Below are 57,671 nucleotides of genomic sequence, written 5' to 3'. Positions count from 1 at the left end.
GTACACCATCACCGGACCCAGGTCCGAACCGCCGATACCGATGTTGACGACGGTCTTGATCCGCTCGCCGGTGGCGCCGGCCCACTCGCCGCTGCGCAGCCGGTCGGTGAACCCGCCCATGCGATCGAGCACCTCGTGGACGTCGGCCACCACGTTCTGGCCGTCGACGGTCAGCGTCGCGTCGGCAGGCAACCGCAGCGCCGTGTGCAGCACCGCGCGGTCCTCGGAGGTGTTGATGTGCTCACCGGCGAACATCGCGTCGCGGCGCGCCTCCAACCCGGCGGCGCGGGCCAGATCCGCCAGCAGCTCCAGGGTGCGGCGGGTGACCCGGTGCTTGCTGTAGTCGATGTAGAGGTCACCGACGGTCAGTACCAGCTCGGTGCCGCGATTCGGGTCCTCCGCGAAGAGCTCCGTCAGATGGACGTCGCCGATCTCGTCGTAGTGCTTCGACAATGCCTGCCATGCGGGGGATGCGGTGATGTCAGCACTCATTCTGTCGACCTTAATGCGGGGTTGGGAGCGAAGGTGTACATGATGGATGTATGGCCATTGAAGACTTGATTTCATCCGTGCCCACGGGTCTTTGGATCGGTGGTGAGGAACGCCAGGCCGCATCGACGTTCAACGTGCTCGACCCCAGCGACGATCAGGTGTTGGCCACGGTGGCCGACGCGACCGCCGCCGATGCCGTCGCCGCACTGGACGCCGCGTGTGCGGTCCAGGCCGAATGGGCTGCGACGGCACCGCGCAAGAGAGGCGAGATCCTCCGGTCGGTGTTCGAGAAGATCACCGAGCGTGCCGACGACATCGCGGCTCTGATGACCCTGGAGATGGGCAAGGTGCTCGCCGAGAGCAAGGGCGAGGTCGCCTACGGCGCCGAGTTCTTCCGCTGGTTCTCCGAGGAGGCGGTGCGCATCGCCGGCCGCTACACCCCGGCTCCGGCCGGCACCGGCCGCATCCTCGTCACCAAGCAGGCCGTCGGCCCGTGCTACGCCATCACGCCGTGGAACTTCCCGCTGGCGATGGGGACCCGCAAGATGGGGCCGGCGTTCGCCGCTGGCTGCACCATGATCGTCAAGCCCGCGCAGGAAACCCCGCTGACCATGCTGCTGCTGGCCAAGCTGATGGATGAGGCCGGCCTGCCCAAGGGTGTGCTCTCGGTGCTGCCGACCAGCAACCCGGGTGCGGTCAGCACCGCGCTCATCGACGACGGCCGGCTTCGGAAACTCACCTTCACCGGCTCGACCGGCGTGGGCAAGGCGCTGGTCAAGCAGTCCGCCGACAAGCTGCTGCGCACGTCGATGGAGCTCGGCGGCAACGCCCCGTTCATCGTGTTCGACGACGCCGATGTCGACGCCGCGGTCGACGGCGCGATCCTGGCCAAGATGCGCAACGGCGGTGAAGCCTGCACCGCGGCCAACCGTTTCCACGTGGCCAACTCGGTGCGCGAGGAGTTCACCGAGAAGCTCGTCAAGAGGATGAGCGAGTTCACCCTCGGCAAGGGCATCGACCCGTCGTCCACGTTGGGCCCACTGATCAACTCCAAGCAGGTCTCCACCGTCACCGAACTCGTCTCCGATGCGGTCTCCCGCGGTGCGACCGTCGCGGTCGGCGGCGTCGCGCCGGGCGGGCCGGGCAACTTCTACCCGGCCACGGTGCTGGCCGACGTGCCCGCCGATGCCCGCATCCTCAAGGAGGAGATCTTCGGTCCGGTCGCCCCGATCACCGGGTTCGACACCGAGGAAGAGGGTGTGGCCGCCGCCAACAGCACCGAATACGGCTTGGCTGCTTACGTTTACACACAGTCGCTGGACCGCGCGTTGCGAGTGGCCGAGGGCATCGAATCCGGCATGGTCGGCGTCAATCGCGGAGTCATCTCGGATGCGGCCGCGCCGTTCGGCGGCATCAAGGAATCCGGCTTCGGCCGTGAGGGCGGCACCGAGGGCATCGAGGAGTACCTCGACACGAAATATATTGCGCTAACCCGTTAGCGCTCCGTCGCGCCTTCCCGGCTCGGCGCCCGATCGCCCCTAAGCTCTGGGGTTCGGACGCCAAGACGGGAGGGCATGACGTGACTGCGGCGCCAGTCCGTGCTGCCAGCCGGCGTCGGCGTGCCTCCATCCGGCGTGACATCCCCGCACTCGACGGCATCCGCGCCATCGCCGTGGCCCTGGTACTGGCCGGCCACGGCGGAGTGCCCGGTGTGGCCGGGGGTTTCATCGGCGTCGACGTCTTCTTCGTGCTCAGCGGATTCCTGATCACCTCACTGCTGCTCGACGAGTACCGCCGCACCGAGCGCATCGATCTCAAGGGCTTCTGGATCCGCCGCGCCAAACGCCTGTTGCCCGCCATGGTGCTGATGACTCTGGCCGTGGTGATCGCCCGGCCCTTGTTCTCCTCGGATGCGGTCACCACGCTTCGCGAAGATGCGGTCGCGGCGTTCTTCTGGATGGCGAACTGGATGTTCGTCGCCACCGACACCGACTACTTCAGTCAGGGCAGTGCTCCGTCACCGTTGCAGCACACCTGGTCGCTGGCGGTCGAGGAGCAGTACTACGTCATCTGGCCGCTGCTGGTGCTGGCCGCCGCGCTGCTGGTGCGCCGCCGCTCGACCGGCGCTGTGCGCGCGGTGGTATTCGGGCTCGCGGTGCTCGGAGTGGTCGGTTCGGCCGTGGCGTCGATCTGGCTGTCCGGCGATGCCGCCGACCTCAACCGCGTGTACTTCGGCACCGACACCCGGGCCCAGGCCCTGTTGGTGGGTGCGGCGGCCGCGGCGCTGTTGGTGCGCGACTGGTCGTCGCTGACGATGTCGGGCACGTTGATCCGGGCCCGGTGGCGACGCTGGATCGCCTGGATCCTGCCGGTGATCGGAGTCGCGGTGCTGGCGGCGGCCGCACACCTGGCGACCGGCAGCGCCGACGAGTTCCACCACGGCCTGCTGATCGTGGTGGCACTTGGCGCGGTTCTGGTCGTCGCCCCGGTCGCGCTGGATCAGGACGGCTACGTCGCCCGGGTGCTGGCCTGGTACCCGCTCGTCACCCTCGGCGTCATCTCCTACGGCGTCTACCTCTGGCACTGGCCGATCTTCCAGATCCTCAACGGCGAGCGCACCGGCTTGGAGGGCTGGTCACTGCTGGCATTGCGGTGCGCGGTGACGATCGCGGTGTCGTGGGTGTCGTGGTGGGCGATCGAGCAGCCGGTCCGGCATTGGCGTCCGCAGCACGTCCCGATGTTGCGACTGTCCGCGGCCACCGTGGCCACCGCCGCGGTGGTGACGATGACGGTGGTCCCGGTCGGCGTCCCGACCCGTCCCGCGGGCCCCGACGTGATGGCCGCCGCGGTATCCGAACAGGACGTCGGCGCGGAGCGGGCCGTCGCGGTGGGGCCGCCGCCGGCGCTGCCTCCCGGTACCCGCACGGTCGCGGTGTTCGGTGATTCGGTGGCCTGGACATTGATGCGTTATCTGCCTCCCACCCCGGGATTCCACTTCAGCGACTACACGACGATCGGTTGCGGCGTCGCCCGCGGTGGCCCGTACCGATCGGCGGGGGACACCCTGAATCAGAAGCCCGAGTGCGACTCCTGGCCGGAGCGCTGGGCGCAGCGCATCGCGCATGACCGGCCGGACACCGTGCTGCTGATGATCGGACGCTGGGAAGTCGTCGACCGCACCTGGCAGGGCCGGTGGACCCACATCGGCAACGACGCCTACGACACCTATCTCAAGAGCGAGTTGCAGCGTGCGCTGGACATTCTCAGCTCGACCGGGGCGCGCGTGGTGGTGACCACGGCGCCGTACAACCGGCGCGGTGAGCGGTCGGACGGGACGTTGTATCCGGAGGATCAGCCGGGACGGGTGCAGGCCTGGAACACCATGCTGCGAACGGTGACCGGGCAGCGGCCGAATGTGTCGGTGCTGGATTTCAACGCCAAGCTCAATCCGGACGGCAAGTACACCGCGAAGATCAACGGGGTGAAGATGCGCAGCGACGGCGTACACCCGACGTCCGAGGCGGTGCAGTGGCTGGCGCCGTGGCTGCTGGATTCGCTCTCTTCTCCGCCTTCTCCGCGGAACGGCATTCCCGGTCGCTGAGTCGGCCGCTTGGCAACCCTGACTGCAGTCTCAATGGAGTCTGCAGTCACTTGTCGGCGCGGTCGCGCAGGATCTCGCCATGGGCACGATCTTCTTGGGTAGTGAAGCGCTGGCACGCGGCGAACTCACTCGCGGGCGGCTGCGGTCGGCCTACCGGCCGATATTCCCCGACGTCTATCAATCGCGGTTGGCAACCCCATCGCTGTACGGCAACACGATGGGCGCCTGGCTGTGGTCGAAGCGGCGTGCTGTCGTCACCGGACGCGCGGCGGCGGCGTTGCACGGCGCGAAATGGGTCGACGAGAACGCCCCGATTGAACTGATCTGGCAGAACCATCGACCGCCGTCGGGCATCCTCACCCACAACGACCGCTTCACAACCGACGACGTCGTCGAGATCAACGGCATGGCGGTTGCGACGATCCAGCGGACTGCATTGGACCTCGGCCGGTTCCTGCCCCGTCGAGCTGCCGTCGCGCATCTCGACGCACTCGCGAGAGCGACCGGTCTGGTAGCCGACGAGGTCGCACCGCTCGTCGATGAGTTCCGCGGTGCGCACGGCGTGCGGCGGTGTCGCGAGGCACTGGACCTGATGGATGCCGGCGGGCAGTCCCCGAAGGAAACGTGGCTCCGGCTGCTGCTGATCGATGCGGGCTTTCGCCGACCCGAGACTCAGATACCGGTGCTCGACGACACCGGTCGTCCTTTTGCCTACCTTGACATGGGTTGGGAGAACATGATGATCGCGGTTGAGTACGACGGGGACTATCACCGAACCGACCGCGTCAAGTATGCGTGGGACGTGGTCAGACTCAGAAGAATCCAACGCCGAGGCTGGCTGCACATCCGCGTCATCAAGGAAGATCGTCCGCGCGGCATCCTCGATCGGGTGCGGGCAGCCTGGGCGCGCCGCGAAGCGGAAGCCAGGGTCGCTTAGCGGCCGGTTTGACGACCGGGAATGCAGTTCCGTGGAGAAACGGAGAAACTCAGTGGCCCAGGCGGCCGCGACCCAGCTGCAGCAGCAGGATGGCCAGGTCCTTGCCTTCGGGGCCGAGCACGCTGTATCGCTCGATGACCTGCATTTCGCGACTGTGCACCAGGCGGGTACCGCCGGAGGCCATCCTGGCCTTGCCGATCAGCTTGGATACCTCGGCGCGGCGCTGGACTGCGGCGAGGATGGTGGCGTCGAGTTCGTCGATCTCCCGACGCAGGTCATCGATCTCAGGCACAGCCTGATAGTCCCAGTCGGCCCGTGCCAGCGCAAAACTGTCCCCGCTCAGCGGTAAGTTTGAACGCAAGATGACCACTTCCCCCGTCGCCTCCCCAGCTGCCGCAGATGTTGATGAACTCCTGGACGGTCTGAACCCCCAGCAGCGCCAAGCGGTGCTGCACGAGGGGTCGCCGCTGTTGATCGTCGCGGGCGCCGGGTCGGGTAAGACGGCCGTGCTGACCAGGCGGATCGCCTACCTGCTGGCCGCTCGTGACGTCGGGGTCGGGCAGATCCTGGCCATCACGTTCACCAACAAGGCCGCCGCCGAGATGCGCGAGCGCGTGGTTCAGCTGGTGGGCCCCAGAGCGCGCAACATGTGGGTGTCCACGTTCCACTCCACGTGCGTGCGGATCCTGCGCAACCAGGCCTCGCTGCTGCCTGGGCTGAACTCCAACTTCTCGATCTACGACTCCGACGATTCCCGGCGTCTGCTGATGATGATCGGCAAGGACATGGGGCTGGACACCAAGCGGTACTCGCCGCGACTGCTGGCCAACGGCATCTCCAACCTCAAGAACGAGCTGATCGGTCCGGAGCAGGCGGCGGCCGAGGCGTCGGAGGCCGCCGAGGAGATGGCCGGCATCATCGCCCAGGTCTACGGCGAGTACCAGCGCAGGCTGCGCGCGGCCAATGCGCTGGACTTCGACGATCTGATCGGTGAGACGGTCGGGATCCTGCAGGCCTTCCCGCAGATCGCCCAGTACTACCGCCGCCGGCTCCGCCACATCCTGGTCGACGAGTACCAGGACACCAACCACGCCCAGTACGTACTGGTGCGCGAATTGGTGGGCCATCACCTCGACGAGAACGACGGTGTGGCGGCATCGGAACTGTGCGTGGTGGGTGACGCCGATCAGTCCATCTACGCCTTCCGCGGTGCGACGATCCGCAACATCGAGGATTTCGAGCGCGACTACCCGGACGCGACGACGATCCTGCTGGAGCAGAACTACCGCTCCACCCAGACCATCCTGAACGCGGCCAACTCGGTGATCGCCCGCAACACCGGCCGCCGCGAGAAGCGGCTGTGGACCGAGGAAGGCGAGGGCGAGCTGATCGTCGGCTACGTGGCCGACAACGAGCACGACGAGGCCCGCTTCGTGGCCGAGGAGATCGACGCGCTCGCCGACAGCGAGGGCATCAAATACTCGGACGTCGCGGTGTTCTACCGCACCAACAACTCCTCACGCGCGCTGGAGGAGGTGTTCATCCGCGCCGGCATCCCGTACAAGGTCGTCGGTGGCGTGCGGTTCTACGAGCGCCGCGAGATCCGCGACATCGTCGCCTACCTGCGGGTGCTGGACAATCCGGGTGACTCGGTGAGCATGCGCCGCATCCTCAACACCCCGCGCCGCGGCATCGGCGACCGGGCCGAGGCCTGTGTGGCGGTGTACGCGGAGAACACCGGAGCCAGCTTCAACGATGCGCTGCAGGCCGCCGCCGAGGGGCGGGTGCCGATGCTCAACACCCGTTCGGAGAAGGCCATCGCGAGCTTCGTTCAGCTGCTCGACTCGCTGCGCGGCAAGCTCGATGACGAGCTGGGGGATCTGGTCGAGGCTGTCTTGGAGCGCACGGGCTACCGCCGTGAACTGGAGGCCTCCAGCGACCCGCAGGATCTGGCCCGGTTGGACAACCTCAACGAATTGGTGAGCGTCGCACACGAATTCAGCACCGACCTGGCCAACGCCCGGGCCCTGGCCGAACAGGGCGAGGGTGAGCCGGTCGACGAGGACATCCCCGACACCGGGGTGCTGGCCCAGTTCCTCGAGCGGGTGTCGCTGGTGGCCGACGCCGACGAGATCCCCGAAGGCGGTGCGGGCGTGGTGACGATGATGACGCTGCACACCGCCAAGGGGCTGGAGTTCCCGGCGGTGTTCGTCACCGGCTGGGAGGACGGCATGTTCCCGCACATGCGGGCGCTGGGCGATCCGAACGAGCTGTCCGAGGAACGCCGATTGGCCTACGTCGGCATCACCCGCGCGCGTAAGCGGCTCTATCTCTCGCGGGCCAAGGTGCGTTCGTCGTGGGGGCAGCCCATGCTCAACCCGGAATCGCGGTTCCTGCGCGAGATTCCGGAGGACCTGATCAACTGGCGGCGCATCGAGCAGCCGTCGTCGTCGCTGAGCGCCCCGGTCGGTAACGCCGGCCGCTATGGCACCCCACGCCCGTCGCCCTCCCGGCCCGCGCCCGCCCGCAATCGCCCGGTGATCACGCTGGAACCCGGCGACCGGGTCTCTCACGACAAGTACGGTCTGGGTCGCGTCGAGGAGGTCTCGGGTGTGGGCGAATCGGCGATGTCACTGATCGACTTCGGCAGTGCCGGCCGGGTCAAGCTGATGCACAACCACGCCCCGGTGCAGAAGCTCTGACGCTCGCACCAGCGTTTCGTGTGGCTCTCAGGCCCTGACGGCGCGGCCCAGCCGAAACGCGTGGCTGCTCTCGGGCGCCAGGCCGAGCAGCAGGGCGGCTGCGGCGGCGGTGAAAACAGATGCGCTGAAAGGTGTCTCGAAGCCTGCGAAGAAGAACATCGAGACGCCGAAGACCGTCAGCGTCGCCGCGCTGGCAAAGGACACCCAGCGCAGGGCGACTCCCAACAAGAGCGCCACGCCGAGGAGGATCTCGACGGCCGTCGCTCCCCACGCGGCGACCTGGAGCAACGCGCCGGAGAGATAGGGCGCCAGAACGTGGACGTAGGCGGTGAAGGCTTCGAAGTTCCCCCAACCGACGTTCGGTGTGCCTGGAGGTCCCCACAGACCGAACCGGTCGGCGACGGCGGACAGAAACCCGGCGGCCAGCGCCACCCGGGCGAAAATCGTTGCTCCGTAGAGCAATCGCCGGTTCTCGGTCGAGGTCGTGTCGGCAGCAGCAGCGTCAGGCATGGTTTTGATGGTTCCATGGCCCGTCCGCCAGTACCGCGGGGGATCCCAGGCGTGGCTCGGCCAGTGGCGGGATCGAGGTCAGCACCGGGTTCTGGTCCAGGCGCGAGCCAGGGGAGCGGCCCCGTCCCCAACCGACCATCTCCCGGTAACCGCCGAGCAGCCCCGCATCGGTGACCGCGGATTCGGAAGCATGCGGGCTTTCGGCGCCCACGGGCGTGGAGACCGGCGAGACATAGAGGGCGTCGGTGGGGCAGTAGGCCTCGCACATGAAGCAGGTCTGGCAGTCGGACTGGCGCGCGATGACGGGCACCCCGTCAGCGCCCCGGTCGAAGACGTCGGTGGGGCACACCTTGATGCAGAGGTCGCACGCGATGCAGGCGGTCGCGCTGACGATCTCGATCACGCCACTGCCTCCGAGGTGATGAGCTGCGGGGCAACGGGATCAGGCGCCGTCCACACCCGGTCGAGGCCACCGGCCAGGATACGGTGCTCGTAGCGGTGATCCGATTCGGGCAGATCCTCACGACGGTGCAGGCCGCGGGTTTCGGGCCGGGCCAGGGACGCGGCGGTGATCCAGCGGGCCGCGGCCACCATGGCCACTGCCTGACGCTGCTTGTAGACGTCGCGGGCCGGCACCGGGGCCAGTCCGTCGGCGATATCGCGCCACACCGTCTCCAGAGCTGCTGCGGACTCTCGTAGCCGCTCTTCGGATTTCAGGTAGCTGCGCTGCGGCGGCAGGACATGCGACTGCGCGGCAGCCACCACCTCCTCGACGGTGGGTGCGCCTGCGCGGGACCGTGCGGAAATCGCGACCGGCTCACCCGCGGGTACCCGCCGGGCGCGGCTGAACTCGGCGGCGCCGCGGCCGGCGAAGGTGCCCGACGCGATCGCCCACGACCCGTTGCGGCTGCCTCCACCGGACAGCGAGCCGGTGATGAGCTCGCGGGTCGCGGCATCACCTGCCGCATACAGGCCGGGAACCGTTGTCGCGCAATCGGGTCGGACGAGCCGGAGGCCGCCGGTGCCGCGCACCGATCCCTCGTACACCATCCGGATCGGGTAGGCGGTGGTGAACGGGTCGATGCCGGCCTTGTCCAGCGGCAGGAAGTAGTTCGGCTGGGCGTCGCGCATGGTCTGGCGGATGTTTTCGGGTGCCCGGTCCAGCCGGGCGAACACCCGCTCGCCGCGGGTCAGGGCCCGCTGCGCATCCTGGCGTCCGCTCAGCCCGCGCTGGGTGGTGAACGGGCGGCCGTGCTCATCATAGAAGCTGCCCCACTGCAGCATTCGGCCTTTGGTGTGCACGCCCCATTCGGGGGCCAGCGCGTAGGCGGTGCAGAACTCCATTCCGGACAGGTGCGCTCCGTGTTCGGCGGCCATCAAGAGACCTTCGCCGGTGTCGACGTTGGTGCCGAAGGTCCCGGACAGGAAGGCGGTTCCGCCGGTGGCCAACACGACGGCACCCGCGGTGATCCGCCATGGCCGGCCGCCGTCCTGGCGCGCGATGCCGGTGGCGCCGGTGACGACGCCGTCGGGGTCGGCGGTCAGCTCCAGTGCCGGATGGTGATCGAGGATGCGAACGCCGCTGCGATGGGCCTTGCGGCGCATGCGGCGCATGTACTCGGGGCCCTGCAGGCTGCTGCGCATCTCGCGGCCGTCAGCGCCCACCGGGAACGGGTAGCCCCACTGGGAGAGGTGTTCGAGCCGGTCCCACGAGGTGGCCAGTACCCGGAACATCCACTCGGAGTCGGTGATCCGGCCGGCGGCCAGTTCGCGCTCACGCACCGAATCCTCGCGCCGCGGCCCGGGCCCGATCGCCCACAGGTTGTTGCCGCCGGCGGCGGTCGCCCCACTGGTGCCGCAGTATCCCTTGTCCACCAGGATGACCCGGGCCCCGGATTCGGTGGCCGAGATGGCGGCCCAGGTCGCCGCGGGGCCGCCGCCGATCACCAGGACATCGGTGCTCAGGGCATCGGGGTCAGCGGGAACGGTCATGGCCTACTTCCTCTCGGACGCCGAGTTCGGCCAGCAGCGCACGGCGCAGGTCGTCGAACCCGTCGTCGCTGCGGGTGCGGGGGAAGGGCAACTCGACGCGACGGTCCAGCGAGACCCGTCCGCCCGACAGCACCACCACCCGGTCGGCCAGCAGGATCGCCTCGTCGACGTCGTGGGTGACGTGCAGAACGGCCATGTGCCTGCGTGACCACAATTCGTGCAGCAGCCCGTACATCTTCAGCCGGGTCAGCGCGTCGAGCGCGCCGAAAGGCTCGTCGAGCAGCAACAGGTCGGGTTCGCGGACCAGGGCGCGGGCAAGTGAAACGCGTTGCGCCTCACCGCCGGACAACGACAACGGCCACGCTTTGGTCTTCTCCGCCAGTCCCACCTCGTCGAGTGCGGATCGCCCGCGTGCGGTTCGGCTGGGGGCGTCGGGTCCGGCGTCGGGCAGTGCGAAGGTCACGTTGGCCAGGGCGCGCCGCCACGGCAGCAGTCGCGGGTTCTGGAACACCACCGCCCGGGACCGGGGAACCCGCACCGATCCGGTGACCTGACCGTCGAGACCGGCCAGCACGCGCAGCAGGGTGCTCTTGCCCGAACCGGACCGCCCTAGCATCGCGACGAATTCGCCGTCCTCGATCTGCAGTTCGAGATCTGTGAGCACCTGCTGGTCACCGAAGGCGCGGGTCAGGCCGTGCACGTCGACCACAGTGCTCATGCCGGCGCTCCGAGTCCCTCGAACCCGTTGCGCCAGGACAGCAGAAGCCGTTCCAGGACCCGCACCAGCGTGTAGGACAGCAGGCCTGCCACTGCATAGATGACGATCACCAGCAGCGAGACGTCGAACTGCAGGTTGGTCTGGGCCCGCGACATCAGGTAGCCGATGCCCTGGGTGGTGTTGATCATCTCCGCGAAGATCAGGCTCAGCCACGCGCTGGACAGCCCGAGGCGCAGGCCGACAAGGAAATTCGGCATCGCCCCGGGCAGGATCACCTGGGTGATCAGGGTGTGGCGGGGCGCCTCAAGCGTTTGCGCCATCTCGACGAGTTGCCGGTCCACGCCGCGAATACCCGAATAGGTGTTGATGTAGATCGCTATCGCCACACCGGTGGTGATCAGCACGATCTTGGGGCCCTCGCCGATACCCATCCAGATGATCAGCAGCGGCGTCAGCGCGAAATTCGGTACCGCCTTGAGGATCTGCATGGTCCAGTCGAGCAGGTCCTCGCCGGTCCGGGTGAGTCCGGCCAGGACCGCGAGCAGGACGCCGATGAGGATGCCCAGCACCGTGCCGGTCAGGACCCGGACAGCCGACGCGCCGACGTGGGTGGCGAGCTGGCCGTCACCGAGCAGCCGCCACGCGGTGGCCGCCACCTCGGTCGGGGGCGGGAACAGATCGGTGTTGAGCAGCCCCGTCGTCGATCCGATGGTCCACGCCGCCAGGATCAGTGCCGGGCTCACCAGCCGGCGTACCGGCCGGGGGATGCGCGCCCACAGGCCTTTTCGCCGGCTGTGGCCACCGACGACCTCGACGAGTTCCGGGAGCGTGGCCGCTGTCCGGACCGCCGTGGTGCTGGTGACGGCTGCGGTCACGACTTGGCTCCGGCCCACTCGCGGACCGAGTATTCGTTGTCGAACGATCCGTCGGCGTTGAGGAACTTGTATGCGGCCTCGAGTTGGTCGACCCCTGCCTGCGGGAACGGTTCGGTATTGAACTCATCAGCTTGAGTCGACGCTTTGACGAACTTCAGGTCGGTGTCATCGGTTTTCGCGACCCAGGCCAGGTAGTCGTCGAAGTTCTCGGTGATGTCGCGGTTGACGGCGGTGACCGCCTGCTGCCAGGCGCCGACGAACTCCGGATGGGCGTCGGTGAACGAAGTGAGGGCGATGTTGGTGCCGGTGCTGCCGAATCCGTGACGCGACAGGCTGTCGATGATCGGGAAGCCCTTGGATTCCAGCTCGGCCGCGCTGGCGCCGGTCAGGATGGCCGCGTCGATCTTGCCGGAACTCAGCCCGGCGATGGATTCGGGCGTCGGCACGTCCCGTACCTGGATCTGGCCGTCGAGGCCCGCGGCATCGATGAGCTGGCGGGCGGCGCGGTCGCGGATGGTGCCCTGCGGTGCCGTGATGTCCTTGCCGGCCAAACCCTTGATGTCGGTGGGCCCGCCCTTGGCGCCCACCAGCCAGGCGTCGCCGTTGATCGAATCAAGGGACAGCAGAACTACTTTCGGGTCGCGGCTGCGGGCGCGCAGGGCAGGGTTGTCGCCGATGGCCGCGACGTCGATGGCGCCGGCGAACAGGGCCGAGGCGACGTCGCTGCCGGACTGGAAGAACGAGTACTCGATCTTGCCGACCCCGGCGGATTTCAGCTGTTCGGTGAGGATGCCCTGCTTGTCGCCCCAGCCCAGTGAACCCGCGGGAGTGCCGGTCACCGAGGTCGCGCCGACACGCAGCGTGTAGCCCTCGGAGTTGTCGTCGTTGCTGCTGCAGGAGATGGCCGTGGTGATGAGGGTGAGCGCAAAGGCGGTGCGCAACAGGCGGTTGAACATGGGAGCGGGCCTCCGAAGGGTCAATGCGTGAGCACACACGCGAATCCGCCCCAGTAGACGCCCGGCCCCGATTTCGGGTCGACGGTTTGGCTCAGGCTGACTGTTAAAACGCTGTGAGCCGGCGCGGTGAGCCGGTGATTGACCGGCGGCCGCACCCCACAGTACGGTGGAACAACTATTTGGTACGGCGGATGGGGAAGTGGTTCGGTGACGACGCAGCAGGCGGTGGAGCTCTACTACGACCCGTTCGACAACGACATCGACGACGACCCGTACCCGATCTGGAAGCGGATGCGCAGCGAGGCGCCGCTGTATTACAACGAGAAGTACAACTTCTACGCGCTCAGCCGGTGGGACGATGTGGCGCGGGAGCTGCCCAATTGGCAGGCCTACCGATCGGGACGCGGCACCACGGCCGACATCTTGTTCAGCGGCATCGAGGTCCCGCCGGGCATCCTGCTGTTCGAGGACCCGCCGCTGCATGATCTGCACCGTCGACTGCTGTCGAAAGTCTTCACGCCACGCCGCATGCTGGCGGTCGAGGACCTGGTACGCGACTTCTGTGCGAAGGCACTGGATCCCCTGCGCGGGCAGGACGGTCTGGACTTCGTCGCGGACCTCGGGGCGTTCATGCCGATGCGCACCATCGGCTATCTGCTGGGCATTCCGGAGGAGGAGCAGCAGAGCATCCGGGACCGTAACGACAAGGCCATCACGGTTGCCTCGGTCGACGCCAGTGCCGACGGGGTCAGCCCGACGATCTTCGCCGACGCCATCGCGATGTTCGCCGAGTACATCGAATGGCGGGCATCGCATCCGTCGGACGACCTGATGACCGATCTGCTCACCGCGCACATCGAGGAGGCGGACGGGACATCGCGGCTGCTGACCCGCACCGAGGTGCTCGCGTACACCGCGATGATCGCCGGTGCGGGCAACGAAACCACCGCTCGGCTCATCGGTTTCATGGGGCAGCTGCTCGGCGAACATCCCGACCAACGGCGTGAGCTCGTGGCCGATCCGAGCCTGATCCCGGGTGCGGTGGAGGAGACGTTGCGCTTCGAACCGCCGTCACCGGTGCAGGCCCGCTACGTCGCCCAGGATGTCGAGCACTACGGACAGGCGATTCCCGAGGGCTCCTACATGCTGCTGCTCAACGGATCGGCCAATCGTGACGAGGCGAAGTTCACCGATCCCGACCGGTTCGACATCCACCGCACGGGCGGCCATCTGAGCTTCGGCCAGGGCCTGCATTTCTGCCTGGGCTCGGCGCTGGCCCGGCTGGAAGCCCGGGTCGCGTTCGAGGAAGTGCTCAAGCGCTGGACGGACTGGGAGGTCGACTACACCAACGCTTTTCGTGCCCATACGTCCAGCGTCCGCGGCTGGGCGAGGTTGCCGGTCAAGTTCTAGGGGCGCCTGCCGGTGCCGCCGCCGCCAGCACGGCGGTGACCACGGGCACGGTGAGCGTGAGCACGACCACCGATGCCGACCGCGGCGCGAAGATCGTCGCAAGCTCGCTCGCGCCGATCTCGTAAAAGAGTCGATTCAGGTCGGCCCAGCCGAAGATGCCCTGCGCCAACGTGATTGCGCATCCGGTGATCACCACGAAGCGTCCGGCGGCGATTCCTACTGACATCAGCGCCGCGCCGACAAAGAGCACTGCCGCCGCAACGACGGAAACGGACAGCGGCTCGAGCATCGCCAGCGTCCACGCCGCCTGCGGCGTAGTCGGCAGCAGGTCCGTCAAGTCGGTGATGTAGCGCAAGCTGTAGTCGAACTGCTTGTCGGCCACCCACAGCTGGTAGGCGGCCATGGCCACCGCCAGTGCCGCGACGAGCAGGTTGGGCGCCCGGCTGCTACGGAGCTCCACAACCTCAGGATCGTTTACAGCGGTGCGCTTTTCGCTTCCCGTCAGGAGGCCGGCGATCAGCGTGGCGATCGACAGCGCGAGCCACGCCCAGCGGGTCACACCGAGTACACCTTGATTGCCCCACGCGATGAAACCGGGACCGGCCCACACCACGAACTCGACAAGTGACAGGACGATCACCGCCGCACTGGCCGCCACCACCAGCGTGCGGCCACGACGTTCGCCGCGGCTCAACAGAACGGCCCCGGCGAACAAGGCGACGGTTACGGCAGCCAGCACGACGAGGTTGAGGATCGAGTGGCAGAACCGCAAAGGAGCGGTACCGAAGCCGTAGCCGATGGTGTACCAGGCCACGAGGAGCGCCCGCAGCGTCGCGGCGATCCCGAAAACGCCACTGATACAAGTAAGGACCATCGCCGCCATCGCTGTTGGACGCACAGGGGAACGCTAACAGCGCCCAATGGCGGCGTCGGACGCTACTTGTCTCCGCGCACGCTCCAGCGCCCGGTCGAGGGCAACGCGGTGAACAGGATCGCGGCCAGCGGGAGCGCCGGCATCGCGTAGACCACCGGGTGCAGTCGGGCCCCGGCGATGAACAGACTGGCGAAGATCAGCAGCCCGATGACGGCGCCGACAATAACCAGCAGCCGGCCCATGCGCCGCCGCAGCAACAAAGCGATGAGCCCGCCGATGGTTGCTGCAGCCGAGATCGCTGCCAGGAAACCGATGGCCACGCAGAACAATCGGTCGGTGCGCCACCAGCCTGCGATCAGATCGGTGGCGATGACGCCGGTGGCCCAGCCGCTGAGGATCGCGAAGGTGGCCGCCACGATCGCCGTGCGGGGGTTGATGGTCACGGAGGTGCGGGGGATGGCCACGGGCCGGGCGCGGGGCACGTAGCGCGTGCTGACGTCGTCCTCCGCGCTGCCGATGAGGCCCGTCTGCGCGTCACCGCCCGTGACACCGGGGATCAGGCTGGTCTGGGGCTCCGCGCTGCCCGCGGTGGGAATGGCGCCTGTGGGATGGCGTCGGATGATGCTGGTGTGGGGTTCGTCGGCGACCGGTACGGGACTCGACACCGGTTCCTGCGGCTGGCGCCGGATGATGCGGGTGCGGTCGTCGTCTTCGTCCGGGTGATCGGCTGCTGACTGACGGTCGTCGCTCACTCAGCCAACATAGCTGCCGACGCTGAGACCTCTCTTGTTCAGCCACGGCACCGGATCGATGCGACTGGTGCCGTTCTGGAGAACCTCGAAATGCAGGTGGGGACCGGTGGAGTAACCCCGGTTTCCGACCGTGGCGATCTGGTCGCCGGCCATCACCCGGTCGCCCTCGCTGACGAGCCAGGTGTTGATGTGACCGTAGAGCGTGACGGTGCCGTCAGCGTGGCGCAGCTTGACCCAGGCGCCGTAGCCGGCGGTCGGGCCCGAGGCGATCACGACGCCGTCGGAGACAGCCACGATCGGCGTGCCGATCGGACTCGCCAGGTCGATGCCGGCGTGCAGCACGCCCCAGCGGTAGCCGAAGTTCGAGGTCCAGACGTAGCCCTTGGTGGGCATCACGAACAGCGGGCGCGACAGGCGGGCCTCGCGTTCGGCGCGTTCCTGGGCGAAGGCGGCGGCCTTGGTGATCTCCTCGGCATGCACCGAGGTGTCGGCGGTCGAGGAGACCGAGACGATCTGCATGCCGTCCACCGAGCCGGTGACGGAGGCACCTTCGATGTGGGTGCCCTCGGAGGCCAGGATGGTGTCGTCGGCCTGGGTCTCGGTGGGGTTACCCAACGAGTAGGCGCCGGCGGCGGTGGCGCCCGCGGCCATGGCGGCGATCATCAGGCGGCTCTTGACGGCGCCGGCGTGCTCCTTGCGGTGGGCACCGCGGCGGCCGGACATGTTGATCACGTCCGTCGCGGCGACGCCGTCGCTCACGTCGGTGTGGCTGTCGCGGTAGGCGTACCGGGAGCTCCGCTCGCTGCCCGCGTCGGGGCGGAAGCGTGAGGGGACGGCAAGGCGGACGGGCACCAAGTCGTCGGTGTCGTTTAGATCGTCGAGTTCCGGGGCATGAATAACGCCAGATCCGGAATCACCGGAGCGGTCGTCGAAGGCTTCGAAAGCGCTGAAAGGGATGACGTCCGTGACCTCGGCGGCGTCCAGCTGTTCAGGGGAAACACGGCTTCTGCGCTGGCGCGCGTCCGTCGGCACCCCTCGCGGAGCTGCGGACGAACGATGCTGCGGCAAGACTCGAGAATCCTTCTTCGTCGTGACCTGAACGTTATCTGGACCAGAGGCACGTTAACCAAATCCCAATGATGGTGGCAACTTATAGGTCTATTCCGCGCCGGATTGTGATCCGTATCACCTCCCATGCGCGGTGAGATCTACCACATGAGCCGGAGGCGATGCTAATCCATCACTCGGTGGTGGATAAAGTGCCAGCGGGCCCGTCCGGCAAGTACAGGCCGGGCAGTTTCTAAGTCAACGCAGACAGACAACGCCTATCTAGGAAGCACATGGATCTCTTCGAATATCAGGCAAAAGAGCTGTTCGCCAAGCACAACGTCCCCACGACCCCGGGCCGCGTGACCGACTCGGCCGAGGACGCCAAGGCGATCGCCACCGAAATCGGCAAGCCCGTGATGATCAAGGCGCAGGTGAAGGTCGGCGGCCGCGGCAAGGCCGGCGGCGTGAAGTATGCAGCCACCCCTGAAGACGCCCTCGAGCACGCGACCAACATCCTCGGTCTCGACATCAAGGGTCACGTCGTCAAAAAGTTGCTGGTGGCCGAGGCGAGCGACATCGCCGAGGAGTACTACATCTCCTTCCTGCTCGACCGCTCCAACCGGACCTACCTGGCCATGTGCTCGGTCGAGGGCGGCATGGAGATCGAGGAAGTCGCCGCCACCAAGCCCGAGCGGCTGGCCAAGGTTCCCGTCGACGCCGTCAAGGGTGTCGATCTGGCCTTCGCGCGCTCGATCGCCGAGCAGGGTCACCTGCCCGCCGAGGTGCTCGACGCCGCGGCCGTCACCATCCAGAAGCTGTGGGAGGTGTTCGTCGGTGAGGACGCCACCCTGGTTGAGGTCAACCCGCTGGTGCGCACCCCTGACGACCAGATCCTGGCCCTGGACGGCAAGGTCACCCTGGACGCCAACGCCGACTTCCGTCAGCCCGGCCACGCCGAGTTCGAGGACAAGGACGCGACCGATCCCCTCGAGCTCAAGGCGAAGGAGAACGACCTCAACTACGTCAAGCTCGACGGCGAGGTGGGCATCATCGGTAACGGTGCCGGCCTGGTCATGTCGACGCTGGACGTGGTCGCCTACGCGGGCGAGAAGCACGGCGGCGTGAAGCCGGCCAACTTCCTCGACATCGGCGGCGGCGCTTCGGCTGAGGTCATGGCCAACGGTCTGGACGTCATCCTGAACGACAGCCAGGTCAAGAGCGTGTTCGTCAACGTGTTCGGCGGCATCACCGCCTGTGACGCGGTGGCCAACGGCATCGTGCAGGCGCTGCAGATCCTCGGCGACGAGGCCAACAAGCCGCTGGTCGTCCGCCTGGATGGCAACAACGTCGAAGAGGGCCGGAGGATTCTCGCCGAGGCCAACCATCCCCTGGTTGTCCAGGCCGAGACCATGGACGCCGGTGCCGACAAGGCCGCCGAGCTGGCGAACAAGTAAGGGACTGCTGCAATGTCGATCTTTTTGAACAAGGACTCCAAGGTCATCGTCCAGGGCATCACCGGCGGTGAGGGCACCAAGCACACCGCTCTGATGCTCAAGGCCGGCACCCAGGTCGTCGGCGGCGTGAACGCCCGCAAGGCCGGAACCACCGTGTCGCACAAGGACAAAGACGGCAACGACGTCGAGCTGCCCGTGTTCGCCTCGGTCGCCGAGGCCATGAAGGAGACCGGCGCTGACGTGTCGATCGCCTTCGTGCCGCCGGCTTTCTCCAAGGACGCCATCATCGAGGCCATCGACGCCGAGATCCCGCTGCTGGTTGTCATCACCGAGGGAATCCCGGTGCAGGACAGCGCCTATGCGTGGGCCTACAACGTCGACAAGGGCGAGAAGACCCGCATCATCGGTCCGAACTGCCCCGGCATCATCACCCCCGGCGAGTCGCTGGTCGGCATCACGCCGAACAACATCACCGGTAAGGGCCCGATCGGCCTGGTGTCGAAGTCGGGCACGCTGACCTACCAGATGATGTACGAGCTGCGCGACCTCGGCTTCTCCACCGCCATCGGCATCGGCGGCGACCCGGTCATCGGCACCACCCACATCGACGCCATCGAGGCGTTCGAGAAGGATCCCGAGACCAAGCTGATCGTGATGATCGGTGAGATCGGCGGCGACGCAGAGGAGAAGGCCGCGGCCTACATCAAGGCCAACGTCACCAAGCCGGTCGTCGGCTACGTGGCGGGCTTCACCGCTCCCGAGGGCAAGACGATGGGCCACGCCGGCGCCATCGTGTCCGACGGCGCGGGCACCGCGGCCGGCAAGCAGGAGGCCCTGGAGGCCGCCGGCGTGAAGGTCGGCAAGACGCCGTCCGAGACCGCCGCCAAGGCGCGCGAGCTGCTCGCCAACCTGTAAGTCTCTCTGCGCGAGCACAGACGCTCAGGCCCCCGAAATCACTGGATTTCGGGGGCTTTTGCGTCCGGTCGTCAGGGAAGGCGTCCGCCCAGGTGCTCGGCCAGGAACCGCTCGACAGCGTGGTACATGTCGATCTGGTTGTCCGGGTTGAGGAATCCGTGCCCCTCGTCCTCCTTGACCATGTATTCGACCTCGACGCCGCGCGTGCGCAGTGCTTCCACGAGGTTGTCGGATTCTGCCTGGACCACGCGAGAGTCGTTGGCGCCCTGGACAACCAGTAGCGGAGTGCGGATCTGATCCACCTTCGTGATGGGGGAGCGGGCCAGCATGTCGGCCTCCTGCACGGGGTCGTTGTGGTCCCCGACGTACAGATGCCAGTTGGTCGCCAGGAACGGCCGGGCCACGTTCGGCAGTGTGCGCATGAAGTTGGCCAGGCTGGAGATGCCGACGTAGTCGATCGCCGCGGCGAAGACGTCCGGAGTGAACGTCACCCCGACCAGAGAGGCGTAGCCGCCGTAGGAGCCGCCGAAGATCGCCACCTTGTCGCGGTCGGCGTACCCCTGCTTGACGGCCCAGTCCACAGCATCGATCAGGTCGTCGTGCATCTTGCCGGCGAACTCGCCGATCGCGGCTTTGGTGAAGGCCTTGCCGTAGCCCGTCGAGCCGCGAAAGTTGACCTGTAGCACCGAATATCCGCGGTTGGCCAGCATCTGCACGTCGGGTTGGAAGCCCCAGCAATCCCGTGACCAGGGTCCACCGTGCACCAGTAGCACCATCGGCAGGTCGGTGGGCTCGACGCCGACGGGCAGGGTCAGATACGAGTGGAGCTCAAGGCCGTCGCGCGAGGGGATGGTCACCGGGACCATCGGTGCCAATGAATCTGAATTCAGATTCGGATATGGCCGGAACAGCAGCCGGCTCTCGCCGGTCGTGTGGTCGTAGAAGTAGGTGGCGCCGGGGTCGCGGTCGTGGGTGAAGTTGACGACCCAGCGCTGCCCGGAATCGTCGGACGAGATCCCGGCGAGGTCGCCCTCCGACAGTCGGGTCAGATTCTCCAGTACCGCAGCGAAATTCGGGTCGAGGGCATGGATCACCTGGCGATCCCCGTAGAAGCGGGCGCCGATCAGTTCCCCCGTGCGCTCGCTGAGGATGAAGGGTGACGGCAACACCATCTGATTGCCGAGGTCGAATGTCGGGTGGCTGTCCACCTCGGTCTCGACCCCGGTCGCCACATCGAGCCGGGCCAGCCGGGTACGGTCGCTGCCCTCATTTGAGCCCAACCAGATGCCGGTGCCGTCCGGGGAGATGACCAGAGGGAAGATGCCCAGCGGGTAGTCGGTGCCGTCGTAGACCTTGATGGTGCGCAATGACGCTGTGGCCGAGTCCCATTGCGATATCTCGACGTCACCGTCGGCCGTCAGCGTGTTGGTGAACAGGTCACCGTTGGGGGCGCACAGCCAGGTGATGACGTTCCCGGGATTCTTCGCCAGCAGGGTGAGTTCGCCGGTGGCGATGTCGAGTTCGTACGCGTCGACCAGCTGGGGATCGCGGTTGTTGGTCTGCACGATCGCCTTCCCTGGCCGGCCCTTGGCGAGATCGAAACTCGCTCTGGCTCCCGGAAACGGCGTGAGGTCCACTGCGGCAGCATCGGGGTTGTCCAGGTCGATCCGGTACACATGGAAGTTCTCGTCACCGCCGTTGTCCTGCATGTAGAGCAGCCACCGCGGATCGTCGGTCCATGCGTAGATGTAGACGCTGCGGAATTCGTCGGCGGTGACACTGCGCGGAGGTGCATCGCCGTCGAGGTCCTGAACCCACACGTTGAGGCGGTTCTTCCACGGCGCCAGGTAGGCGATTCTGGTTCCGTCGGGCGAGATCTTCGCGGCTGCGCGCTCGGGTGGGCTGAAGAAATCCTCCACCGAGATCAGTTCGGGCAACGCCATGACGCTCCTTTCGCGGGTGCGGACAAGCTCTTTCGATTGCGGCCGATCAGGATTCGACAGGTCCGCCCAACCGCCCGTTGGTGGCATCGCGGATCGCCCGGTCGATCAGGGCGAGCGCCTGCTCTTCGGTGACCTTCTTGCCCTCGACGATCACCGCCACGCTGACGTCCTCGTCGACGACTCGGAACGCCCCGGTGACAGCAGCCGCGCACAGACGGACGGTGAGGTCGTCGGCGGGCAGGTGTAGCCGGTCGGCGATCACCGGGATGAAGCCCTGCTCCATTCGGTCGTGCACCATCAGGTAGGCGGTACGCAGGGCCGGCTCGGACATCGTCATGGTGGCGATCCGCATGGCGCTGATCTCGTCTTGCACGTCCTCGGGTGCCATCGGATGTGAAATCCCGTCGGTGGCAAGGTGTTCGGCCAGTGATACCTCATGCGGCCACCGGTTCAGAATGTCGATGAACCGGTCCGCGGACTTTTCCAGCACCGGTTCGACGCAGCGTTCCTTGGCGCGGAAGTAGCGCCAGATCGTGCGGGTGGAAAGCCCTGCGGCCGCGGCGATGTCGTCACCGCTGGTGCCTGCGACGCCACGCTCCCAGAACAGCTTGCAGGCGTGTCGCGAGACCGCCAGACGCGCCTGATCCTGCTTGTCGCTGATCGCCCTCACCTCCAGAACTTGTCACTTAGTGACAGCTCCAATGTGTCACTAAGTGACAGGGCCGTCAAGGTGTGCTGGTGAGCGCCGGTTTCTTCTCACCGCTTTCTGCGCCAGGGTCGTGCGCGCCCGCGGAGAACAGCCAGGACGTGGAAATCGACGACGCTGTTGCCCGAGCTATTGCCGCCCGGCCGCCAGCAGGCCCGCTGAGGCGAACTTCAGCCCGCTGCGCAGTTCGTCCAGCTGGATCGGGTCGTCACTTTCGATGTAGCGCGTCGTGGTGGCCACGGCCATGTTGAAGAACAGCCACGCCAAAGCGCGTGGGCTCAGTTCGTGGCGGTACTGGTCCCGGTAGTGCGCCATGTGCAGTGTGGTCATCGCCAGGAGTGTTGCGTTCAGTCCTGAGGCGTTTTCCAGCGTGCGAGCGTAGTCGGGCCGGTCGGCGACATAGCGGATCAACCTGCGGTTGGCGATCGTGAAGTCGATCAGGATGTCGATCGATGCCTGCATCGCCGCCTGCGGTTGCTCCAGGGTGACGGAGCGGAGCATCTCCTCGATCACCGGCGCTTGATCGGCGGCGAGCTGCTCGATCGCGGCATGGAGAAGTTCTTCCTTGTTGGCGAAGTACTGGTAGATAGATCCCTTGCTGACCCCGGCCCGCGCCGCAATGGCGTTGGTGGTGATCTGCTCGGGGTCGGTCTTCCTCAGCATCTTGACCGCCGTCGAAACAATTTTTGCGACCATCTCACGAGAACGCTCCTGCTGGGGGAGCTTGCGCTGCGCTGAAGTGCGGCTTTCCATGTCTGTCCTCGAGCTCAAATGCGACTTGAATGCGACCTTTCGGTCAGATTACCGTCGCGTCACGCTCAAGGAGGTGCGCTGCAATGACCGCTACAACGGACGTATCCAGCCCGGCCGTCGACGAATCCGCCGAAATCGAACTCGTTCCGCTCGACTCGCTGACGGGGGAGCACACCGGCCGGTGGACGTTCCTCATCGTCGACGGGGCGGCGTTCATGATGCAGGCGATGCACCCCGTCATCGCAGAGATCACCGGCCGCTATTCCGCTGCGTTCCACGGGGATCCGGGTGGACGCGCCATTCGTAGCGTCGACTCGGTGTTGCGGTGGACCTACGGCGGCACCGAGGCTGTCGCCGAAGGGAACCGGGTGCGCGCGCTGCACCAGCCGATCACGATGAAGAGCGCCGAGACCGGTAAGCAGATCAGTGCGCTCAACCCAGAGGCATATCAATGGGTGATCGCGACCGGCTACATCGTCAACGCCGAAGGCGGCGGCAAGCTGCTGATCGGACGCGACTTCACCGACGACGAAAAGGACGAGCTGCTGCGGGACAATCGCCGGCTGGCCCGCCTTCTGCACGTGCCGATGGGCGGCTATCCGACGACGCGTGCCGAGATGGCCGACTACTACGAGGCGATGATCGACAAGCTGGAGGGCACGCCGCAGGCGCTGCAGTTGATCGAGGACATGCAGACCGGCAACGTCGAGCTTCCGCCGTCTGTGCCGAGGCTGTTGCATCCGTTGCTCCGTCGCGCACTCCGCCCGGCGCTGCGGTTCAACTATCTGTCGGTGGTCGGGCTGCTCGAGCCGCGGTTGCGGGACAAGCTCGGTGTCACGTGGAGCGATGACGAGGAGCGTCAACTCCAGCGCATCTACACCGTCATCCGGGGTGCCTACCGCATCCTGCCCGACCGGCTCACCTACTTCCCGCTGGCCTATCACGCGCGAAAACACCATGAGTGCCTTGAGAAGATGAAGGAGCGTCAGCAGAAGTCCTTCGCGTACAACCTGTCGGACGTCGACAGAACTCGCTGACGTCGCGCCCTTACACCTCCTGGGTCCGTAGGCGCCGATTTCGCTCTCGAAACCACAATCGGTTAGCCTCGCGAATTAACACCCGTCAAGGAGATTGTCATGGTCGATCCGCGCACCCCTGTCATCGTCGGCGTCGGACAGTTCACCGAACGCATCGACCTTGACGGCTATCGCGGCATGTCCTCGGTCGAGCTGGCCACCGAGGCGGCCAGGGCGGCCCTGCACGATTGCGGGGCTGACGCGGCTGCCGTGGCGCAGGCGATCGACACCGTGGCGGGTACGCGGCAGTTCGAGATCTCCGGACCGCAGACGCCAACCCTGGGTGTGTCCGACAACTATCCGCGTTCGGTGGCGCGCAATGTGGGCGCCGAGCCGGCGCGCGTGATCCTCGAGGTCATCGGCGGCCAGAGCCCCCAGCACCTCGTCACCGAGTTCTCGGCGGCCATCGCGGCGGGTGAGGCCGATGCGGTGCTGCTGTTCGGCTCGGAGAACACCTCGACACTGCGCCACTTCTCCAAGCGCGACGACAAGCCGGATCACTCCGAGACCGTCGAGGGTCAGTTGGAGGACCGCGGCTTCGGTTACGACGGCATCTTCGACGAGTACACGATCAAACACGGTCTGATCGGTGCCCCGGTGCAGTACGGCTTGTTGGAGAACGCGCGCCGGGCCCGGCAGGGGCTGTCTGTCGCGGACTACCGGCAGGCGATGGCCGAGCTGTTCGCACCGTTCTCCAAGGTGGCCGCGAAGAACCCGTATTCCTCTGCCCCGGTGGAGCGTTCGGCCGAGGAGCTGGCCACCGTCACCGAGAGCAACCGGATGATCTGCGACCCGTACCCGCGCATGATGGTGGCGCGCGACCAGGTCAACCAGGGCGCGGCGGTGCTGCTGATGTCGGTCGAGACCGCCCGGAAACTCGATGTGCCCGAGGAGAAGTGGGTCTACCTGCGCGGGCACGCCGACATGAAGGAAATCAAGCTGCTCGAGCGTGCTGAACTCGGCTACAGCGAGGCCGCGGTGATCGCGGTGAACGAGGCGCTGCGGGTCGCCGGCATCACCCTCGACGACGTCGCCGCGTTCGATCTCTACAGCTGCTTCCCGTTCCCGGTCTTCAACATCTGCGACGGCACCGGTCTGGCGCCCGACGACGAGCGCGGCCTGACCCTCACCGGTGGACTGCCCTTCTTCGGTGGCCCGGGCAACAACTACTCGATGCACGGTATCGCCGAGGCCGTCAACGAGATGCGCGACAAGCCAGGCCAATTCGCACTTGTCGGTGGCAACGGCGGTATCGCGAGCAAGTACTCGGTCGGAATCTACTCGACCGAACCGGCCGACTGGGTTGCCGACGGCAGCGCCGCGCTGCAGGACGAGTTCAACGCGCAGGACCGTGTTGTCATCGCCGAGAAGGCCGACGGCCCGGCCACTATCGAGACCTACACCGTCCGCTACGACTGGACGCCGCGCACGGGCATCATCATCGGGCGCCTGGATTCCGACGGCAGCCGGTTCCTGGCGACGACCACAGACGACACCCTGGTGGAGTTGCTCACCGATGGTGAGCCGCTGGGGGCGTCGATCGTCGTGCAGTCCGGCGAGAAGCGAAACACCGCGACGCTGGCTTAGCTACGAACGAGATCAACGCCATGGTCGGTCTCCTCGAACTCTTTCGACCATAGCGTTGATTTCGGTGCGCCAGGTGAGGCGCTCCCGGCCGGCGAACCGGCCGGCACACCGCAGAACTAGACCAGCGAGGCGAGCTTGCCCGCGAGCCGCTCGACGTAGGCGGACACTTCGGCCTCGGATTTGTCCGGCAGTCCGAAGAGCACTTCGGTCACGCCCAGTTCGCGCCAGTGCGCGAGCTTCTCGGGGTCCGGCTTGAAGTCCAGTGCCACGATCTGCGGGGCACCGTCACGCCCGGCTGCGGCCCAGGTGTCCTGCAGCAGCTTGACCGGCTCGTCGATGTTGAAGTCGCGCGGCGTGGTGATCCAGCCGTCGGCCGACTTCGCGATCCACTTAAAGTTCTTCTCGTTGCCGGCCGCGCCGACCAGAACGGGAATGTGTGACTGCACGGGCTTGGGCCAGGCCCACGACGGCCCGAAGTTCACGAATTCGCCATCGTACGAGGCTTCTTCCTCAGTCCACAGCGCCCGCATGGCTTCCAGGTACTCGCGCAGCATGGTGCGGCGCCGGCCCGGGGGAACCTTGTGGTCGGCGAGTTCGTCGGTGTTCCAACCGAATCCGACACCCAACGACACGCGTCCGCCGGACAGGTGGTCCAGGGTGGCGATGGACTTAGCCAGGGTGATCGGATCGTGCTCGACGGGCAGCGCGACGGCCGTCGACAGCCGCACCCGCGAGGTCACCGCACACGCGGTGCCCAGCGACACCCACGGATCCAGGGTGCGCATGTAGCGATCGTCGGGCAGGGACTCGTCACCGGTGGTGGGGTGAGCCGCCTCGCGTTTGATCGGGATATGGGTGTGCTCGGGTACGTAGAACGTCGTGAAGCCGTGATCATCGGCGAGTTTGGCGGCCTTGGCCGGGGCGATGCCGCGGTCACTGGTGAAGAGAACAAGCCCATAGTCCATGACCAGAATTAGAACGTGTTTCAGTCCCAGTAGCAAGACGGTCCGTCTCGTGGGGCCGTGGAAAGAAGAGAAAACTTCACCGCGATCGATACCCGCGACGGGCGCCCGCGCGTTTGCTGGGATCACCGGCATGACGACTGAACGCATCGCCGACCACGTCAAGTTCGCCTATTGGGTGCCCAACGTCAGTGGCGGCCTGGTCACCAGCGATATCGAACAGCGCACCGACTGGAACTACGAATACAACAAGAAGCTGGCGCAGACCGCGGAGAACAACGGCTTCGAGTACGCCCTGTCCCAGGTTCGCTACGAGGCCAGCTACGGCGCCGAGTACCAGCACGAATCCACCAGTTTCAGTCTGGCCCTGTTGCTGGCCACCGAGCGGCTCAAGGTCATCGCTGCTGTTCATCCCGGCCTCTGGCAGCCGGCGGTGCTGGCCAAACTCGGCGCCACCGCAGACCATCTCAGCAATGGCCGCTTCGCCGTCAACGTCGTCTCGGGCTGGTTCAAGGACGAGTTCACCCACCTGGGCGAGCCGTGGCTCGAACATGACGAGCGCTACCGGCGCAGCGCGGAGTTTCTCCAGGTTCTGCGCAAGATCTGGACCGAAGACGACGTGGATTTCCGCGGTGACTTCTATCGCATCCACGATTTCACCCTGAAGCCCAAGCCGCTCAACACGCCCGAGCGCCCCAACCCGGAGCTGTTCCAGGGCGGCAATTCGACGGCCGCCCGGCGCAACGGCGGTTACTACGCCGATTGGTATTTCTCGAACGGCAAAGACTTCGGCGGCATCACCGAACAGGTTGTCGAGGTACGCGACCATGCCCGCGACGCGGGCCGTGAGGTGAAGTTCGGGCTGAACGGGTTCATCATCGCCCGCGACACCGAAAAGGAGGCGAAGGAGACGCTCAAAGAGATCGTCGCCAAGGCCAACAAGCCCGCCGTCGAAGGCTTCCGCGGCGCCGTGCAACAGGCAGGCAATTCCACCGGTGACAAGAAGGGTATGTGGGCCGATTCCAGCTTCGAGGATCTGGTGCAGTACAACGACGGCTTCCGTACGCAATTGATCGGCACACCCGAGCAGATCGCCGAACGCATTGCCGCGTACCGCAAACGTGGCGTCGACTTGATCCTCGGTGGATTCCTGCATTTCCAAGAGGAAATCGAGTACTTCGGTGCCAAGGTGCTGCCGCTCGTCCGCGAAATCGAGGACGCCGAAACGGATTCCGTCGATTCGCCCGTTCTGGTATCAGCTTGAGACCTCTCTGACACCAAGCACGCGCGCCCGGCACCCAGCTGGGTGCGCTAGCGTGGAAGCTCGAATCGCTCACGTGGTCGGTATTCATGCCTGCGTGAACACACGTCGCGAAGCTCGATAGCACAGGAGAGGTCATGACCTACCCGCCAACTAATCCCGGATACCCGCCGCAGTCGGGTTCGCAGTTCGATGCAACCCAGCAGTTCGCCAAGGCTGTGCCTGCTCCTGTGCCCGCTGCACCGGCCGCACCCGCGGCGCCCGGCGAGAACAAGCTGCCCGAAATCCTGCTGGCCGTGGTGGCCGTCGCCGGCCTGCTGACCTACTTCGTGAGTTTCGCGCTGGAGCTCCAGGTCGTCCTCGGCACCTTCATCGTGCCCCTGGCGTTGGTGGCCGGGCTTCTGGCCGGGGTGAGCCTGCTGCCCAAGCAGAAGAACCGGGGTGCCGTGGCGGCCGTGCTGGCCACCGTGGCGTTCCTGCTCTCGATCACCCTCCTGGTGGCCGCGGGCAGCGAGGCCGACTGGACGCTGTACGCGCTGCTCGTCCTGACCCTGATCCAGGCCGGTGCCGCGATCGCCGCTCTGCTGTTCGACGCGGGCATCCTCACTCCGCCGGCGCCCAAGCCGCAGTTCGATCCCCAGCCGCAGTACGGCCAGTACGGTGGCCCGTCGCAGTACTACGGTCAGCAGCAGCAGCCGCAGCACGGTGGCCAGCCCTACCAGCAGGCTCAACCGCAGCGCCCCGGCTACCCGTCGCAGTACGGCGGCTACTCCGGAGCTCCGAACACCGGTGGGTTCCCGGTGCAGGGTCAGCAGCCCAGCGGCCCGCCGACCCCTCCGACCGGTTACCCCACCTACGGCCAGCCTCAGCAGCAGTCGGGTTCCTCGGCGCCCACCACTGCAGTTCCGGCACAGCCGCAGGCACAGCAGTCGCCTTCACAGCAATCCGGCACTGCACCGTCGTAAGCTGATCGGCGCGTGCGCTTCCCGCGCACGCGCCGATCATTGCGAGGAGCAGCCCACCAAGTGAGTAACCGGCCAGTCGGCACCCGCCAGGCGCGTGAGCTGCTCCGGGTCGCGTTCGGGCCGTCTGTCGTCGCGCTGGTGGTCATCGCCGCGGTTGTGTTGCTGCAGCTGCTGATCGCCAACAGCGACATGACGGGCGCGCTCGGTGCGATCGCCAGCATGTGGCTGGGCGTACACCAGGTGCCGGTGTCGATCGGCGGCCGCGAACTCGGGGTGATGCCCCTGTTGCCGGTGCTGGCGATGATCTGGGGCACCGCGCGCACGACGGCCGCGGCCACCGCCCCGAATTCCTCTTGGTTCGTCACCCGCTGGGTCGTCGCCTCAGCCCTGGGCGGACCGATTCTGATCGCAGCCCTCCTGTTGGCCGTCATCCATGACGCGGCCTCGGTGATCAGCGAACTTCAGACTCCCAGCGCCCTGCGCGCGTTCTGCAGCGTCCTGATCGTGCATGTGATCGGCGCGCTCATCGGCGTCGGCTCGAAGGTAGGCAGGCGCACCCTGGCCGCCTCACCGCTGCCTGGCTGGTTGCCTGAGGCATTCCGCGCCGCGACCGCCGGTGTCCTGGCCTTGTTCGGGCTCTCCGGCGCAGTGACGGCGGCGTCGCTGGTGGTGCACTGGGGCACGATGCACGACCTGTTCGCGATCACCGACAGCCTGTTCGGCCAGCTCAGCCTCACTCTGTTGTCGATCCTCTACATCCCCAACGTGATCGTCGGTGCGTCGGCCATCGCGGTCGGATCCAGCGCCCATGTCGGGCTGGCCGCGTTCAGCTCGTTCACCGTGTTCGGCGGCGACATCCCCGCGGTGCCGGTGTTGGCCGCGGTGCCCTCGCCGCCGCTGGGCCCGATCTGGGTGGCGCTCCTGATCGTCGGGGCGGCCTCGGCGGTGGCGTTGGGCCAGCAGTGTGCGCGGCGTCCGCTGCCGATCGGGGCCGCCACGGGCAAGTTGCTGGTGGCCTCGGTGCTGGCGGCGCTGACGATGGCTCTGCTCGGCTATGCCGGTGGCGGCAGGCTGGGCAATTTCGGCGATGTCGGGGTGAACCAGTCGACGTTCGCGCCTGCGGTGTTCCTGTGGTTCGCCGGGATCGGCGGGCTGACCGTGGCGATGTCCGGCGGCCTGACCCGCAAGCCCCGGCCTGTCGCGCCGCCCCAGCCTGCGCCGGTCGATCCGCAGCCCGAACCCGAGTTCGACGAGGACGATGCCGACGAGTACGTGGGCGAGGACGAGGACATCGAGGACGTCGAGTACGTCGAGGCGGATCCCGAACCCGAGCTCGAACCCGATCAACCGCTGGTGTCGTGGTCGTCCGAGGAGACCACGACAGAGCCCGACGCGCCGGAAGCCGAGCCCGACGAGTACGTCGACCGGTACGTCGAGTACGACGACGTGCAGGAGACGGTCTACGAGCCCGGTCCCCGGCGCCACGAAGACCTCGATGACGATCCCGAGGACCACTTCATCGTCGACGACGACGTGACCGGCGATCAGCCGCGCCGTGCGGGCGACTAGGCTGCTGCGCGTGCAGCAACCGTTACATGTGCCTCCGAGTGCACCGGCACGGCTGGTAGTGCTGGCTTCGGGGACAGGGTCGTTGCTCGCCTCGCTACTGGCCGCCGCCGCTGACGACTATCCGGCGCGAGTGGTCGCGGTCGGAACCGACCGCAAATGCGCCGCGGTGGACATTGCGGCAACGGCGGGAGTCCCGTCCTACACCGTGCGGCTCGGCGATCACGCGGACCGCGACGCCTGGGACGCCGCACTCACCGCGGCGACCGCCGAACACGAGCCGGACCTGGTGGTCTCGGCCGGGTTCATGAAAATTCTGGGTGGGCAATTCCTTTCCCGATTCCCGGGCCGGGTGGTCAACACCCATCCAGCATTGCTGCCCGCGTTCCCGGGGGCGCATGCCGTGCCGGAGGCGCTGGCGTACGGCGTGCGAGTGACGGGCTGCACGGTGCATCTCGTGGACTCCGGCATGGATACCGGGCCGATTCTGGCCCAGCAGGCCATCGAGGTGCTCGATGATGACACCGAAGAGACTTTGCATGAGCGCATCAAGGTGGTCGAACGTCGACTGCTGGTGGATGTGCTGGCCGCGCTGGCAACCCGCGGCGTGACCTGGACTGGACGAAAGGCGACCATAGGGTGAGCGAGAAGAAACCGATCCGGCGAGCGCTGATCAGTGTCTATGACAAGACCGGCCTGGCCGATCTGGCCCGCGGCCTGCATGAGGCGGGCGTGGCCATCGTCTCGACCGGGTCGACTGCCAAAACCATTGCTGCCGCAGGCGTTCCGGTCACCCCGGTGGAAGAGGTGACGGGTTTCCCCGAGGTGCTCGACGGCCGGGTCAAGACTCTGCACCCGCGCGTGCACGCCGGTCTGCTGGCCGATACCCGCAAGCCCGAACATGTTGCGGCGCTGCAGGAGCTCGAGGTCGAGGCGTTCGAGCTCGTGGTGGTGAACCTGTACCCGTTCTCCGAGACGGTCGAGTCCGGGGCTTCGGTCGACGAGTGTGTCGAGCAGATCGACATCGGCGGGCCTTCGATGGTTCGTGCGGCCGCCAAGAACCACCCGAGCGTGGCCGTGGTCGTGGACCCGTTGGGTTACGACGGCGTGCTGGCCGCGGTTCGGGCCGGCGGGTTCACCCTCGACGAGCGGAAGAAGCTGGCGTCGTTGGCATTCCGGCACACCGCCGAGTACGACGTGGCCGTTGCGGGCTGGATGGGGTCGACGCTGGCCCCCGCGGAAGATTCGGTGCCTGCGTCCTTGCCCCAGTGGTTCGCCGGTACCTGGCACCGCAGCGCGGTCCTGCGCTACGGCGAGAACCCGCATCAGCAGGCCGCGGTGTACCGCGACGACTCCGCGTGGCCCGGACTGGCCCAGGCCGAGCAGCTGCACGGCAAGGAGATGTCCTACAACAACTACACCGACGCCGATGCGGCGTGGCGGGCGGCGTTCGACCACGAAGAGATCTGCGTGGCGATCATCAAGCACGCCAACCCGTGTGGCATCGCGATCTCCTCGGAGTCGGTGGCCGACGCGCACCGCAAGGCGCACGAGTGCGATCCGCTGAGCGCGTTCGGCGGCGTCATCGCCTCCAACACCGAGGTCAGTGTCGAGATGGCCGAGACCGTCGCCGACATCTTCACCGAGGTCATCATCGCCCCGGCGTATGAGGCCGGTGCGGTCGAAATCCTGGCCCGCAAGAAGAACATCCGCATCCTGGTGGCCTCGGAACCGTTGGTCGGCGGCATCGAGCTGCGCCAGATCAGCGGCGGGGTGCTGCTGCAGCAGCGCGACGCGCTCGACGCCGAGGGAGACGATCCGAACAACTGGACGCTGGCCACCGGATCGCCCGCGGATGAGCAGACGCTGAGCGATCTGGTGTTCGCGTGGCGGGCCTGCCGCGCGGTGAAGTCCAACGCCATCGTGATCGCCAAGGACGGCGCGACCGTGGGTGTCGGCATGGGACAGGTGAATCGCGTCGACGCGGCCGGGCTGGCCGTGCAGCGCGCAGGCGACCGCGTGCCCGGTTCGGTCGGTGCCTCCGATGCGTTCTTCCCATTCCCGGACGGCCTGGAGACGCTGACGAACGCCGGCGTCAAGGCGATCGTGCACCCGGGTGGTTCGGTCCGTGACGCCGAGGTGACCGCTGCGGCCGAGGCCGCGGGCATCACGCTGTACCTCACCGGCGCAAGGCATTTCGCGCACTAGCCGGACCAGCTGTTACGAAAGGGCGCCGTCAAATTTTTGACGGCGCCCTTTCGCATCTGATCTGGAGGCGGGTCCGCCCCTACGCGCTCGCCTCGTCCTCGACCTCGCTGGTCGCGTATGCGATGAACGACGTGATCTCCTCGACTGCGTGCCGCGCGTCGGGGTTGATGTCGAAGCTCAGCTGGAACATGTGCATTGCCCTGTCCCACACCTGAACCCACGCCGGGACGCCACTGGCCTGCAGCTTGTCGGCGAGGGCGAAGGTGTCGTTGAGCAGCATCTCGTGCGTGCCCACCTGTAGCAGGAACGGCCCGAGACCGTGCAGGTCCGCCTCTGGCGGCATCACCGGAGTCGGCCGGGTGCCGTTGACCGTCGCGAACACGTCGTAGATGAACTTCACCGTCATGAACGGGAACAGCACGTCACGATGCTCTTGCAGCGCACGGTATTTCAGGTCCATGTCGGACGAGGTCAACGGCGAGAGCAGCACCTGCCCGGCGGGGACCGGCAGTCCGGCGTCGCGCGCCGCCAGCGCGGTGTCGGCGGCCATCAGCCCGCCTGCCGAATCACCGGCCAGGACAATTCGCTCGGGTGCGTACCCGAGCGACAGCGCCATGCGGTAGCCGTCGAGCCCGTCGGCGACGGCATCGTCGATGTCGGCTTGCGGGGCCAGCCGGTAGCCGACGTTGAGCACGCGTGTCCCGGTGCTGGCCGACAGCTTCGACACGAAGCGGCGGTGCGAGTTCAGGCCGAGCGTGACCAGCGCCGAGCCGTGCAGGTAGACGATCACCCGATCGGAGTCGCGAGCCTCGGGAGCGATCACCCATTCGGCCGGGCAGTTGGGCAGCGCCACGGGCGTCACCTCGGTGCCGGGCAGCGGCTTGATGAACCGCAGGGGGCGGTCGATGACATCGAGGTGCGCGCGCTGCAGCAGGGCCGGGGCGACGCGGTTGATACCCATTCCGATCAGCGTCAGCAGACCCAGCAATGGGCGGACGAAGATCGCGGTGGTCCAGCCCAGTGCCCTGGACTGCAGAGATGCGGGGCCGAAGTGCACGGTGGCCGGCCGGCTACGCCAATCGAGCGAATTCACGATACTCAGGGTACCGGGTACCTGAATCTGCCCGACGTGGGGCGACCCAGCACGGCTCTCAGGGCATGGTGATGGTGGCCTGAGCCTCGATCGCCTTGTTGATGTCGGCCAACGCCGTCTTGTCGCGCTCAGCGGCGTCGGCGTTGATCTGCAGCACGTAGACATTGCCGGGCGCCTGGATCACGACGGTGGTCTGGGTGATCGCGCGACGCTGGCCGCCCTTGGCGTAGGTGCCGGCCAGGTGGACCGACGGGAACCCGCTGATGTCCCCGCGGGCCACGTCGCCGTCCGGCTTGTAGTCGGCCAGGTTCTGCAGCTCGTTGGGGGCGTACTCGAGCAGTTTGTTGGCGTCGACGTCACCGGCCAGCTTGGAGATCAACGAGACGACCGACGGCGGCTCGGTCGGGTTCGCCGGGTCGTTCACGATGGCCGAATAGGCCCAGGCCGGGGTGCGCGGACCGGCGTCGATCCATCCGGGCGGGGTCGGCATGGTGAACACCGGTGCGCCCGGATCGCCGCGGTGGACCGGTGTTTCGACGATGCCGCTCTGCTTGATGTAGTCGGCGATGGTGAAGGCGTGCGCCGCCGGTTTCGGTGAGGTCGAGGTTTCCGAGGCGGATGTGTCCGTGGCGACCGCGGAGGTGGTCTCGCCTCCGCCGCCGTTGCCGTCGTCGCCTCCCGAGGTGACCGCGAGGGTGATGCCGCCGACCAGCAGGACGACCGCGCCGATCACGCCGGCAGTCAGGATCAGGTTGCGCCGGCTGCCCGACTTCTTGGGGATCGGGGTGTGCGGCAGGGGAGGCGGCCCGAAGTTGGTCTGCGGCGGCCCAACCGGCACCGCGGGCCCGCCGAGGCCCTGCATGCCGGCCGGCGCACCGACCGCTACGGGTTTGTGGGAGGAGGTTTCGTTACCCGTCCACGACGAGGTGAACACCGGCGGCTCCGACGGGGGCACGGGCCGTGGGTTCGACGGTGACAGTGGTGTCGGCGGTGGATTCACCGGCTTCGGGATGATCAGCGGCGCGGTGGGCGGCGCCGGCTCGTGGGCGGGTGCCGGGGTGCGCACCTCGGGGGTGGTTCCAGTGGCTGCCTCGGCCAGCGCGACGGCGAAGTCGTGACAGGTGGCGTAACGGTCCTTGGGGTCCTTGGACAGGGCCTTGGCCATCACCGAATCGAACACGGCCAGTTCAGGTTTCGTGTCGGCCAGCTTGGGCGGCGGGGAGTTCAGGTGATGGCTGATAACCACGGCCGGGTTGCTGTGCGCGAACGGCGGGGCGCCGGTGAACAGCCGGTAGGCGGTGGCCGCGAGCGAGTACTGGTCGGCCCGGCCATCGAGCGGCTGGCCCATCAGCTGTTCGGGCGCGGTGTAGGACATCGAGCCAACGGTGATGTTGGTCGAGGTGAGCCCGTTGACCTCGTCGGCGCGCCGCGCGATCCCGAAGTCGGTCAGCATGATGCGGCGCTTGGAATTCTGCTTGCTGGTGAGCAGGATGTTGGCCGGCTTGACGTCGCGGTGCAACAGTTTGCGCTGATGCGCGTAGTCCAGAGCGTCGCCGACGGCGGTGACGACCTCGACGACGTCTTCGGCCGGCATTCCCTTGGGGTACTGGTCGTGCAGCAGCTTGGCGGCGTCGTGCCCGTCGACGAAATCCATCGAGATCCACAACCGGTCCTCGAACTCGCCGCGGTCGTGCACGCCGACGATGTGCGGATGCCACAGGGTGGCCGCCATGTCCGCCTCGCGGATGAACCGCTGGCGGAATTCGTTGTCCGAGCTGACGCTGATGGGCAGCACTTTGAGAGCGTCCTCGCGGGGTAACCGCGGGTGGGACGCCAGATAGACCTCGCCCATGCCACCAGTGCCCACCAACCGCACGATGGTGAACCCTGCGAATTCCTGACCGCTAGCCAACGGCATGGAGCGCAGACTACCGGTCGCAACGCTCGGGCAACGACTATGCCGGGGGACTGACACGCGCGCGCCGGGTGCTAGCTGCGGGCGGCCCCGGGGCTCGAGTCTGACGGGTGGCGATGTGCGCGGGCGAGTTCAGTCGTAGCGTGGAGTGGTGAGCCAACCCAAGGATCTGCCTCGCACCGTCGGTGAGCTGCGTGCCTCCGGCCATCGTGAGCGGGGCGTGAAAGCCGAAATTCGGGAGAACCTGCTGTCCGCACTCGCGGACCGGCGCGACGTATGGCCGGGGATCCTGGGATTCGACGACACGGTGATCCCGCAGCTGGAGCGGGCCTTGATCGCCGGGCACGACGTGGTGCTGCTCGGTGAGCGGGGTCAGGGCAAGACGCGGCTGCTGCGCGCGCTGACCGGGCTGCTCGACGAGTGGACGCCGGTGATCGCCGGATCCGAGTTGGGTGAGCACCCCTACAGCCCGATCACGCCGGAGTCGATCCGCCGGGCCGCCGATTCCGGCGACGATCTGCCGGTCGAGTGGCGTCACCGCAGCGAGCGGTACACCGAGAAGCTGGCCACCCCGGACACCAGCGTGGCCGATCTCGTCGGCGACATCGATCCGATCAAGGTCGCTGAGGGTCGCAGCCTGGGTGACCCGGAAACGATCGCCTACGGGCTCATCCCGCGGGCGCACCGCGGCATCGTGGCCGTCAACGAGCTGCCCGACCTGGCCGAGCGCATTCAGGTGTCGATGCTCAACGTGATGGAGGAGCGCGACATTCAGGTCCGCGGCTACACGTTGCGGCTGCCGCTCGACGTGCTCGTGGTGGCCAGCGCCAACCCGGAGGACTACACCAACCGCGGCCGGATCATCACGCCGCTCAAGGACCGCTTCGGCGCCGAGATCCGTACGCACTACCCGCTGGAGATCGACGACGAGATCGGGGTGATCCGCCAGGAGGCCCAGTTGGCCGCCGAGGTGCCCGAATACCTGCTCGGCGTGCTGGCCCGATTCGCCCGCAATCTGCGTGAATCGAACTCTGTCGATCAGCGGTCCGGTGTGTCTGCGCGGTTCGCGATCGCGGCTGCCGAGACGGTGGCGGCCTCGGCGCGGCACCGTTCGGCAATCCTCGGCGAGGACGATCCGGTGGCCCGGGTGGTGGACCTGTCCACCGTGATCGACGTGCTGCGCGGCAAATTGGAGTTCGAGACGGGCGAGGAGGGGCGCGAGCAGGCGGTTCTGGAGCACCTGCTGCGCCGCGCCACCGCCGACACCGCTCAGCGGCTGCTGGGCGGCATCGACGTCGCCCCGCTGGTGACCGCGGTCGAGGAGGGTTCTCCGGTGACCACCGGTGAGCGGGTGTCGGCCAAGGATGTCCTGGCCGCCCTGCCCGATCTGCCCGCCATCGACGCGATCGCCTCGCGGCTGGGTGCGGTGTCGGTCGGCCAGCGGGCCGCGGCGGTCGAATTGGCTTTGGAGGCCCTCTATCTGGCCAAGCGTGTGGACAAGGTGACGGGGGAGGGAGAGACGGTCTATGGCTGATCCCGCCCGGGGACACGGGCACACCTCGCGGTATTCGCGATACAGCGGTGGCCCCGACCCGCTGGCACCGCCGATCGATCTGCGCGACGCCCTCGAACAGATCGGTCAGAACGTGATGGAGGGCAGCTCGCCTCGCCGAGCGCTCTCCGAGCTGATGCGCCGCGGTACCGAGGGCATGCGCGGCACCGACCGGCTGGCCGCCGAGGCCAACCGGAAGCGCCGGGAGTTGCTGCAGCGACACAACCTTGACGGCACGCTGCAGGAGATCAAGAAGCTGCTCGACGAGGCCGTGCTGGCCGAACGCAAGGAGCTGGCCCGCGCCCTCGACGACAATGCGCGGTTCGGCGAACTGCAGATGGAGGCGCTCTCGCCGTCGCCGGCCAAGGCCGTTCAGGAGCTCGCCGACTATGACTGGCGCAGCCCCGAAGCCAGGCAGAAGTACGAGCAGATCAAGGATCTGCTGGGCCGCGAGATGCTGGATCAGCGTTTCGCGGGCATGAAGGAGGCGTTGGAGAACGCCACAGACGAGGACCGGCAGCGTGTCAACGACATGCTCGACGATCTGAACGACCTGCTGGACAAGCACTCTCGCGGTGAGGACACCCCGCAGGACTTCCAAGACTTCATGGACAAGCACGGCGAGTTCTTCCCGGAGGGCCCGCAGAACATCGATGAGCTGCTGGACTCGCTGGCAAAGCGGGCTGCCGCCGCGCAGCGGTTCCGCAACAGCCTGTCGGCCGAGCAGCGTGCCGAGCTGGATGCCCTGGCACAGCAGGCTTTCGGGTCGCCGTCATTGATGAACGCGCTGGACCGGCTCGACTCACACCTGCAGGCCGCCCGGCCCGGTGAGGATTGGACCGGCTCGGAGCGCTTCTCCGGTGGCGATCCGCTGGGCATGGGGGAGGGTGCCCAGGCGCTGTCCGACATCGCCGAGCTCGAGCAGCTGGCCGATGCGCTGTCGCAGAGCTACGCCGGGGCATCGATGGACGACGTCGACCTCGAGGCGCTGGCCCGTCAGCTCGGCGAGGACGCCGCAATCGACGCCCGGACCTTGTCCGAGCTGGAAAAGGCCCTGGTGAACCAGGGTTTCATCGACCGCGGCTCCGACGGGCAGTGGCGGCTGTCGCCCAAGGCCATGCGCCAGCTCGGCCAGACCGCGTTGCGTGATGTGGCACAGCGACTTTCGGGCAGGCACGGCGAACGCGACACCCGCAGGGCCGGAGCGGCCGGGGAGCTGACCGGGGCCACCCGGCCCTGGCAGTTCGGCGACACCGAGCCGTGGAACGTCACCCGCACGGTGACCAATGCCGTACTGCGCCAGGCCGGTACCGGAACCGTCGAACGGCCCATCCGGTTCGCGGTCGAGGATGTGGAGATCTCCGAGACGGAGACCCGGACCCAGGCCTGTGTGGCGCTGCTGGTGGACACTTCGTTCTCGATGGTGATGGAGAACCGCTGGCTGCCGATGAAGCGCACCGCACTCGCACTCAACCATCTGGTGAGCACCCGATTCCGGTCAGATGAGTTGCAGATCATCGCCTTTGGCCGGTATGCCCGCACCGTGACCGCAGGTGAGCTGACCGGGCTGGAGGGCGTGTACGAGCAGGGCACCAACCTGCATCATGCGCTGGCACTGGCGACCCGGCATCTGCGTCGTCATCCCAATGCCCAGCCGGTCGTGCTCGTGGTGACCGATGGTGAGCCCACCGCGCACCTGGAGGATTTCGGTGACGGCGAAGGGTCGTCGGTCTTCTTCGACTACCCGCCACACCCGCGCACCATCGCCCACACCGTGCGTGGTTTCGACGAGGTGGCCCGCCTCGGCGCGCAGGTGACCATCTTCCGCCTGGGCTCTGATCCCGGCCTCGCCCGTTTCATCGACCAGGTGGCCCGGCGGGTGCAGGGGCGCGTGGTCGTGCCCGATCTCGACGGCCTGGGTGCCGCGGTGGTCGGCGACTACCTGCATTCGCGTCGGCGCTGACGGGCCGACGCGCCGAGTGCGACGCAGAGGTCGATTCCGGCGCGCGATTTCAACCGCTGCGTTGTTTTCGGTGAGGTCGCCAGCCTCGTGACAGCAGCGCGGCGCGGGCTTGCTCGACGATGTCCGCTCCGCGATCTTCTTTGATGACGTGCATGACATGCCAGCCGAGCCGGCGCAGCACCCGCTCGACTTGAACGTCCAGGACGTACTGGCGGCGGCTTGTCAGATGCTGTTCACCGTCGTACTCGGCACCGACCTTGTACTGCTCCCAGCACATGTCGATGCGGCGGACATAGCTGCCGTCGTCGTCGTAGACCGTGAATTGAGTGGTGGGCCGCGGTAACCCACCGTCGATGAACAAGAGCCGCAGCCAGGTCTCTTTCGGGGACTCGGCGCCGCCGTCGACGAGCGGGAGCGCGGTGCGCAAGCGTTGCAGCCCACGCATGCCGGGATGACTCTTCGCGATGAGTATGACGTCTTCGAGTGCGACGGGGCGGGCGCTGACGAGGGCGTCCATCCGTCGGACCGCCGTGTCGCGGGGGAGGTGTCGGGCGAGATCGAACGCAGTCCGCTCCGGTGTTGCGACACGGATGCCGCCCATCGTGTGCCACTCCTCGAGGTGCAGTGTCTCGCGCCGGACGATCAGCCCGCGCTGCTGCCGGTTCGTGGTGATGAGCTCGATGGGTACGGCGTCACCGACCCATTTCGCGCCGTACATCGCTGACGCGGCGACTCCGGTGATGACTGCGTGCGGGGCGCTGAGCGAGGCGCCGACGATGCGCTCACGCAGCGACGGCTCGTGGCGCCGTGGGATGTAGACGCCGCGATAGAGCTGCCGATATTGGCTGCGCAGGTGCGCTCTGGTGAGCTCGCCCGCGGCCACGGCGTCGCTGCCGATGAAAGGAATCTGCACACTCGTTGGACGCAGCGGAGTCCGGCTTGGCTCCCTCTTTGGCGAAATCCCGTCCAGATCAACGCAATGGTCGAAAAGCTGCCGGCAAATCGACCAGTGCGTTGATCTGGGCGTCAGTGTGGCCGAAGCGTTGTTGCACCCGCTCGATGACCCGATCGAGCTGCGCCGGGTCGGAGGTGTCCGCCGCGATCGCGAACACCTGAGAACTGGGGAACCCGTGGATGATTCGGGTCAGCTGGGTGACCTGGCGGGCGGTCACCGCGACTCGGTGACCGGATTGCAGCAGAGTGCGGGCCCGGCGGTAGCCCTCGTCGGTGCCGGCATCGACGAGGAGGACCACCTCGGGGTACGGCGTGGCTGATGGCATCGGAGGCTCCTCTGTCTAGGTGATGACACCACTCAACCGCTCCGAATTGGGTGTGCGATGTGTTGGTGATGTGACTGATATGTGAGCCCGGCGGATTCCGATTGGCAAACGTGAGAAGTGGGGCGGAAAGCCTGAAACTGCCTGTAACTCGTCAAGATCGGGCAACGTGCAGCAAATCGACGAATTGACAGACCGTGGGCGTCATGTGAGTGTGGCAGCCACAGTGACGGAGGGGCGGGTTCTTGAGGCGAGTTGCCGGGCGTGATGTCGCCGGAGTGGTCCTGCTGGCGGCAGCGCTGTTTCTCAGCGGGTGCTCGCACACGATAGAAGGCACGGTGACGGCCGGGTTCGAGCCTTCCGGCTCGCAGAGTTCTCCCGGCGTGCCGGGCCTGCCCGCGTACAAGGCGCAGCCGTGCGAGCAATTGCATTCGGATCGGTGGATCGAACTGTCCGGGACCGGGCCGGACGATCCCAGGGTGCGCATCGCGCAGCCGCCGGGCTGGGAGCCGGTTCCCGAGTTGGCCACGGGGGCAGTCAAGTTGGTGCTGCGCAATGTGTCGCTGAGCGACGGCGTGACCAACCCGGCCCTGTCGGTGGCCACGGCGGATGCCACTGACGGTGACCGGCCACCAAGGGATCTGCTGAACGACAGCATCAAGGGTTTCGAAGCCGGTGGCGGACGGGACATCACCCAGGTGCCGACGGAGATCTGTGGGTTCCCGGCGCTGATGGCCAACTACACGATCCCGCCCGGCGACGCCGCCAAGACCATCTACGTGACCGCGGTGACGGTGATGGTGCCACTCGGGTCGAGGGTGTGGAACGTGGTGGCGATGACGCAGAGCACCGCGCCCAACAACAAGACCTACATGGCCGACGCCCAGGTGATGCTGGCCGGGCTGCGGATCGCGATGCCGCGCTAGCTAGCCCGCATTAGCCGACGTTGCCGTTTGCCGTCGGGTAGCTTCTGCTCATTCGAACTGGGCTGAGAGGCGGCGCCATGGCACAACGCTTGGGTGGACGCGTATTGCCGGCATCTCTTCTTGGTGGGATGGCGTTGGCGACGGTGACGGCCCTCGGGGCGACGCAGCCGATGGCCGCGGTGCAGCTGTCGGCGCTCATCATCGGTGCGAGTTCGACGAACCCGACCGGTGACGGTGTCGCCGATTTCTACGGCGGGCTGTACCGGCAGGGGCAGGACGAGCCCGTCGTCGCGAACTTCTTCACCGGCCCGTTCGGCGTCTACCGGGCGATCCAGGACAACGGCGGCGACGACAATGTGGTGCTGTCCTCGGGCTGGGGCGCGGCGAATGTGAGCCTGCTGCTGACCTACGGCAAGCTGACGCACGATCCCGTGGTCACCCAGCCCAAGCTGTATGTGCTCGACAACAACGTGGCGAGCCCCAACGGCGGATTCGGCACGCGGCTGCCGTTCTTCGCGGCGATCGGGGTGAACCCGATCCCCACGCCGACGGACCCGGGCGTGCCGGTGGTCAACGTGGTCTACGAGTACGACATCAACTCCAACATCCCCGCCTACCTGTGGAACGCGCCCGCGATGGCCAACTCGTTGATGGCCTACCTGGACCGTCGACTCCAGCAGGACAGCCTCGATTTCCCGATCGACGCCGACGGCAATGTGCGCGACTGCGATGCCACCTGCCAGGAAACGCTGGACGGCGGTGGCACCGTGGTGCGCCAGACGGCCGACGGCACCGTGCGGATCAGCCGAGTCGACGACACCACCTACGTCGGTTACGAGTCCGAGAACCTGCCGCTGGTCTCGCCGCTGCGGGCGTTCGGGGAGCCAGGCAACCTGCTGGCCGACGCGGCCACCCCGGCGCTGCGGGCGGTGGTCGATTACGGGTATCCCGACAACGACCCGTTGGCCAACCCGCAGAAGTACACGCCGGCCCGGCTGATCCCGACCCGCGAGGAGACCGAGCGTTTCGTCCACGACTTCACCGCAGGGGTCGAGGAAGGCGCCAACATCCTGCGTGACGGCAGTTCGGCGGCCCGGTCTGCGTCCGAACCTGCACCGGCTTCTGCGGCAGGTCCTGCAGCGGAGCCTGAGGCGGAGCCGACCACCCGCCCCGTGCTGCGGAAGAGCCTCGACTTCTCCCCGAAAGCTCTGGGCCGCGATCGTGCTTCGGGTCCGCGGCGCTCGGGTGGGCCGGTGGTCGACGGGGTGCGGGCCTGGGCCAAGAAGCTGCGTGGCGAGGCCGCGACGACGTCGGCCCATGCGCCGGATACAGGCGACGCGTCGTCGGCTGACTGAGCCGATCTCAGGTGTCTCTCAGGTTAGAGACTTTGCTGGCGCGGTTTCATGTGGGCGCTGTCGGACACGAGTTGTTCACCGTCAGTTAACGCGCGGGACCCACTCCTCGGGGTTGGCATCTCATTGTTGTTGCGAATGCAAATAGTGATTCCCGTGCCATCTCATGCAAACAATGGGCGGGTCAATCTGGGAATGCTGTTACGGGGGCCGCGGCGGTAGCAAAAAGGCCGGTGCCGCGACTGGGCATGAGCGCGCTTGTTGAGCGGGGCATCGTCCGGGCGGCCACTTGCGAGTCCCACGCCACGCCGACGTGAACATTGGTTATGTGTGGTTTGTGTGGAGAGGCCTGAGGTTCGGACCTTGGCTCGATGGGCCCTGGCCTGATGTGCTGCGGCAACCAATATCTCGATTGTTCCGCGCGTTGTATGACCGGTTGACCGCGCATTTGTGCTGGCGAAACCGGCGGTCAGCGACGTACTGCGCGTAGCTGGGAACGGCCGAAATGCAGCGGTCGAATTTGCATTCGAAAATTTGTCGACGCAGCCCGGCTCAAGTGAGTGCACACCGCTGGCAAAGTCGTTACTGTCCTGCGTCTATAGAGGTTGCGGGAGGCGATACCGGCACTTAGCATTCTCAGGAGTTTCTAAGTTGTACTCCGGTACCAGCACGGGTCATCAGAGCCCGGCTCACGCTCAGGAAAAAGGGGCCACGCGTATGGCTGTACGTCCGCTCGTCACCACCGGTGTCGCACTTGTCAGCGCCGGCGCGATCGTTGCTGGGGCCCCCGCGTTATTCGTCCCGCACAGCGCGGTCACCGTTGCCTCCCCGACTGCGGCCGCGGTTGAGGCGCACAAGACGTTGACCCAAGAGCAGATCCACCTGCTCGCGCTGTCGCTGCAGGGCGCGTGGCAGTCGTTCACCCAGGGGTACGGCGGTCTCTACATTCCGGGCCAGGTCCCCACCTCGGCCTATATCAATGGCCCCGACGGGCCCATCCCCGTTCCCCCGGGCACCGATCCCGCCACCCCGCTCGTCGACTCGGAAGGCAACCAACTCTACGTCTTCGACCCAACGGGGAACCCGGTCCCGGCGACTGCCGCCAACATCGGCGCCGATGGCAGCCATCCCCCGTTTGTCGACGCCGAGGGCGAACCGGTGTTGGAGGACGCGCCGGGTGACTGCACGGCCACCGGAGCGGTCTGCAAGGACGGATTCACTGGGCTCGCGTACTACCTAAGTGACAACATCCTGCCCCTGGGGCCGATCGACAACATCTTCTTCGAGGGCGGGTTCACGGCGCTCGCGCATGAGGCCATTCGTACCGTCACCATGCTGATCGATGAGGCTGATCCAACCGGCCGGTTGGATCTGACCAAGCGCGTCGATGACTTCTTCGAAGGTGGCGCAACGCAACTCGTCGGGAATCTGCTGCTCGACAATCTGCCGCAGGACGGCTACGCCTACGGACTGACCAACTCGTTCTTCTTCGGTTACGGCGCCAACACCGGCATCACCGCCGCTATCACCTACATCGTCGATGCGATAGCTCAGCAGGACCCAACGCCTGATCCGAACTTCCTTAATCCGCTCGACGGCAACCCCGTTCAGACGTTCGACACGAGCTCTGAGGACACCATGCTGCTGGCCAAGACCACAGCCGAGCCGGAAACCACTACCCCCACCTCCACCGGTCTGCCGAACTTCGGCAAGCTGCTCAGCCTGCCGACACCGAAGTTGGACGTCGAGTCGCCCTGGCAGAAACTCAAGGCGACGTTGGACGCCCCGAACGCGCCCACACTCCTCAAGGATGTCGAGGTCAAGGAGCAGGGCACTGTCGAGGAGGAAGGAACCGTCGAGGGCGGTACCGAGGGCACGCCGGTGGTAGAGGAGACGAAGCCCGAACCACTGAAGATTGCGACGCCGAAGTTCGAACTGCCCAAGATCGAAGCCCCGAAGCTCGAGGCGCCCAAGCTGCCTGAGGCTCCGAAATTCGAGGCGCCCAAGCTCGACCCGCCGAAGCTTGATCTGGATCTCAAGCCCAAGGCTCAGGTGAAAGAGGTTGCGACTCAAGACGAGTCCAAGGGTGAGGACAAGACGGGCACCGATACCAAGACCGGCAACAAGGTCACCCCGCCGATCCTCTTCGGTGACGGCAAGCCGAAGGGCGAGTCCAACGGCAGCAAGTTCCTGAAGAAGCTGGGCGAGGCCGTCAAGAATGCCACCGGCGGCGAGAAGGACTCGGGAGAGGGTAGCGACAAGTAGTCACCCGCTCTCACACGATGGCCCCTGTCCTTCGGCAGGGGCCATCGTGTTTTCGCCTATGTCTTTAGGTGACGTATCCCGCCGGTGGCCGCTGAACGCAATCTCAGGTTCCTCTCAGGTTCTGACCTTGGTCAGAATGTTCGCTGCCGAGCCCGTGACCTGGGCTTATTTACCTCTCCGTAAGGGAGGTGCCTTTCCTGTCCGGCTGCCGTGCCTTTCGGGAAATGCGGATTTGAATCAATGGTGGCCGCTGTCGGTTCTTCGCCGCGGTGGTTGGTTCGGCTTCCGTGGGGCTTTGGCCGACGGACGGACCGGGCTCGTAGTAACCGGCGCAGGACGCGCGCCCGTGGCGGGAGTGGCCGCGGACCGGTGATGGCCGGCGCGAGCATCATGCGGCTTGACCTAGGGATATGTGCGGCTCCGCGCCGAGCTGGCTCAGATGAACGTCCGAGTGTGCCGCACTCGCCAGGCCGGTGGCGACGCAACGGGTTCCGCAAGCTCTAACCCGCTCCTTTACGCTCCCCGGGCTCCGTGGCAACGGTATTCGCAATTAGCTGATTCTCTGCCGATCTGGAACGACTCGTTCTGCATCGAAATATTGGTCAGGGTCGCAGCGCAAGAGTAGTGCCGTGGCGGTGCGCAAGGGACTCATGTTGCGCCTGGATAGAGGTTGCGGGTGGGGGTGCCGGGAATTACCCTTCTCAAGGACTTTTAAGGTTCTACGCAGGTATCTGCATGGGTTCTCCGGAATCCGCCCACGCTCGAGATAAGGGGCCACACCCATATGGCAGTCCGTCCGCTCGTCACCACTGGCGTTGTGCTCGCGAGTGCAGCTGCCATTGTCGCTGCGACACCGGGGCTGATGACCCCAGCGAACATCGAGATCGCAGCTAGCGATGCGGCGGCGTTGACGCCGAAGAAGTCGGTCACCGTCAGTGAGCTGAATCTATTGGCGCTCAGCGATATCGACATCCAAACAATCTCCGACATCTTCTTCAGGGTTGACAGCTGGGGCGGCATCGTTGGTGGCACCTTCGACCCGTACTACAGCAGCGTGTACGGCCAGCATGAGCTGTCCGTGGTTGTGGATGGAGTGGACGAGGACGGGAACCCTGTCCAGTACCACGTGCGAGCGCGGAACGCGGACGGGGACCCACTCAACGCGTATTTGGATGAGAACGGTGACCCCATTCTGGTGGGGAAAGATGCCGAGGGTAACCCCCAAACCGTGCCGATCTATATTCTCGACGAGAACGGCGACCTCGTGCAGGTCAACGGGGAGGGCGAGGATCCCAGCTACTGGACCGACCCTATTTCGGGCAACATCTACCGTGACGGGCTTGTCGGCCTTGCCTATTACCTGGGCGACCAAGTGCTTGATGAGGTCATTCAGGCGGGCGTGCCCCTGATCTCGGACGCCGCCTCGTTCATGTACAACAAGGTCAATCCGTACTTCTTCGAGGCGGGAATCGAGGAGACCTTCCGCGCTGTCGCTTCTGAGCTCACCGGTGGTATCAATGGCCCGGTCGGTCAGGCGCTTGCGGTTGCGGAGGACCTGTCACACAACTGGCTTACCTACACCGGGGCGATACTCACCCTGGTGGCCAGCGGGGTCCCCGTGGCTGGACCTGATCTGGCCGCTGCAACGAGCATCTTCTTCTTCGGCGGTGCGGTAGAAACCGATGGCAAGGAGTACAACCAGGGGATCGACGGCGTCATCAACTACGTCGTCGATCGGGTTCTCGGCGCGGCGGCTCCTGCGCCCGAGGATCCTGACGAGGACGGCTCCGACAGCGAGGATGCCGGCAAGAACGCCACCGATTCCGCGAGCGCCAAGAGTGGTACCGCGGTGCTTGCCTCTGCCCGTAAGGCGCTGCCTGCGCTGGGCAAGCTCATCAATCTCGACCTCAAGGTCGAGGACGGCGCCACAGTCGACAAGGCTGAAGGTGTCGCAGAGGGTGGCACCGAAGTCACGCCGGCGACGGAGGTTTCACAGCCGGAGACGCCGAAGTTCGAGCTGCCGAAGCTGGACTTGGGCCTGGACCTGACGCCCAAGACCACGACCACGGTCAAAGAGGTCGCGGACGTCAAAGAGGCTGCGGCCGAAGAGAAGTCGGACGAGACCGAGGGCGCTGCCAGCGAGGGCGAGAAGTCCAGCGGCGCCGTGGCCGAGGCGAAGTCCGAGTCGTCTGACGCCGCTGCGACCAAGACCCCGAACAAGTTCGCTCCCAAATCGCGCACCACCGAGCGCAAGAAGTCGGCCGGCGAGAAGTTCGTCGAGAACGCCACGAAGAGCCTCGAGAAGGCATTCAAGCCCACGACCAAGGCCGGTGCGGGCAAGCAGGAGACCACCAAGGGTGACACCGCCAAGGGCGACACCGACGGCGCCTCCGGAGCAGCCTCAGGGGCCAAGGCCGGCAACGCCCACAGTGACACCAAGGACAACAAGGGCACCAAGGACAACAAGGACAAGTAACGTCTGATCTCACGCAACGGCCCCCTCCAAAACGGAGGGGGCCGTTGCGGTTTCACGTGCTTGGACGGTTCCTGTGTACGAGCTGTGAATTCTCATGATCATGTGCCTAACAGCAAATGAACAACGTCGCCACTACCTATCGCTGGTGTCCGTGGTGCCTTAGGTTCGCTGGCGGGCCAGTGGCAATGTCTGCTGCTTGGCCCCAATCTAGCTGCGGCGCAACGCCACTCACGAGAGGTAACAGGCATGGCAAAACATCGGAAGATGTCCGAGCGGTCGGTGCGGACGCGGACGTTGGTTGGGGGCGTCATCGCGGGCGGTGCATTGGCGGTGGCCTTGCCGACCGGTCTGGCGTCCGCTGACTCCAGTGCGTCGGGCAACGCGGTGGGCAGGCCCGCCTTCGACAACCCCGCGCCGGGAGTGCGGGCGGCACAGGCCGTCGGCGACAAGGTGTTCAACCAGACGCCTGGTGTCAACAAGACGCTCGACGACAGCCCGTTGGGCGAGGTCTACCACACCAACTTCGGCACGGGGAACTACGCCGATCCCAGCAAGGGCACCAACGGCGTGGTCCAGGGGGAGCTGAACGTCAACGCCGGTAAGTACTACTACAACCAGACGCAGAAGTACTCGAACCAGTACCTCGGCAACAAGATCCTCCCGGACGAGAAGGACCTGCCGGGCACCCTGCCCAAGGCCATCGCCGGGGACGGACCCACCGCCAAGGTGTCGAGCGCGAAGCCTTCCAACGCGAACAAGTCGCTGACCTGTGTCGCCGCCGCGAGCTGCAACCACTGATCTGTCAGACACAGAGACGGGCGGGCCTTCGGGCCCGCCCGTTTTCGTTTCAGTCCTCGGTCTGGTTGCGGCGCTTCTTGCGTTTCACGCTGACGCTGCCCCACAGCGAGAAGCCGCGAATGTGGACACGCGGCGCGCCGGCCGTGCCGTCCCCGTCGACGCTGTGATCGAAGTTCCCCATCACGCCCGTGCCGTCGAGATCCACATTCACCTCAGGCGGCACCAGGATGGTCTGCCCGCCGAAGATCGAATAGGTGCGGACCTCGACATCGGGTGCGGTGAAATCGGCGTAGCGAAGGTCGACGACCCCGCCACCGAAGAGCGCGAACGTCGTCAACTTCTTCGGCACGTTCCACCGGCCCCGGCGCTCGAACCCACTCATGATCGCCAGCAGCAGCGTCGAGGGGGCGGGCCGACAGTGGCCGGCCGAACAGTTCACCGCGCCGGGAAGGTCGCGGCTCAGGCGCGCCAGATCGTCGTAGGTCTCAGCCGCGTAGGCCTTTGCTAGCCGCTCCTCGTACTCGGTCATCGGCAGCCGGCCCGCGGCGGCAGCATCAGTGAGCAGCTGCGCCACCTGAATGCGGTCGGTGTCGGCAGCCCGCATCGACCTGCCCTGCGGCGCTGAAGTGCTCATCGCTGTCGAGCCTACGGCGATCGCTGTCACATGCAAGACCGATGGGGAAACTGTGTCGCCATGGTTGCGACAGTGACGCCTGCTCGGCGCAGTTGATCTATCCGCCGATGCCCAAATAGTCCTGGAACGATACGCCGTCGATCGCATTTTCCGGGGTCAGATTGGCTCCCGACCTGTAACCGGCGACGATGCGACCGGGCAGGGTGAATCTGGCCACGCGACGCACGCTGTTGTGTGCTGAGAGATACATCTGTCCCAATTCTGGGTGACTGTGGATGCTGGGGCCGCCGATGTCAGAGGCCCGCCCGGCAGGTTCGGAATCGATCAATGAGACCAATCGGGTGGCCACATCGCGGGTGTCGATCGGCTGGAATCGGACGTCGCGCAGGGCCCATAAGAAGGGCGAGAATCGCTGCGCCGAGAACGTCTTTTCGATTAGCTCGTGGAACTGCGTGGCGCGCAGGATCGTGTGCCCCACGCCCGATGATTCGAGTGCCTGCTCGACCCGCAGCTTGGTCTTGTAATAAGGAAGCGGGATGTCGTCGATCCCGACGATGGAGATATAGATGAGGTGCCCGACGCCCTTGCGTCGCGCAGCCTCGATCAGATTCCGGGCGGCCCTGATGTCCTTGCTGCCGGTGGCCTGAGTGGCGCAATGGAGGACGACGTCCACGCCGTCGAGTGCGGCGTCCAAACCGTCGGACTTGAGCAGGTCGGCCTGATGCCAGTGCACGCCCGTGTAGCCGACTCGCTCCCGGCGGCTCAACGCCCGGACATGATGGCCGGCCTCGGTCGCCTCTGGCACCACATGGTGGCCGAGAGTGCCGGTCGCCCCGGTGACGAGCACAGTGCGTGGCATGTTGGCCACGCTACCGACGCGTCCCGGGGCTGTCAGCGATTACGCGGCCTTGTCGGACGACTTCTCTTTCTTCTCCGTCTTGGCCTTCTTGGTCTGCGACTGCTTCGCCTTCTTCAAGTCCTTCTTCATGCCGTCGGTGGCGTCTTTGACGTTCTTCCCGGCATCGTCGACGGCGCCCTTGATGTCCTTCGCGGCGTCATCCACCGCACCGCGCACCTTGGCGACGGTCTCCTTGACCGATTTCTTGACAGGGTCGCTCGCGTCGGCGGCATGGCGGCTCTTGGCCTTGACCTTCGCCTTGGTCTGCAGCGAGTCCTTGTCCACACCAAGTGCTTTGAGGACGTCCTTGCCGACTGCGGGCTTGGCGTCGGTGTCGACGGCGTCAGCGCCTTCCGTATCGGGGGTGGGAGCTTCGACGCTCAGCGTCTTGAGCACGCTGTCGCCCGACGGAACCGAGGTGATGGCCTGCTTGCCGGACTGCTTGTTGGCCGTGGATCCGTTGACCTTGAGCGCGTTGTCGATGGCGGCCTCGACCTGAGCGTTGATGTCATCGAGAGCGTGGGTGACCGGAGCCAGGCCCTTCTCGACGGCGTCGAACATCGGGTCCGCGACGCCCTTCTGGATACCCTCCAGTGCGTCGCGCATTGCCTTGGCGACCGCCACGGATACGGCGTTCTGCACGATCGGCTTGAAGTCCGCGCCCGGAAGCGTCGGAGTCCAGGCCTCCGGGTTCAGGGCATTGTCCTGAATGCCGTCGACCAATGCGTCGAAGACCGTCTGAACCGCCGCCAGCTGCTGCGTCGGGGTGAGCGGGGAGTGCCACAGGTAGGCCTGGTCACCGGCTTCGTTGAACGTGCGCTCCAGGGTGGTGGGGTCGACGTCCTGGTAGCCCATGTTGACCATCTTGCGCAGCGCGTCTTCGACGCTGTCGGTCAGCGGAGTCGGGATGTGAACGCCCGGAACGAGATTGGCCAGGTGCGGGACCATGCGGAACGGTTCGAGCAGCGGGAGATTGCCGGAGTCATACGTGATGTACGTGGCGTTGCCGGGGAAGGCGAGGAGTTTGATGCCAAGGCCGTCGAGCAACTTGCCGAGGCCTGGAATCAATGAAGTCCCCTGGCCGCCGGTGGGGTCGACCATCACCTTCACGCCGTCGGCGATGCCGGCGATCAACTTCGGCAGGACGTGGTTGCCGATGTTGTTGTCCTCGTCGGGCAGGAGGTAGGTCAGGAACACCCCGGCTGCCAACGAGTTGGCCCAGGCCAGCGGGTTCAGTGTGGTGGGCACATCCGAGAGCGGGTTGTAGGCCCAGGTGATGTCGAGGATCGAGGTGTTGAGGACCTTGGTCTTGTCGGCGTTGGTGTAGCTGCCTGCATCCGGCGTGGTGAGGTCAAGTCCGAAGAGGTTGGTGAAAGGGGTTGCCAGCGCGAACAATCCCCCGCCGGGGCGGCTGACGTTGTTGACGAAGATCAGCCATTGGCCGGTGACCCCGATGCCCCAGTCGGGGTCATCGGACTGCACCGCATTGATCATGTCGCGGTAGGCGAGCGACGTGGTGAGCCCGCCCAGGCTCTCGGACAAGATGATGTCACGACGCTGATTCAGGATGGGAGCGTTGCCGACGAGCCAGTCGACGATCTTGTCGATGACGGACCCGTCGCGAACGCCGAGCAGCTGAGCCAGGGCATCAGTGGTGTAAGTCAGCCCATTGACCGCGTCATACACATCGCTGGGCATCGGGCCCTTGACGCCGGCTTCGATCGGCGACACGGCGTCGATAAAGTTCAGCAGCCCGACAACGGTGTCGGCCAACGCGGTGTTGCCGGTCAAACCACCGGCGGCCTTGATCACGTTCTCGGGCGTGATTCCGAGGGCTTGCGCCGTCCAGAAGATCGGGCCAACCCCGTAGATCCCGACGATGTCCGGGACCTGGCCAACGCCGGCGGTCAACTCGACATCCGCTTGCACGTTGCGGTTGTGGGCTGCCAGCGCCTCCGGCGCGGAGGATGCGACGCCTGCGGTCAACGCTGCCGTAGTAGCGATGACCGCTGCCGTGGTGGCAGCGGTCTTGGCCATGGACAGACGGGGAGGAGTGGGCTGTGACATCAAGCGCGCCGCCTTCGATATGTGACCTGGCTGACAAAGTGCTTGCACACTGTAGCAACGAGTATTTGCCAAGTCGCAAATTTGCCCAGATCTCCGGTCTGTGTGCCCGCTGTGAGCTCTGCCCTGCGGGTACGAGAGTTATCCCCAGCGCGGATTTCATCCACAGGCAACGGATCTCGTGGTTGGCGGCGACAACGCTTCGAACTAATGTTCGAGTCATGGCTAGCGAGGCGTTGGATCGCCAGAATCTGCTGGCGGCGTACGACGCCTATGAGGCGCTTGCCGCCAAGATCGCCTCCGCCTCGCACGATGTGCTCACGCTCAGTGACCTGCAATGGATCGCCACCCGGAGGGAGCGGGTGACGCGCGCACAGGGCGCTGTCGACCACAAGATCGTCACCCGGATCGCCGAGAAACTCACCCCGCAGACGATGGGCGGCAATTCGATGCGCGACATCTTGGTGCACTCGCTGCGGATCAGCCGTACCGAGGCGGAGCGCCGGCTCGCCGATGCCGAGGAGTTCGGTCCGCGGCGCGCACTGAACGGCGAACCGCTGCCGCCGAAGCTGCCCGCCACCGCTGCCTCCCAGGCCCGCGGCGAGGTTGGCACAGAGCACGTTCGGGTGATCCGAAAGTTCTTCGCCAAGTTGCCTGATGGGGTCGCCGCCGATGACCGGGATCGCGCCGAGGAGCTACTGGGGCGCTCGGCGGCAAGGCTCACGCCGGAGGAGTTGCGAAAGGTCGCCGAGCGGCTGCTGATGACCATCGATCAGGACGGTCCCGAGCCGCGAGACAACGTCCGCGCCCGGCGCCGCGGCCTGTGGTTCGGCAAGCAGGACAGCGACGGGATGACGCGGGTGACCGGTTGGCTCGACCCGGAGGCCCGGGCCGTGTGGGACGCGAACGCGGCCAAGACGGCGGCGCCGGGCATGTGCAACCCTGACGACGAAAATGCTTGTGTCGATGACGAACCCGACCGAGAAGCCGTCATCCGGGACCTGCGCACCACGGCGCAGCGCAATCACGACGCGTTCAAGGCGATCGGCCGTGCCATGTTGGCGTCCGGTCAGCTGGGTCAGCACCGCGGCCTGCCGTGCACCGTGGTGGTCACCACGACCCTCGACAAGATCGAGTCGGGCGAGGGCTGGGCGGTCACAGGGGGCGGCAGCCTGCTGCCGATGGCGGATGTGATCCGGCTGGCCGGCCACGCCTACCACTACTTGTGCATCTATAAGTCGCACACCGAGATTCCGCTGTACCTGGGACGTACCAAGCGCATCGCCTCACCTGGTCAGCGGATCGCGGTTATGGCACGGGATGGTGGCTGCACCCGTCCCGGATGTACCGCACCTCCGTACTGGTGCCAGGTGCACCACCGCGACGAGGACTGGGCCGACGGCGGCCCGACCGACGTCGACAACCTCACGTTGGCATGCCAGCCTGATCACCGGCTCTTGACCAGCAAGGGGTGGCGCACCCAATCAGGCAAAGATGGCCGCACCGAATGGATTCCGCCTCCGATACTCGATGTCGCGCAGCCTCGGGTCAATGACTGCCACCGCCCGGAGCGCTACCTTTCCGAGCTTGAGGCCGGCTAGCTGTGAATTGTCGAGGGGGCGGGTCCAGGGCCGCGGCCGGCCCTGGACCCTGCGGGGAATTGGCTCAGGCGGGTGCCTTGTGTTCTGCCCCTGCGGGGATCAGGCCGAGTTGCTGCAGCATCCCGAGGGTGTCCCAGGTAACCCAGCTCTCGGCGATCTTGCCGTCCTCGATCCGGTCGACATCGGTCAGATTGATCCGGCTGTGCTTGCCGGTGGCCGGCTGACCCATGATCTCGCCGGTGTTGTCACCCTGCGCCTCGATCATCGTGCAGACGTAGTCGCCCTCGGCGAGCTGCATCTTGACGTCGAATCGCATGTTGGAGAACGAGTTCCGATACATCCCCATCAGGCTGCGCATGTGCTCGGGGCCGCGTTGATCGCCGAACGGATCCTGTGTGTCGTGGAAGGCGGCGGTAGGGGCGACGAGGTCGTCCAGCTCACTGAGGTCGCCGGAAGCAAATACCTCCCATATGCGTCGGGAAATCGCCTTGTTCTGGTCACTGGCCATGATTCCGGCCTTTCATGGGGAACCCGCACGGCAGAGGACGTCCGCACAAGAAACGGTAGAACCGCCGCGAGCGATGCGACAGGCACGCTGCTGCGTTTGCTGTCACAGGCAACTACCGTCAAGTAAGCGCACAATGTCTGAGCTGCTGCGTCTGCAGCGTGGGTGTGGACAGATGCCGCAGATTTTGCCGTGCGCTACCCGCCCGACGTGAGCTTTCCGGCCACGAGGCGAGCGACAGCGACTGCAGTGTCGGCATTCGAAGCGGTGTTGGCTGCTGTGGTGCCGAGGACATCGACATCCACGAGGTAGTGAGATGCGGTGGTGACGGCGCGCTGTAAGGGCACCGGCGTGATGATGCCGTCTGTCGTCGACACCACCAGGTTGGCCGTCAAGAACCCGTCTGCGCTGTCTGCCTTGACGACCTTGTCGCTGAAGGTAATAGCGTCCATCGGCTGGGTCACCGTGCTGCCCTGACACGATTGCCATCGTGGTGCAGCGTCGCGGTACCAGGCACTTGCATCGTCTGGTGTGTCCACGTCGATGACAGCGATCGACACCGAGACGGACCGGGCACCGCGGGCGTTCTTTGGCGATTCCCAGATACCGGTGGCGACGGCGCCTGCCGGAACATGCTCGTACACATAGCGGATTCCGGCGTGGATGAGGGCGGCACATTCAGCGGGCGAGATGTTTTCCGGGTCGCCCCTGAGCACCTCTATGCCACCGACATCGATCGGCGAAGTCACCTGCATTGCCCCGCCCACGGCCTGCCCCAGCTCGGAGAGGGTGGGCATCGCACCCTCGACCGGGCTGGGCTGGGCCTTCATCGCCTGGCCCGTGATCGCGGTCGAACACCCCGTCAGCTGCACGGCAACCAGCGTCACCACCGTGATCAGCAGGCTCCGCTTCATTGAACTGACAATAGTGCGGAGGTTGCTGGTTCCGGAGCGGGAGAGCTGAGTCAGCCCACCCAGTTCGGCGGGCGTTTCTGCAGGAACGCCATCATGCCCTCGCGGGCCTCGTCGGAGACGAACAACCGCGCGGACTGCCGGGTCAGGTCTTCTGCCAGCTCGTCGAACCCACGCAGGATCGAGGCAGTCGTCAGCGCCTTCGACGTCGCCAGCCCCTGCGGTGAACCCTTCGCGATCTCAGCCGCCAGCGCGGCGACCGCGTCCGAGACGTCGTCTGCGGCCAAGGTGATCAGCCCGATCTCGGCCGCCTCGGCCGCACCGAACTTCTCACCGGTGACGAAGTACCGTCCGGCCGCCCGCGGCGACATCTTCGGCAGCAGGGTCAGCGAAATGATCGACGGCGCAACGCCGATACGCGCTTCGGTCAACGCGAACGTGCTCTGCGAACCGGCGACGACGAGATCGCACGCACCGACCAGTCCCATCCCGCCGGCCCGCACGTGCCCGTCGATCGCGCCGATCACCGGAATCGGCAGTTCCAGGATGGCCCGCAGCAGCTTGGTCATCTCGCGGGCCCGGTCGACAGCGATGTCGCCGGGGTCTGAGGAGCGGCCGCTGGACGCTTCAGAGAGATCGGCTCCGGCGCAGAAGGTCCCACCGGTGTGTCCGAGCACCACCGCCCGGACCCCGGGCTCGTCGGCGGCGTCGGAGAAGCCCTGGAGCAACTGCTCGACCAGGGCCGTGGACAGTGCGTTGCGGTTGTGCGGGGAGTCCAGCGTCAGCCGGGCGACGCTCCCCGCCACCGAGTAGTGAACCAAAGACGTCATCGTCAGTACGGCCCGTCAGTATGAGCGAGGCAGGCCCAGCGAGGTCTGCGCGACGAAGTTCAGGATCATCTCCCGGCTCACCGGCGCGATCCGGGCCAGCTTGGACGCCGTCACCGCGGCGGCGATGCCGTACTCCTTGGTCAGGCCGTTGCCGCCGAGGGACTGCACGGCCTGATCGACCGCCCGCACCGATGCCTCACCTGCCGCGTACTTGGCCATGTTGGCGGCCTCGGCCGCGCCGAAGTCGTCACCGGCGTCATACAGCGTCGCGGCCTTCTGCATCATCAGCTTGGCCAGCTCCACCTCGATGTGGTTCTGCGCCAGCGGATGTGACAGACCCTGGTGCGAGCCGATCGGTACCTTCCAGACCTGGCGGGTCTTCACGTAGTCGACTGCCTTGTTGATGGCGAACCGGCCCACACCCACCGCGCTGGCCGCACCCATGATGCGTTCGGGGTTCAGTCCGGCGAACAGCTGCGCGATCGCGGCATCTTCCGAACCCACCAACGCATCAGCGGGCAGCCGGACGTCGTCGAGGAACACCTGGAACTGGCTCTCCGGGCTGACGATCTCCATCTCGATCTTGGTCCAGTTCAGGCCCGGGGTGTCGGTCGGGATGACGAACAGCGCGGGCTTGAGGTTTCCGGTCTTGTGGTCCTCGGTGCGTCCGACGACGAGCACGGCCTGGGCCTGGTCGATACCGGAGATGAACGTCTTCTGGCCCTTGAGGATCCAGTCGCTGCCGTCGCGGCGCGCGGTGGTGGTGATGCGGTGGCTGTTGGAACCCGCGTCAGGCTCGGTGATCGCGAAGGCCATGGTGATCGACCCGTCGGCGATACCGGGGATCCAGCGCTTCTTCTGTTCCTCGGTGCCGAACTTGGAGATGATCGTGCCGTTGATCGCGGGGGAGACCACCATCATCAGCAGCGCCGACCCGGCCGCCGACATCTCTTCCATCACCATGGACAGCTCGTACATGCCGGCGCCGCCACCACCGTACTCCTCGGGCAGGTTCACCCCGATGAAGCCGAGTTTGCCTGCCTCGTTCCACAATTCGGTGGTGTGCTGGCCGGAGCGGGCCTTCTCCAGGTAGTAGTCCTGCCCGTAGTTGGCGGCCATCGCGGCCACCGCCTGGCGCAGGGCCTTCTGTTCCTCGGTCTCGATGAAGCTCATGACTGTTCTCCTTCAGAATTTTCCACACGGGCAAGTACGGCGCCGACCTCGACCTGTTGGCCCGCGGCGACATTGAGTTCGGCCAGCACCCCGTCTTCGGGTGCGGCGATGGTGTGCTCCATTTTCATGGCTTCCAGCCAGATCAGGGGTTGTCCGGCGGTGACGGTATCGCCGACGGCGGCCCCGACGCGTACCACCGAGCCGGGCATCGGCGCGAGCAGCGAGCCGTGTGCGACCGCGTCGTCCGGATCGGGGAAGCGGGGCAGCGCGGTGAGCTGCACGGGTCCCAGCGGGGAGTCGACGAACACCTGATCGCCGTACCGCGCCACGTCGAACGCACGGTCCACACCGTTGACGGTGAGGACCACCCGGTCCGGCGTCGCCGACACCAGCGAGACGCCGTCGTCGTCGGGCAACTCGACCCCGGTGCGGGTGAACCGGTAGCGCACCTGGACGTCGTCGCCCGCGGTATCCCGGTAGGCCCGGGATTGGGGGCCCGAGTACAGGTTGCGCCAGCCGCTGGGTGCGGCGCCGAAAACTCGTGCGCTGCTGCGGTTGTACGCGGCGTCGGCCAGGGCGACCGCGATCGCCGAGAGCGTCACCGCTCCGGCATCGGCGAGCGGCGCGGCCAGGGTGTCGAGGCCGTGCGTGTCGAAGAACGCCGTGTCGGTGGCTCCGTCCAGGAACGCCGGATGCCGCAGCACGTTCACCAGCAGGTCCCGATTGGTGCGCAGTCCGTGAATCCGGGTGCGAGCCAACGCATCGGCCAGCACGGTGGCGGCCTGGCGCCGGGTCGGCGCATACGAGATGACCTTGGCCAGCATGGGGTCGTAGAAGATCGACACCACCGAGCCGTCCTCGATGCCCGTGTCGACGCGCACCTGTCCGGGCACCTCGAACCGGTGCACCGCGCCGGCCTGGGGCTGCCAGCCCTTGGCCGGATCCTCGGCGTACAGGCGGGCCTCGATCGACGAACCGCGGGAGGCGGGCGGCTCGGCATCGAGCCTGCCGCCATCGGCCACCGCGATCTGCAGCTCGACCAGGTCGAGCCCGGTGGTGGCCTCGGTGACCGGATGCTCCACCTGCAGGCGGGTATTCATCTCCAGGAAGAAGAAGTCACCCCGCTCGTCCGCCATGAACTCGACCGTGCCCGCGCCGGCGTAGCCGATCGCC

Annotated in this window: 49 protein-coding genes (1 of these 49 running past the window's edge); 22 read left to right on the top strand and 27 right to left on the bottom strand. The window is 66.4% G+C overall.

Going from position 1 to position 57,671, the window contains the following annotated elements:
• Nucleotides 1-492: the 5' end (the start) of a glucose-6-phosphate isomerase gene (gene pgi / locus TX88_RS22905; protein ID WP_044520155.1), read on the bottom strand. 1,158 nt of this gene lie to the left of the window's left edge; the window shows 492 of its 1,650 coding nt (coding positions 1-492); the start codon lies at nt 490-492; the stop codon falls past the left edge of the window.
• A gap of 50 nt (nt 493-542) precedes the next feature.
• Here pgi and TX88_RS22900 point away from each other — a divergent pair, with 50 nt between their 5' ends.
• From TX88_RS22900 to TX88_RS22890, 3 genes are all read left to right on the top strand, one after another.
• Nucleotides 543-1,991, top strand: a complete 1,449-nt coding sequence (locus TX88_RS22900; RefSeq protein WP_044520154.1) for an NAD-dependent succinate-semialdehyde dehydrogenase — start codon at nt 543-545, stop codon at nt 1,989-1,991.
• A gap of 80 nt (nt 1,992-2,071) precedes the next feature.
• Nucleotides 2,072-4,093: an SGNH/GDSL hydrolase family protein gene (locus TX88_RS22895; protein WP_044520153.1), complete on the top strand. Its 2,022-nt coding sequence runs from the start codon at nt 2,072-2,074 to the stop codon at nt 4,091-4,093.
• Nucleotides 4,094-4,172: 79 nt separating this feature from the next.
• Nucleotides 4,173-5,030, top strand: a complete 858-nt coding sequence (locus TX88_RS22890; RefSeq protein WP_044520152.1) for a putative endonuclease domain-containing protein — start codon at nt 4,173-4,175, stop codon at nt 5,028-5,030.
• A gap of 49 nt (nt 5,031-5,079) precedes the next feature.
• Here the strand turns inward: TX88_RS22890 and TX88_RS22885 are convergent, their stop codons facing one another.
• Nucleotides 5,080-5,373 (bottom strand): chorismate mutase, encoded by a 294-nt coding sequence (locus tag TX88_RS22885; RefSeq protein ID WP_407939459.1) that lies wholly within the window; start codon nt 5,371-5,373, stop codon nt 5,080-5,082.
• Between the two features lie 19 nt (nt 5,374-5,392).
• On the opposite strand from TX88_RS22885, the gene pcrA reads away from it, so the two are divergent.
• Nucleotides 5,393-7,732: a DNA helicase PcrA gene (gene pcrA / locus TX88_RS22880; RefSeq protein ID WP_044520151.1), complete on the top strand. Its 2,340-nt coding sequence runs from the start codon at nt 5,393-5,395 to the stop codon at nt 7,730-7,732.
• Between the two features lie 27 nt (nt 7,733-7,759).
• On the opposite strand, the gene TX88_RS22875 is transcribed toward pcrA, so the two are convergent.
• The 6 genes from TX88_RS22875 to TX88_RS22850 are packed head-to-tail and all read right to left on the bottom strand — an operon-like array spanning nt 7,760 to nt 12,783.
• On the bottom strand, nt 7,760-8,242 hold the full coding sequence (locus tag TX88_RS22875; RefSeq protein WP_044520150.1) for a hypothetical protein: 483 nt from the start codon (nt 8,240-8,242) through the stop codon (nt 7,760-7,762).
• Nucleotides 8,235-8,645 carry a 4Fe-4S dicluster domain-containing protein gene (locus TX88_RS22870; RefSeq protein WP_044520149.1) on the bottom strand — a complete coding sequence of 137 codons (411 nt, stop codon included), beginning with the start codon at nt 8,643-8,645 and terminating at the stop codon, nt 8,235-8,237. The genes TX88_RS22875 and TX88_RS22870 overlap by 8 nt, the downstream gene beginning before the upstream one ends.
• Complete coding sequence (locus TX88_RS22865; protein WP_044520148.1) at nt 8,642-10,234, bottom strand: FAD-dependent oxidoreductase; 1,593 nt, start codon at nt 10,232-10,234, stop codon at nt 8,642-8,644. The genes TX88_RS22870 and TX88_RS22865 overlap by 4 nt, the downstream gene beginning before the upstream one ends.
• Nucleotides 10,218-10,952 (bottom strand): ABC transporter ATP-binding protein, encoded by a 735-nt coding sequence (locus TX88_RS22860; protein ID WP_044520147.1) that lies wholly within the window; start codon nt 10,950-10,952, stop codon nt 10,218-10,220. Before TX88_RS22860 ends, TX88_RS22865 begins: the two co-directional genes overlap by 17 nt.
• Nucleotides 10,949-11,845, bottom strand: a complete 897-nt coding sequence (locus TX88_RS22855) for an ABC transporter permease (RefSeq protein ID WP_044520146.1) — start codon at nt 11,843-11,845, stop codon at nt 10,949-10,951. The genes TX88_RS22860 and TX88_RS22855 overlap by 4 nt, the downstream gene beginning before the upstream one ends.
• Nucleotides 11,824-12,783, bottom strand: a complete 960-nt coding sequence (locus TX88_RS22850) for an ABC transporter substrate-binding protein (protein WP_044520145.1) — start codon at nt 12,781-12,783, stop codon at nt 11,824-11,826. Before TX88_RS22850 ends, TX88_RS22855 begins: the two co-directional genes overlap by 22 nt.
• A gap of 207 nt (nt 12,784-12,990) precedes the next feature.
• On the opposite strand from TX88_RS22850, the gene TX88_RS22845 reads away from it, so the two are divergent.
• Complete coding sequence (locus TX88_RS22845) at nt 12,991-14,193, top strand: cytochrome P450 (RefSeq protein ID WP_044520144.1); 1,203 nt, start codon at nt 12,991-12,993, stop codon at nt 14,191-14,193.
• On the opposite strand, the gene TX88_RS22840 is transcribed toward TX88_RS22845, so the two are convergent.
• Genes TX88_RS22840 through TX88_RS22830 form a run of 3 tightly spaced genes read right to left on the bottom strand, consistent with a single transcriptional unit; the run spans nt 14,183 to nt 16,887 of the window.
• Entirely contained in the window at nt 14,183-15,091 is a 909-nt protein-coding gene (locus TX88_RS22840) for a hypothetical protein (protein WP_162563202.1), read from the bottom strand. The two genes, TX88_RS22845 and TX88_RS22840, sit on opposite strands and share 11 nt — an antisense overlap.
• A 38-nt stretch (nt 15,092-15,129) precedes the next feature.
• Nucleotides 15,130-15,819, bottom strand: a complete 690-nt coding sequence (locus TX88_RS22835; RefSeq protein ID WP_044520142.1) for a hypothetical protein — start codon at nt 15,817-15,819, stop codon at nt 15,130-15,132.
• Nucleotides 15,820-16,887, bottom strand: a complete 1,068-nt coding sequence (locus TX88_RS22830; protein ID WP_044520141.1) for a M23 family metallopeptidase — start codon at nt 16,885-16,887, stop codon at nt 15,820-15,822.
• A 272-nt stretch (nt 16,888-17,159) separates the two neighbouring features.
• On the opposite strand from TX88_RS22830, the gene sucC reads away from it, so the two are divergent.
• Nucleotides 17,160-18,323: an ADP-forming succinate--CoA ligase subunit beta gene (gene sucC, locus TX88_RS22825; protein ID WP_044520140.1), complete on the top strand. Its 1,164-nt coding sequence runs from the start codon at nt 17,160-17,162 to the stop codon at nt 18,321-18,323.
• 12 nt (nt 18,324-18,335) lie between these two features.
• On the top strand, nt 18,336-19,238 hold the full coding sequence (sucD, locus tag TX88_RS22820) for a succinate--CoA ligase subunit alpha (protein WP_044520139.1): 903 nt from the start codon (nt 18,336-18,338) through the stop codon (nt 19,236-19,238).
• Nucleotides 19,239-19,309: 71 nt separating this feature from the next.
• Here sucD and TX88_RS22815 read toward each other — a convergent pair whose 3' ends face one another.
• From TX88_RS22815 to TX88_RS22805, 3 genes are all read right to left on the bottom strand, one after another.
• The gene (locus tag TX88_RS22815; RefSeq protein WP_044520138.1) at nt 19,310-21,181 is read right to left on the bottom strand and encodes a S9 family peptidase; all 1,872 of its coding nucleotides are present in this window, start codon (nt 21,179-21,181) and stop codon (nt 19,310-19,312) included.
• Between the two features lie 46 nt (nt 21,182-21,227).
• Nucleotides 21,228-21,842, bottom strand: coding sequence for a TetR/AcrR family transcriptional regulator (locus tag TX88_RS22810; protein ID WP_209447103.1), 615 nt, complete (start codon nt 21,840-21,842; stop codon nt 21,228-21,230).
• 174 nt (nt 21,843-22,016) lie between these two features.
• Nucleotides 22,017-22,583 carry a TetR/AcrR family transcriptional regulator gene (locus TX88_RS22805; protein ID WP_044521739.1) on the bottom strand — a complete coding sequence of 189 codons (567 nt, stop codon included), beginning with the start codon at nt 22,581-22,583 and terminating at the stop codon, nt 22,017-22,019.
• 140 nt (nt 22,584-22,723) lie between these two features.
• On the opposite strand from TX88_RS22805, the gene TX88_RS22800 reads away from it, so the two are divergent.
• A complete protein-coding gene (locus TX88_RS22800) occupies nt 22,724-23,677 on the top strand; it encodes an oxygenase MpaB family protein (RefSeq protein WP_044520136.1) in 954 nt (317 codons plus the stop codon).
• Between the two features lie 99 nt (nt 23,678-23,776).
• Complete coding sequence (locus TX88_RS22795) at nt 23,777-25,303, top strand: acetyl-CoA acetyltransferase (RefSeq protein WP_044520135.1); 1,527 nt, start codon at nt 23,777-23,779, stop codon at nt 25,301-25,303.
• 116 nt (nt 25,304-25,419) lie between these two features.
• Here the strand turns inward: TX88_RS22795 and TX88_RS22790 are convergent, their stop codons facing one another.
• Entirely contained in the window at nt 25,420-26,268 is an 849-nt protein-coding gene (locus tag TX88_RS22790) for an LLM class F420-dependent oxidoreductase (protein ID WP_044520134.1), read from the bottom strand.
• 130 nt (nt 26,269-26,398) lie between these two features.
• Between TX88_RS22790 and sfnG the strand changes: the two genes are divergently transcribed.
• From sfnG to purH, 5 genes are all read left to right on the top strand, one after another.
• Nucleotides 26,399-27,529, top strand: coding sequence for a dimethylsulfone monooxygenase SfnG (gene sfnG / locus TX88_RS22785; RefSeq protein WP_044520133.1), 1,131 nt, complete (start codon nt 26,399-26,401; stop codon nt 27,527-27,529).
• Nucleotides 27,530-27,663: 134 nt separating this feature from the next.
• On the top strand, nt 27,664-28,491 hold the full coding sequence (locus TX88_RS22780) for a DUF5336 domain-containing protein (protein WP_044520132.1): 828 nt from the start codon (nt 27,664-27,666) through the stop codon (nt 28,489-28,491).
• A gap of 60 nt (nt 28,492-28,551) precedes the next feature.
• Nucleotides 28,552-30,060 (top strand): cell division protein PerM, encoded by a 1,509-nt coding sequence (locus TX88_RS22775; protein ID WP_044520131.1) that lies wholly within the window; start codon nt 28,552-28,554, stop codon nt 30,058-30,060.
• Nucleotides 30,061-30,070: 10 nt separating this feature from the next.
• The gene (gene purN, locus TX88_RS22770) at nt 30,071-30,700 is read left to right on the top strand and encodes a phosphoribosylglycinamide formyltransferase (RefSeq protein ID WP_044521738.1); all 630 of its coding nucleotides are present in this window, start codon (nt 30,071-30,073) and stop codon (nt 30,698-30,700) included.
• Entirely contained in the window at nt 30,697-32,265 is a 1,569-nt protein-coding gene (gene purH / locus TX88_RS22765; RefSeq protein ID WP_044520130.1) for a bifunctional phosphoribosylaminoimidazolecarboxamide formyltransferase/IMP cyclohydrolase, read from the top strand. The genes purN and purH overlap by 4 nt, the downstream gene beginning before the upstream one ends.
• A 79-nt stretch (nt 32,266-32,344) precedes the next feature.
• On the opposite strand, the gene TX88_RS22760 is transcribed toward purH, so the two are convergent.
• Entirely contained in the window at nt 32,345-33,358 is a 1,014-nt protein-coding gene (locus TX88_RS22760) for an alpha/beta hydrolase (protein ID WP_044520129.1), read from the bottom strand.
• Between the two features lie 58 nt (nt 33,359-33,416).
• Nucleotides 33,417-35,276, bottom strand: a complete 1,860-nt coding sequence (locus TX88_RS22755; RefSeq protein WP_044520128.1) for an LpqN/LpqT family lipoprotein — start codon at nt 35,274-35,276, stop codon at nt 33,417-33,419.
• 148 nt (nt 35,277-35,424) lie between these two features.
• Here TX88_RS22755 and TX88_RS22750 point away from each other — a divergent pair, with 148 nt between their 5' ends.
• Both TX88_RS22750 and TX88_RS22745 read left to right on the top strand, forming a co-directional pair.
• Nucleotides 35,425-36,807 (top strand): sigma 54-interacting transcriptional regulator, encoded by a 1,383-nt coding sequence (locus tag TX88_RS22750; RefSeq protein WP_044521737.1) that lies wholly within the window; start codon nt 35,425-35,427, stop codon nt 36,805-36,807.
• Entirely contained in the window at nt 36,800-38,788 is a 1,989-nt protein-coding gene (locus TX88_RS22745) for a vWA domain-containing protein (protein WP_044520127.1), read from the top strand. Before TX88_RS22750 ends, TX88_RS22745 begins: the two co-directional genes overlap by 8 nt.
• Nucleotides 38,789-38,837: 49 nt before the next feature.
• Here the strand turns inward: TX88_RS22745 and TX88_RS22740 are convergent, their stop codons facing one another.
• Both TX88_RS22740 and TX88_RS22735 read right to left on the bottom strand, forming a co-directional pair.
• On the bottom strand, nt 38,838-39,701 hold the full coding sequence (locus tag TX88_RS22740; protein WP_044520126.1) for a type IV toxin-antitoxin system AbiEi family antitoxin: 864 nt from the start codon (nt 39,699-39,701) through the stop codon (nt 38,838-38,840).
• A gap of 58 nt (nt 39,702-39,759) precedes the next feature.
• Complete coding sequence (locus TX88_RS22735; protein ID WP_044520125.1) at nt 39,760-40,068, bottom strand: SDR family NAD(P)-dependent oxidoreductase; 309 nt, start codon at nt 40,066-40,068, stop codon at nt 39,760-39,762.
• A 242-nt stretch (nt 40,069-40,310) separates the two neighbouring features.
• On the opposite strand from TX88_RS22735, the gene TX88_RS22730 reads away from it, so the two are divergent.
• The 5 genes from TX88_RS22730 to TX88_RS22710 all read left to right on the top strand — a co-directional run bounded on the left by TX88_RS22730 (nt 40,311) and on the right by TX88_RS22710 (nt 47,882).
• A complete protein-coding gene (locus TX88_RS22730; protein ID WP_162563201.1) occupies nt 40,311-40,991 on the top strand; it encodes a hypothetical protein in 681 nt (226 codons plus the stop codon).
• A gap of 77 nt (nt 40,992-41,068) precedes the next feature.
• Nucleotides 41,069-42,346: a PE-PPE domain-containing protein gene (locus tag TX88_RS22725; RefSeq protein ID WP_084622074.1), complete on the top strand. Its 1,278-nt coding sequence runs from the start codon at nt 41,069-41,071 to the stop codon at nt 42,344-42,346.
• 714 nt (nt 42,347-43,060) lie between these two features.
• On the top strand, nt 43,061-44,608 hold the full coding sequence (locus TX88_RS22720) for a hypothetical protein (RefSeq protein ID WP_044520123.1): 1,548 nt from the start codon (nt 43,061-43,063) through the stop codon (nt 44,606-44,608).
• A gap of 862 nt (nt 44,609-45,470) precedes the next feature.
• The gene (locus TX88_RS22715; protein WP_044520122.1) at nt 45,471-47,084 is read left to right on the top strand and encodes a hypothetical protein; all 1,614 of its coding nucleotides are present in this window, start codon (nt 45,471-45,473) and stop codon (nt 47,082-47,084) included.
• 246 nt (nt 47,085-47,330) lie between these two features.
• Nucleotides 47,331-47,882, top strand: a complete 552-nt coding sequence (locus TX88_RS22710; RefSeq protein WP_162563200.1) for a hypothetical protein — start codon at nt 47,331-47,333, stop codon at nt 47,880-47,882.
• 49 nt (nt 47,883-47,931) lie between these two features.
• Here the strand turns inward: TX88_RS22710 and TX88_RS22705 are convergent, their stop codons facing one another.
• From TX88_RS22705 to TX88_RS22695, 3 genes are all read right to left on the bottom strand, one after another.
• Complete coding sequence (locus tag TX88_RS22705) at nt 47,932-48,516, bottom strand: DUF1707 SHOCT-like domain-containing protein (protein ID WP_044520120.1); 585 nt, start codon at nt 48,514-48,516, stop codon at nt 47,932-47,934.
• 97 nt (nt 48,517-48,613) lie between these two features.
• Complete coding sequence (locus tag TX88_RS22700; RefSeq protein ID WP_044521732.1) at nt 48,614-49,375, bottom strand: SDR family oxidoreductase; 762 nt, start codon at nt 49,373-49,375, stop codon at nt 48,614-48,616.
• A gap of 39 nt (nt 49,376-49,414) precedes the next feature.
• On the bottom strand, nt 49,415-51,451 hold the full coding sequence (locus TX88_RS22695; protein WP_244438584.1) for an alpha/beta hydrolase family protein: 2,037 nt from the start codon (nt 51,449-51,451) through the stop codon (nt 49,415-49,417).
• Nucleotides 51,452-51,699: 248 nt separating this feature from the next.
• Here TX88_RS22695 and TX88_RS22690 point away from each other — a divergent pair, with 248 nt between their 5' ends.
• Complete coding sequence (locus tag TX88_RS22690; protein ID WP_044520119.1) at nt 51,700-53,079, top strand: HNH endonuclease signature motif containing protein; 1,380 nt, start codon at nt 51,700-51,702, stop codon at nt 53,077-53,079.
• Nucleotides 53,080-53,143: 64 nt separating this feature from the next.
• On the opposite strand, the gene TX88_RS32890 is transcribed toward TX88_RS22690, so the two are convergent.
• The 5 genes from TX88_RS32890 to TX88_RS22665 all read right to left on the bottom strand — a co-directional run.
• Nucleotides 53,144-53,587 (bottom strand): ester cyclase, encoded by a 444-nt coding sequence (locus TX88_RS32890; protein WP_049925291.1) that lies wholly within the window; start codon nt 53,585-53,587, stop codon nt 53,144-53,146.
• Nucleotides 53,588-53,781: 194 nt separating this feature from the next.
• Nucleotides 53,782-54,498: a sensor domain-containing protein gene (locus TX88_RS22680; protein ID WP_044520118.1), complete on the bottom strand. Its 717-nt coding sequence runs from the start codon at nt 54,496-54,498 to the stop codon at nt 53,782-53,784.
• A 50-nt stretch (nt 54,499-54,548) separates the two neighbouring features.
• On the bottom strand, nt 54,549-55,325 hold the full coding sequence (locus TX88_RS22675) for an enoyl-CoA hydratase family protein (protein ID WP_044520117.1): 777 nt from the start codon (nt 55,323-55,325) through the stop codon (nt 54,549-54,551).
• A gap of 15 nt (nt 55,326-55,340) precedes the next feature.
• Complete coding sequence (locus tag TX88_RS22670; protein ID WP_044520116.1) at nt 55,341-56,498, bottom strand: acyl-CoA dehydrogenase family protein; 1,158 nt, start codon at nt 56,496-56,498, stop codon at nt 55,341-55,343.
• A partial coding sequence (locus tag TX88_RS22665) for a biotin/lipoyl-containing protein (protein ID WP_044520115.1) occupies nt 56,495-57,671 on the bottom strand: 1,177 nt, incomplete at its 5' end. The genes TX88_RS22665 and TX88_RS22670, both read right to left, overlap by 4 nt.

Source organism: Mycolicibacterium septicum DSM 44393, from assembly GCF_000455325.1.
Lineage (GTDB): Bacteria > Actinomycetota > Actinomycetes > Mycobacteriales > Mycobacteriaceae > Mycobacterium > Mycobacterium septicum.
Note: the sequence above shows the minus strand (reverse complement) of the source record. Positions and strands in the feature narration are given on the sequence as shown.

Coding starts and splice junctions, on each gene's coding strand:
- TX88_RS22900 (WP_044520154.1), top strand. CDS start 543: ATGGCCATTGAAGACTTGATTTCATCCGTGCCCACGGGTCTTTGGATC.
- TX88_RS22890 (WP_044520152.1), top strand. CDS start 4,173: ATGGGCACGATCTTCTTGGGTAGTGAAGCGCTGGCACGCGGCGAACTC.
- pcrA (WP_044520151.1), top strand. CDS start 5,393: ATGACCACTTCCCCCGTCGCCTCCCCAGCTGCCGCAGATGTTGATGAA.
- TX88_RS22875 (WP_044520150.1), bottom strand. CDS start 8,242: ATGCCTGACGCTGCTGCTGCCGACACGACCTCGACCGAGAACCGGCGA.
- TX88_RS22865 (WP_044520148.1), bottom strand. CDS start 10,234: ATGACCGTTCCCGCTGACCCCGATGCCCTGAGCACCGATGTCCTGGTG.
- TX88_RS22860 (WP_044520147.1), bottom strand. CDS start 10,952: ATGAGCACTGTGGTCGACGTGCACGGCCTGACCCGCGCCTTCGGTGAC.
- TX88_RS22850 (WP_044520145.1), bottom strand. CDS start 12,783: ATGTTCAACCGCCTGTTGCGCACCGCCTTTGCGCTCACCCTCATCACC.
- sucC (WP_044520140.1), top strand. CDS start 17,160: ATGGATCTCTTCGAATATCAGGCAAAAGAGCTGTTCGCCAAGCACAAC.
- sucD (WP_044520139.1), top strand. CDS start 18,336: ATGTCGATCTTTTTGAACAAGGACTCCAAGGTCATCGTCCAGGGCATC.
- TX88_RS22815 (WP_044520138.1), bottom strand. CDS start 21,181: ATGGCGTTGCCCGAACTGATCTCGGTGGAGGATTTCTTCAGCCCACCC.
- TX88_RS22805 (WP_044521739.1), bottom strand. CDS start 22,583: ATGGTCGCAAAAATTGTTTCGACGGCGGTCAAGATGCTGAGGAAGACC.
- TX88_RS22800 (WP_044520136.1), top strand. CDS start 22,724: ATGACCGCTACAACGGACGTATCCAGCCCGGCCGTCGACGAATCCGCC.
- TX88_RS22795 (WP_044520135.1), top strand. CDS start 23,777: ATGGTCGATCCGCGCACCCCTGTCATCGTCGGCGTCGGACAGTTCACC.
- TX88_RS22790 (WP_044520134.1), bottom strand. CDS start 26,268: ATGGACTATGGGCTTGTTCTCTTCACCAGTGACCGCGGCATCGCCCCG.
- sfnG (WP_044520133.1), top strand. CDS start 26,399: ATGACGACTGAACGCATCGCCGACCACGTCAAGTTCGCCTATTGGGTG.
- TX88_RS22780 (WP_044520132.1), top strand. CDS start 27,664: ATGACCTACCCGCCAACTAATCCCGGATACCCGCCGCAGTCGGGTTCG.
- TX88_RS22755 (WP_044520128.1), bottom strand. CDS start 35,276: ATGCCGTTGGCTAGCGGTCAGGAATTCGCAGGGTTCACCATCGTGCGG.
- TX88_RS22745 (WP_044520127.1), top strand. CDS start 36,800: ATGGCTGATCCCGCCCGGGGACACGGGCACACCTCGCGGTATTCGCGA.
- TX88_RS22735 (WP_044520125.1), bottom strand. CDS start 40,068: ATGCCATCAGCCACGCCGTACCCCGAGGTGGTCCTCCTCGTCGATGCC.
- TX88_RS22725 (WP_084622074.1), top strand. CDS start 41,069: ATGGCACAACGCTTGGGTGGACGCGTATTGCCGGCATCTCTTCTTGGT.
- TX88_RS22720 (WP_044520123.1), top strand. CDS start 43,061: ATGGCTGTACGTCCGCTCGTCACCACCGGTGTCGCACTTGTCAGCGCC.
- TX88_RS22715 (WP_044520122.1), top strand. CDS start 45,471: ATGACCCCAGCGAACATCGAGATCGCAGCTAGCGATGCGGCGGCGTTG.
- TX88_RS22710 (WP_162563200.1), top strand. CDS start 47,331: ATGGCAAAACATCGGAAGATGTCCGAGCGGTCGGTGCGGACGCGGACG.
- TX88_RS22705 (WP_044520120.1), bottom strand. CDS start 48,516: ATGAGCACTTCAGCGCCGCAGGGCAGGTCGATGCGGGCTGCCGACACC.
- TX88_RS22700 (WP_044521732.1), bottom strand. CDS start 49,375: ATGCCACGCACTGTGCTCGTCACCGGGGCGACCGGCACTCTCGGCCAC.
- TX88_RS22695 (WP_244438584.1), bottom strand. CDS start 51,451: ATGGCCAAGACCGCTGCCACCACGGCAGCGGTCATCGCTACTACGGCA.
- TX88_RS22690 (WP_044520119.1), top strand. CDS start 51,700: ATGGCTAGCGAGGCGTTGGATCGCCAGAATCTGCTGGCGGCGTACGAC.
- TX88_RS32890 (WP_049925291.1), bottom strand. CDS start 53,587: ATGGCCAGTGACCAGAACAAGGCGATTTCCCGACGCATATGGGAGGTA.
- TX88_RS22680 (WP_044520118.1), bottom strand. CDS start 54,498: ATGAAGCGGAGCCTGCTGATCACGGTGGTGACGCTGGTTGCCGTGCAG.
- TX88_RS22675 (WP_044520117.1), bottom strand. CDS start 55,325: ATGACGTCTTTGGTTCACTACTCGGTGGCGGGGAGCGTCGCCCGGCTG.
- TX88_RS22670 (WP_044520116.1), bottom strand. CDS start 56,498: ATGAGCTTCATCGAGACCGAGGAACAGAAGGCCCTGCGCCAGGCGGTG.